Source organism: Limnohabitans planktonicus II-D5, assembly GCF_001270065.2.
Taxonomy (GTDB): Bacteria; Pseudomonadota; Gammaproteobacteria; order Burkholderiales; family Burkholderiaceae_C; genus Limnohabitans_A; species Limnohabitans_A planktonicus.
Map to the genome: position 1 here is coordinate 1 of NZ_LFYT02000005.1, position 57,222 is coordinate 57,222.

55 protein-coding genes and 2 pseudogenes (1 of these 57 only partly in view) are annotated in these 57,222 nt (G+C 59.1%); 37 read left to right on the forward strand and 20 right to left on the reverse strand.

What is annotated here, in order from left to right:
- Positions 1-185: 185 nt before the first annotated feature.
- Positions 186-818: a pyridoxamine 5'-phosphate oxidase gene (gene pdxH, locus H663_RS25680; protein WP_053169870.1), complete on the forward strand. Its 633-nt coding sequence runs from the start codon at positions 186-188 to the stop codon at positions 816-818.
- A 27-nt stretch (positions 819-845) separates the two neighbouring features.
- Here the strand turns inward: pdxH and H663_RS25685 are convergent, their stop codons facing one another.
- Positions 846-2,102, reverse strand: a complete 1,257-nt coding sequence (locus H663_RS25685) for a LacI family DNA-binding transcriptional regulator (protein WP_240620386.1) — start codon at positions 2,100-2,102, stop codon at positions 846-848.
- Between the two features lie 30 nt (positions 2,103-2,132).
- On the opposite strand from H663_RS25685, the gene H663_RS25690 reads away from it, so the two are divergent.
- The 17 genes from H663_RS25690 to H663_RS25770 all read left to right on the forward strand — a co-directional run bounded on the left by H663_RS25690 (position 2,133) and on the right by H663_RS25770 (position 19,342).
- Complete coding sequence (locus tag H663_RS25690) at positions 2,133-2,873, forward strand: ABC transporter permease (protein ID WP_240620389.1); 741 nt, start codon at positions 2,133-2,135, stop codon at positions 2,871-2,873.
- Positions 2,870-3,649: an ABC transporter permease gene (locus H663_RS25695; protein WP_053169876.1), complete on the forward strand. Its 780-nt coding sequence runs from the start codon at positions 2,870-2,872 to the stop codon at positions 3,647-3,649. Before H663_RS25690 ends, H663_RS25695 begins: the two co-directional genes overlap by 4 nt.
- A gap of 26 nt (positions 3,650-3,675) precedes the next feature.
- The gene (locus H663_RS25700; RefSeq protein ID WP_053169878.1) at positions 3,676-4,473 is read left to right on the forward strand and encodes an ABC transporter ATP-binding protein; all 798 of its coding nucleotides are present in this window, start codon (positions 3,676-3,678) and stop codon (positions 4,471-4,473) included.
- Positions 4,474-4,502: 29 nt separating this feature from the next.
- Positions 4,503-5,558, forward strand: a complete 1,056-nt coding sequence (locus tag H663_RS25705) for an ABC transporter substrate-binding protein (protein WP_053169880.1) — start codon at positions 4,503-4,505, stop codon at positions 5,556-5,558.
- A 137-nt stretch (positions 5,559-5,695) separates the two neighbouring features.
- Positions 5,696-7,009, forward strand: coding sequence for a sulfopropanediol 3-dehydrogenase (hpsN, locus tag H663_RS25710; protein ID WP_053169882.1), 1,314 nt, complete (start codon positions 5,696-5,698; stop codon positions 7,007-7,009).
- 99 nt (positions 7,010-7,108) lie between these two features.
- The gene (locus tag H663_RS25715; RefSeq protein ID WP_165803863.1) at positions 7,109-8,047 is read left to right on the forward strand and encodes a Bug family tripartite tricarboxylate transporter substrate binding protein; all 939 of its coding nucleotides are present in this window, start codon (positions 7,109-7,111) and stop codon (positions 8,045-8,047) included.
- Positions 8,048-8,073: 26 nt separating this feature from the next.
- Positions 8,074-9,693: a choline-sulfatase gene (gene betC / locus H663_RS25720; protein ID WP_083451049.1), complete on the forward strand. Its 1,620-nt coding sequence runs from the start codon at positions 8,074-8,076 to the stop codon at positions 9,691-9,693.
- Complete coding sequence (locus tag H663_RS25725) at positions 9,690-10,454, forward strand: SDR family NAD(P)-dependent oxidoreductase (RefSeq protein WP_053169886.1); 765 nt, start codon at positions 9,690-9,692, stop codon at positions 10,452-10,454. Before betC ends, H663_RS25725 begins: the two co-directional genes overlap by 4 nt.
- 120 nt (positions 10,455-10,574) lie before the next feature.
- A complete protein-coding gene (gene serC, locus H663_RS25730) occupies positions 10,575-11,723 on the forward strand; it encodes a 3-phosphoserine/phosphohydroxythreonine transaminase (protein ID WP_240620419.1) in 1,149 nt (382 codons plus the stop codon).
- A gap of 152 nt (positions 11,724-11,875) precedes the next feature.
- On the forward strand, positions 11,876-12,877 hold the full coding sequence (locus H663_RS25735; protein WP_053169890.1) for a galactitol-1-phosphate 5-dehydrogenase: 1,002 nt from the start codon (positions 11,876-11,878) through the stop codon (positions 12,875-12,877).
- Between the two features lie 291 nt (positions 12,878-13,168).
- Entirely contained in the window at positions 13,169-13,450 is a 282-nt protein-coding gene (locus H663_RS25740) for a UxaA family hydrolase (protein WP_053169892.1), read from the forward strand.
- A gap of 42 nt (positions 13,451-13,492) precedes the next feature.
- Positions 13,493-14,668, forward strand: coding sequence for a UxaA family hydrolase (locus H663_RS25745; protein WP_053169893.1), 1,176 nt, complete (start codon positions 13,493-13,495; stop codon positions 14,666-14,668).
- Positions 14,669-14,726: 58 nt separating this feature from the next.
- A complete protein-coding gene (locus H663_RS25750) occupies positions 14,727-15,707 on the forward strand; it encodes a Bug family tripartite tricarboxylate transporter substrate binding protein (RefSeq protein WP_053169895.1) in 981 nt (326 codons plus the stop codon).
- Positions 15,708-15,718: 11 nt separating this feature from the next.
- Positions 15,719-16,648: a hydroxyacid dehydrogenase gene (locus H663_RS25755; RefSeq protein ID WP_053169897.1), complete on the forward strand. Its 930-nt coding sequence runs from the start codon at positions 15,719-15,721 to the stop codon at positions 16,646-16,648.
- A gap of 6 nt (positions 16,649-16,654) precedes the next feature.
- Complete coding sequence (locus tag H663_RS25760) at positions 16,655-17,650, forward strand: Ldh family oxidoreductase (protein ID WP_053169899.1); 996 nt, start codon at positions 16,655-16,657, stop codon at positions 17,648-17,650.
- 190 nt (positions 17,651-17,840) lie between these two features.
- Positions 17,841-18,551: a GntR family transcriptional regulator gene (locus H663_RS25765; RefSeq protein ID WP_053169901.1), complete on the forward strand. Its 711-nt coding sequence runs from the start codon at positions 17,841-17,843 to the stop codon at positions 18,549-18,551.
- A complete protein-coding gene (locus H663_RS25770; RefSeq protein ID WP_053169903.1) occupies positions 18,548-19,342 on the forward strand; it encodes an inositol monophosphatase family protein in 795 nt (264 codons plus the stop codon). The genes H663_RS25765 and H663_RS25770 overlap by 4 nt, the downstream gene beginning before the upstream one ends.
- A gap of 327 nt (positions 19,343-19,669) precedes the next feature.
- On the opposite strand, the gene H663_RS25775 is transcribed toward H663_RS25770, so the two are convergent.
- The 5 genes from H663_RS25775 to msrA form a co-directional block, all read right to left on the reverse strand.
- On the reverse strand, positions 19,670-20,626 hold the full coding sequence (locus tag H663_RS25775; protein WP_053169905.1) for an AEC family transporter: 957 nt from the start codon (positions 20,624-20,626) through the stop codon (positions 19,670-19,672).
- Between the two features lie 354 nt (positions 20,627-20,980).
- Complete coding sequence (locus H663_RS25780) at positions 20,981-23,035, reverse strand: TonB-dependent receptor (RefSeq protein WP_053169907.1); 2,055 nt, start codon at positions 23,033-23,035, stop codon at positions 20,981-20,983.
- 78 nt (positions 23,036-23,113) lie between these two features.
- On the reverse strand, positions 23,114-23,497 hold the full coding sequence (locus H663_RS25785; protein ID WP_053169909.1) for a hypothetical protein: 384 nt from the start codon (positions 23,495-23,497) through the stop codon (positions 23,114-23,116).
- A 25-nt stretch (positions 23,498-23,522) separates the two neighbouring features.
- The gene (locus tag H663_RS25790; RefSeq protein ID WP_053169911.1) at positions 23,523-23,762 is read right to left on the reverse strand and encodes a hypothetical protein; all 240 of its coding nucleotides are present in this window, start codon (positions 23,760-23,762) and stop codon (positions 23,523-23,525) included.
- A gap of 79 nt (positions 23,763-23,841) precedes the next feature.
- The gene (msrA, locus tag H663_RS25795) at positions 23,842-24,375 is read right to left on the reverse strand and encodes a peptide-methionine (S)-S-oxide reductase MsrA (protein WP_083451111.1); all 534 of its coding nucleotides are present in this window, start codon (positions 24,373-24,375) and stop codon (positions 23,842-23,844) included.
- Positions 24,376-24,588: 213 nt separating this feature from the next.
- Between msrA and H663_RS25800 the strand changes: the two genes are divergently transcribed.
- The 6 genes and pseudogenes from H663_RS25800 to H663_RS25825 all read left to right on the forward strand — a co-directional run bounded on the left by H663_RS25800 (position 24,589) and on the right by H663_RS25825 (position 32,006).
- The gene (locus tag H663_RS25800; protein WP_240620391.1) at positions 24,589-25,224 is read left to right on the forward strand and encodes a TetR/AcrR family transcriptional regulator; all 636 of its coding nucleotides are present in this window, start codon (positions 24,589-24,591) and stop codon (positions 25,222-25,224) included.
- Positions 25,225-25,230: 6 nt separating this feature from the next.
- The gene (locus H663_RS25805; RefSeq protein ID WP_053169918.1) at positions 25,231-26,412 is read left to right on the forward strand and encodes an efflux RND transporter periplasmic adaptor subunit; all 1,182 of its coding nucleotides are present in this window, start codon (positions 25,231-25,233) and stop codon (positions 26,410-26,412) included.
- A 13-nt stretch (positions 26,413-26,425) separates the two neighbouring features.
- A pseudogene (locus H663_RS25810) lies at positions 26,426-29,581 on the forward strand (efflux RND transporter permease subunit).
- A gap of 40 nt (positions 29,582-29,621) precedes the next feature.
- Entirely contained in the window at positions 29,622-30,281 is a 660-nt protein-coding gene (locus H663_RS25815; RefSeq protein WP_053169919.1) for a protein-L-isoaspartate O-methyltransferase family protein, read from the forward strand.
- A 7-nt stretch (positions 30,282-30,288) separates the two neighbouring features.
- A complete protein-coding gene (locus H663_RS25820) occupies positions 30,289-30,618 on the forward strand; it encodes a rhodanese-like domain-containing protein (RefSeq protein WP_053169921.1) in 330 nt (109 codons plus the stop codon).
- 32 nt (positions 30,619-30,650) lie between these two features.
- On the forward strand, positions 30,651-32,006 hold the full coding sequence (locus tag H663_RS25825; RefSeq protein WP_116695811.1) for a TolC family outer membrane protein: 1,356 nt from the start codon (positions 30,651-30,653) through the stop codon (positions 32,004-32,006).
- 37 nt (positions 32,007-32,043) lie between these two features.
- Here H663_RS25825 and H663_RS25830 read toward each other — a convergent pair whose 3' ends face one another.
- From H663_RS25830 to H663_RS25865, 8 genes are all read right to left on the reverse strand, one after another.
- Positions 32,044-33,216 carry an MFS transporter gene (locus tag H663_RS25830; RefSeq protein WP_053169925.1) on the reverse strand — a complete coding sequence of 391 codons (1,173 nt, stop codon included), beginning with the start codon at positions 33,214-33,216 and terminating at the stop codon, positions 32,044-32,046.
- Complete coding sequence (locus H663_RS25835; RefSeq protein WP_053169927.1) at positions 33,213-34,631, reverse strand: DNA recombination protein RmuC; 1,419 nt, start codon at positions 34,629-34,631, stop codon at positions 33,213-33,215. Before H663_RS25835 ends, H663_RS25830 begins: the two co-directional genes overlap by 4 nt.
- A complete protein-coding gene (locus H663_RS25840; RefSeq protein ID WP_053169929.1) occupies positions 34,628-35,614 on the reverse strand; it encodes a 2-hydroxyacid dehydrogenase in 987 nt (328 codons plus the stop codon). Before H663_RS25840 ends, H663_RS25835 begins: the two co-directional genes overlap by 4 nt.
- Entirely contained in the window at positions 35,614-37,035 is a 1,422-nt protein-coding gene (locus tag H663_RS25845) for a sodium:proton antiporter (RefSeq protein ID WP_083451112.1), read from the reverse strand. The genes H663_RS25840 and H663_RS25845 overlap by 1 nt, the downstream gene beginning before the upstream one ends.
- A gap of 52 nt (positions 37,036-37,087) precedes the next feature.
- The gene (gene pncB, locus H663_RS25850; RefSeq protein ID WP_053169933.1) at positions 37,088-38,272 is read right to left on the reverse strand and encodes a nicotinate phosphoribosyltransferase; all 1,185 of its coding nucleotides are present in this window, start codon (positions 38,270-38,272) and stop codon (positions 37,088-37,090) included.
- Between the two features lie 150 nt (positions 38,273-38,422).
- Entirely contained in the window at positions 38,423-39,154 is a 732-nt protein-coding gene (locus H663_RS25855; protein WP_053169935.1) for a nitroreductase, read from the reverse strand.
- Complete coding sequence (locus H663_RS25860; protein ID WP_053169937.1) at positions 39,151-39,603, reverse strand: acyl-CoA thioesterase; 453 nt, start codon at positions 39,601-39,603, stop codon at positions 39,151-39,153. The genes H663_RS25855 and H663_RS25860 overlap by 4 nt, the downstream gene beginning before the upstream one ends.
- The gene (locus H663_RS25865; RefSeq protein ID WP_053169939.1) at positions 39,600-40,529 is read right to left on the reverse strand and encodes a histone deacetylase family protein; all 930 of its coding nucleotides are present in this window, start codon (positions 40,527-40,529) and stop codon (positions 39,600-39,602) included. The genes H663_RS25860 and H663_RS25865 overlap by 4 nt, the downstream gene beginning before the upstream one ends.
- Before the next feature lie 218 nt (positions 40,530-40,747).
- Here H663_RS25865 and H663_RS25870 point away from each other — a divergent pair, with 218 nt between their 5' ends.
- Complete coding sequence (locus H663_RS25870) at positions 40,748-41,281, forward strand: phasin family protein (protein ID WP_053169942.1); 534 nt, start codon at positions 40,748-40,750, stop codon at positions 41,279-41,281.
- A 173-nt stretch (positions 41,282-41,454) separates the two neighbouring features.
- Here the strand turns inward: H663_RS25870 and H663_RS25875 are convergent, their stop codons facing one another.
- The gene (locus H663_RS25875; RefSeq protein ID WP_420844037.1) at positions 41,455-42,336 is read right to left on the reverse strand and encodes a patatin-like phospholipase family protein; all 882 of its coding nucleotides are present in this window, start codon (positions 42,334-42,336) and stop codon (positions 41,455-41,457) included.
- Positions 42,337-42,492: 156 nt separating this feature from the next.
- Between H663_RS25875 and H663_RS25880 the strand changes: the two genes are divergently transcribed.
- From H663_RS25880 to hemP, 8 genes are all read left to right on the forward strand, one after another.
- Positions 42,493-43,536, forward strand: a complete 1,044-nt coding sequence (locus H663_RS25880; protein WP_053169943.1) for a Fe(3+) ABC transporter substrate-binding protein — start codon at positions 42,493-42,495, stop codon at positions 43,534-43,536.
- 152 nt (positions 43,537-43,688) lie between these two features.
- Positions 43,689-45,980 carry a TonB-dependent receptor gene (locus H663_RS25885; protein WP_083451114.1) on the forward strand — a complete coding sequence of 764 codons (2,292 nt, stop codon included), beginning with the start codon at positions 43,689-43,691 and terminating at the stop codon, positions 45,978-45,980.
- Between the two features lie 13 nt (positions 45,981-45,993).
- Positions 45,994-46,683 (forward strand): Fe2+-dependent dioxygenase, encoded by a 690-nt coding sequence (locus H663_RS25890; protein ID WP_053169945.1) that lies wholly within the window; start codon positions 45,994-45,996, stop codon positions 46,681-46,683.
- 39 nt (positions 46,684-46,722) lie between these two features.
- Positions 46,723-47,823 (forward strand): alpha-hydroxy acid oxidase, encoded by a 1,101-nt coding sequence (locus H663_RS25895; RefSeq protein ID WP_053169947.1) that lies wholly within the window; start codon positions 46,723-46,725, stop codon positions 47,821-47,823.
- A gap of 30 nt (positions 47,824-47,853) precedes the next feature.
- Complete coding sequence (locus H663_RS25900; protein WP_053169949.1) at positions 47,854-48,576, forward strand: energy transducer TonB; 723 nt, start codon at positions 47,854-47,856, stop codon at positions 48,574-48,576.
- Positions 48,577-48,639: 63 nt separating this feature from the next.
- A complete protein-coding gene (locus tag H663_RS25905) occupies positions 48,640-49,368 on the forward strand; it encodes a MotA/TolQ/ExbB proton channel family protein (protein ID WP_053169951.1) in 729 nt (242 codons plus the stop codon).
- Between the two features lie 29 nt (positions 49,369-49,397).
- Positions 49,398-49,811: an ExbD/TolR family protein gene (locus H663_RS25910; protein WP_053169952.1), complete on the forward strand. Its 414-nt coding sequence runs from the start codon at positions 49,398-49,400 to the stop codon at positions 49,809-49,811.
- Positions 49,808-50,041 (forward strand): hemin uptake protein HemP, encoded by a 234-nt coding sequence (hemP, locus tag H663_RS25915; RefSeq protein ID WP_053169954.1) that lies wholly within the window; start codon positions 49,808-49,810, stop codon positions 50,039-50,041. Before H663_RS25910 ends, hemP begins: the two co-directional genes overlap by 4 nt.
- A 72-nt stretch (positions 50,042-50,113) precedes the next feature.
- On the opposite strand, the gene H663_RS25920 is transcribed toward hemP, so the two are convergent.
- The 5 genes from H663_RS25920 to cfa form a co-directional block, all read right to left on the reverse strand.
- On the reverse strand, positions 50,114-50,413 hold the full coding sequence (locus H663_RS25920) for a hypothetical protein (protein ID WP_053169956.1): 300 nt from the start codon (positions 50,411-50,413) through the stop codon (positions 50,114-50,116).
- A gap of 35 nt (positions 50,414-50,448) precedes the next feature.
- The gene (ahpF, locus tag H663_RS25925; protein WP_053169957.1) at positions 50,449-52,053 is read right to left on the reverse strand and encodes an alkyl hydroperoxide reductase subunit F; all 1,605 of its coding nucleotides are present in this window, start codon (positions 52,051-52,053) and stop codon (positions 50,449-50,451) included.
- 165 nt (positions 52,054-52,218) lie between these two features.
- Positions 52,219-52,785 (reverse strand): alkyl hydroperoxide reductase subunit C, encoded by a 567-nt coding sequence (gene ahpC, locus H663_RS25930; protein WP_240620393.1) that lies wholly within the window; start codon positions 52,783-52,785, stop codon positions 52,219-52,221.
- 127 nt (positions 52,786-52,912) lie between these two features.
- Complete coding sequence (locus tag H663_RS25935; protein WP_053169959.1) at positions 52,913-53,359, reverse strand: DUF423 domain-containing protein; 447 nt, start codon at positions 53,357-53,359, stop codon at positions 52,913-52,915.
- A gap of 96 nt (positions 53,360-53,455) precedes the next feature.
- Positions 53,456-54,625: a cyclopropane fatty acyl phospholipid synthase gene (gene cfa / locus H663_RS25940; RefSeq protein WP_053169960.1), complete on the reverse strand. Its 1,170-nt coding sequence runs from the start codon at positions 54,623-54,625 to the stop codon at positions 53,456-53,458.
- 205 nt (positions 54,626-54,830) lie between these two features.
- Between cfa and H663_RS25945 the strand changes: the two genes are divergently transcribed.
- The 4 genes and pseudogenes from H663_RS25945 to H663_RS25955 all read left to right on the forward strand — a co-directional run.
- On the forward strand, positions 54,831-55,589 hold the full coding sequence (locus tag H663_RS25945) for a 3-hydroxyacyl-CoA dehydrogenase (RefSeq protein WP_053169961.1): 759 nt from the start codon (positions 54,831-54,833) through the stop codon (positions 55,587-55,589).
- Between the two features lie 157 nt (positions 55,590-55,746).
- A pseudogene (locus H663_RS42160) lies at positions 55,747-55,965 on the forward strand (type II toxin-antitoxin system Phd/YefM family antitoxin); the annotation flags it as partial.
- A 40-nt stretch (positions 55,966-56,005) separates the two neighbouring features.
- Entirely contained in the window at positions 56,006-56,146 is a 141-nt protein-coding gene (locus H663_RS41535) for a hypothetical protein (protein ID WP_165803865.1), read from the forward strand.
- A 270-nt stretch (positions 56,147-56,416) separates the two neighbouring features.
- On the forward strand, positions 56,417-57,222 hold the 5' portion of the coding sequence (locus H663_RS25955) for a Bug family tripartite tricarboxylate transporter substrate binding protein (protein WP_053169963.1). 178 nt of this gene lie beyond the right edge of the window; 806 of the gene's 984 nt are visible here — the first part of the coding sequence; it begins with the start codon at positions 56,417-56,419; its stop codon lies beyond the right edge, outside the window.

A 57,222-nucleotide genomic window follows, 5' to 3' on the forward strand; every position in this document is an offset into this window, starting at 1 on the left:
GCTGAAGTTTGAAATGCGCTGAACATGTCATCTCGTAGGTCGGCACTCGAAGAGTCCGACGTTATTGGTTTCGGCACAGGCCCCTGTCGGGGTCTTCGACCGCCGACCTACAACAGCTTTGCGCATTGAAAACTTCACAGGGCCGAATCAATAGTTTAAAAGGCCAAATCCCTATACTTGCGACCATGAACATCGCCGACCTGCGCAAGAGCTACGAAAAAGCCGAGCTCAACGAAAACGCCTCCCATGCGGACCCACTCCAGCAATTTGAGCAATGGCTGCAAGAAGCCATCGCTGCCGAAGTGCCCGAGCCCAACGCCATGACCTTGGCCACCGTCGCCAGCAACCTGCGCCCCAGCACGCGGGTGGTGCTGATCAAGGGCTACGACGCGCGCGGCATCGTCTGGTACACCAACTACGCCAGCCAAAAAGGCCAGGAACTGGCAGGCAACCCCTTTGCCGCGCTGCAGTTTCACTGGGTTGAACTCGAACGCGTGGTGCGCATCGAGGGCCGGGTGGAAAAAGTCAGCGATGAAGAAAGCGACGCTTACTTCCACAGCCGCCCACTCGATTCGCGCATTGGCGCTTGGGCATCACCCCAAAGCCAGGTGATCGAGGGCCGCACAGTACTGGTGACCAACGCCGCCAAATACGCAGCGCAGTTCATGCTCAACCCGCCACGCCCGCCGCACTGGGGCGGCTACCGCCTGGTGCCCGACCAGTGGCAATTCTGGCAAGGCCGCAAAAGCCGCCTGCACGACCGGCTGCGCTACACGCAAGAGGGCGATCAGTGGTTGCGCGAGCGGCTGGCACCTTAGGCGGCCTTTAACAAATGCACAAGGCGTTCACCGGCCTGACCGGGACATGACGCGCGTTTTTCGCGGTGCCGCTGTGCTGCCGCGAATCACCAACTCAAATGGCAACAGCGATTGCGCGGCAACAACTTCACCTGAAATTGCAGACAACATGGATTTGGCCGCCATCCGACCCAGGTCTTGCGTCGGCAAACTCACGGTCGTCAGTCCGGGGTTGATCGCTTGAGCAATCTCAAGGTTATCGATGCCACATATCGACAAATCAACGGGAACATTCAGACCCATGCGCTGAGCTTCCAGCAATGCGCCCACGGCCAGCAGGTCATTGCCGCAAAAAATGGCAGTAGGTTTCTGCCGTGCACTCATCAGCTTCAGCAAACCCAAACGCCCCCCCTCCAGGTTGAAAGCCTGCTCTGTGACCCACTCGTTCGGCAACGAGAGCCCTGCCTGAGTGAGTGACTTGCGCACACCCTCTATGCGGCTGCGTGCCCGATCGTTGTGGGTGGTAAATCCTGAGATCACACCTATGCGGCGATGCCCGAGTTCCAGCAAATGCGCTGCAGCCATTCGAGCCGCACCCTCGTTATCAAAACCCAGCGAGGGTAGACGCGGATCACATGACCAAGTCAGCAAGGTTGGCTTGCGCCAGTCGCTCAAAGCCTTCCAAAGGCGAGGCGCATGGTCGGTTCCAACCAAAACCAAAGAATCCACGCCGCGTTGCTGCAGTGCACGCACCAATTCAAACTCGGTGACAGGGTCGTATTCATGGCTGGCCACCAACAACTGATAGCCCGCCTGTGCCAGCGTTGTCTGCATCGCCTGCGTACTGCGGGCAAAAATGGCGTGATCCAGTGTTGGAATGACACATCCCACTGTGTGCGTGCGGCCAGATGCCAGCGCCCGGGCAGCAGCATCAGGTTGGTAATCCAGTTGCCTGACCGCCGCCATCACTTGTTCTTGAGTGCGGGTACTGACCACATCGGGTCTGCTGAGCACGCGTGAAACGGTCGCGGTAGAAACGCCCGCCAAACGTGCGACTTCCTCAATGGTGATGCGGTGTTTCATGGAAATAGCATGCCATAAGAAACCATCAAGGCCGCCAAAAATGTAAGCGCTTTCCAAATAAAAGTTCAGTGTTTTCCCTTGCTTATGAGCAAATTCGGGTTTTCGTGATTGACAACGGGTGGTAACAAAATCAAAGTCCTTGCAAGCGCTTACATTTTGGAAGTTATTTCCGCATGACCGCTGAAAGGACGCATGGTGGGATTGACCCAACGAAAAAATCACCGTCGCAGCGTTGTCGGGATCGCCACGATCGTGCTGCTTCTGATCATTTGGTACTTGGCCACCACGGTCACCGGATGGATCAACCCATCACGATTTCCGCGCCCGGATGAAGTGCTGAGTGCGTTCACCTTCATTCAGACAGAAGGCTATGGCAACGGCAAGTTGCACCAGCACGTGCTTCACAGTTTGAAACTCGTGGCCATGGGGTTTGCCGTCGCAGTTGGCGTCGGTGTCCCGCTGGGCTTGCTGATGGGCTATTCACGCCGCGCTGAAGCGCTGATCAATCCCGCATTTTTGCTGCTGCGCCCCATCCCCCCTTTGGCGTGGATTCCTTTGGCCATTGTTTGGCTGGGCCTGGAAGATGGCTCCAAGATTCTGGTTATTTTTGTCGCTGCTTTTGTGCCATCTGTCATCAACAGCTATACGGGTGTTCGCAACATCGAAACACCCGTGATGGAGGCCGCCAGCATGCTGGGCATCAAAGGCTGGCGCATGGTGACCGAGGTGCTGCTCCCCGGTGCCATGCCCATGATTTTCACTGGCCTGAGACTTTCACTGCAGGCCAGTTGGACAACGCTGGTCGCGGCTGAACTGATCGGTGCGCTGTATGGCCTTGGGAGCATTCTGAACCAGGCCGCTCAAGACATTTTCCCGGCCATGATTTTGGTGGCCATGGCCTTTGTGGGCATCTGCGGTGCCTCCACAACATGGCTGCTGGGTGTTCTGGAGAACCACGCTATGCCTTGGCGCAAAGGAAGGGTGGCCACATGAAAAAAGCGCTGAGTCGACAGCATTTTTGGAGCTTGACCGTCACGGGCACGGTGGCATTCTTTGCCTTCTGGTATTTGGCCAGGGCCTTGCACTTTTCACCGCCTCAATTTTTGCCGATGCCGCATGAGGTTTTGTTCAAGCTGATCGAACTGATGGACAAACCATTTGCCGGTGCCACGCTGCCAGAGCACATGGCCGCCAGTTTGAAGCGATTTGGCATGGGCTTTGGATTGGCTGCACTGGTGGGTATTCCTTTGGGTTTGTCCATGGGCTGGTTTCGGATGCTGGACGATGTCATCACCCCCATTTTTGATGGCGTGCGATTCATCGCGCCCGTGGCTTGGGTGCCATTTGCAGCGCTCTGGTTTGGCACCGGCATCGGTGGCCCCACATTGATCATCTTTGCTGGCGCATTCCCGCCCTGCTTGATCAATGCTTATCGCGGCGCACGCAATGTTGAAGTTCGATTCCTGGAAGCGGCGAGCATGCTCGGGGCAGGCAGTTTCAAAACCATCACAGAAGTACTTTTCCCGGCTGCCGTGCCGTCCATCATTGCAGGCCTGCGCATTGGCGCAGGACTGGGATGGCTGTCTCTCGTGGGGGCTGAGCTGATCGTGGCCAGCAGCGGAATGGGCAATTTGATTGTGCGCGCACAAAGTGCTTTGGCCACGGACACCGTGATGGTGGGAATGATTGCCATCGGTGCCATTGGCGTCGTGATCGACATCCTGATTCGTCGCTTGGAAAAGCTCCTGCTCAAACACAGGAATGCTTGAGAAGTCTTTTTACAGAAACAACTTACATGGCCACTATCCAGTTCACCGATGTCAGCCGCGTTTTTGAGCGCGACGGCAAGGACTTTCTCATCCTAGACAAGATCAACCTCACGGTGCAAGACGAAGAATTCGTGGCCATCGTCGGCCCATCGGGTTGCGGCAAGACAACTTGCATGCGCATGGCCGCAGGCCTCGAATTTCCAAGCACTGGCAGCGTGAAGGTCAACGATGTTCAGGTAGCAGGACCAGGCCCTGACCGTGCGGTTGTTTTTCAGCAGTTTGCCCTTTTCCCCTGGAAAACGGTTCATGACAACATCGACTTTGGTTTGCGCAGCAAAGGCCTTGCCAAAGAGGAAAGAGAAAGTCTGATCACCCATTACATCGCGTTGATGAACCTGAAAGGTTACGAAAGCGCCTACCCGCATCAACTGTCTGGCGGCATGCAACAACGCGTTGCCATTGCCAGGGCTTATGCGCTGAACCCTCAAGTGCTGCTGATGGATGAGCCTTTTGGTGCGCTCGATGCACAGACCCGCGTGGTCATGCAAGAGGAGCTGGTCAAGTTGGCTCGCAAAAATCCGCGCACCGTGCTCTTCATCACCCACGCGGTCGAAGAAGCGGTGTACCTGGCCGATCGCGTGGTGGTCATGACCAGCCGCCCAGGAAAAATCAAGGAAATTCTGGATGTGAAGTCCGTTCGCGAAGCCGAGCAATGGGACCGCAACAGCAAGATCGAAGACGTGATGGACCTGGAAAGCTTTGTCCATTTGCGTACCCGAATCTGGAAGTCTTTGCGTGAAGAGCACGCGGGCACGGATCATTGAAGCAACCACCAACTGAAGGAGACCTCGACATGAAAAAACTCGCAGCAGCCGCCATGGGTATCAGCCTTGTTCTGGGCTTGTCCAGCGCAGCGCACGCTCAAGCGCTGACCCCCATCAAGATCAGCTACCAACCCTCCCTTTACTGGGCCTTGCCTTTTCACATTGCCACTGAAAAAGGCTGGTGGAAAGATGTGGGTTTGGCGCCCGAGTTTTCGACATTCCCGGCTGGTGTTCCTCAAATCGCAGCTTCAGCCGCAGGATCTTGGGATGTAGGCGGCACAGGCTCGGTGCCAGCCGTGTTGGGACATGTTCGTTTCGGCATCAAAACCATCGGCGTCACGAACGACGAATCGGCAGCCAATGGCCTGGTGGGCAGCAGCAAAGCCGCCGCTGATTTCGCCAAAGACCCCGCAGGCGCTTTGCGTGGCAAGACCATCACCTTGACTCAAAACTCAACGGCTGACTTCGCTGTGCAGGCTTGCTTGAAAAAGTACGGCCTCAAAAAATCCGATGTGGTGATGAAAAACATGGGTCAAGCTGAAATCATTTCGGCACTGTCCTCCAACAATTCTGACTTGGCGGGCATGTGGGCTCCCAACACCTACACGGTGGAAGAAAAAGCTGGCGCGAAGATGCTGTGCAGCGGCAAGGACAGTGGCGCCATCGTGCCCGGCGCTTTGATCGCACGGGGTGACTATGCCAAGCAAAACCCACAAAACGTCGCCAAATTCCTGGCGGTCTACTTGCGCGCCTGGAGCTGGATGAGCGTGAACCGGCCCGAAGCCATCCGCATGATGAAAGACTTTTATGCCAAGGGTGGTGTCAGCATCAGCGATGCGGCCATGAACAAAGAGTTTGACACCCGCCCCACCTTCACCCTGGCGCAACAACTCAAAAACATGGAGCGCACAGGCGGCGCTGCTAACTCGAAGATGGATGGCTGGTTCACCGAACTGTCTGGCTTCATGCGTGAAACAGGTGCAGTTCAACAAGTTCCAGCCGTGGCTGACTTCGTGACCGACGAATACTTGAAATTGGTTCAGGCAGACGCCAAGCTGCGCGACATGGCCAACTCAACCAAGTAATTCATCGCCACTGGGACACCATGCATCCAACATGGGTCCCAGTTTGTCTCGATCTTCAATAACCATGCACTTCAGATGACGTGCATGGGAAGTCGTTTGCCTAGATTTGAGCAAAACACCGGAAACAGGAGAACAACGTGGCCATCACGTATTTGAAAAAAGCGGACAAGACACCCGAAACCGAAACGGCCACGGCCCAGAAAGTTGTCAATACCATGCTGGCCGAGATTCAGCTCAACGGTGAAGCTGCGGTGCGCAAGTACGCCAAAGATCTGGACCAATGGACGGGAGATGTGATCGTCACCCCAGCGCAAATTGAAGCGAATGCGCGTGAAGTGCCCGAGCAGGTCAAGGCCGACATCGACTTCGCCATCAAACAGGTTTTTGACTTTGCACAAGCACAGCGGCGCTCTCTGTCTGAGTTTCAGGTCGAACTGCACCCGGGTGTGACCGCAGGCCAACGTGTGCTGCCGGTCAACGTTGCCGGCTGCTATGCACCGGCAGGACGTTATGCGCACATTGCCAGTGCCTACATGGGCGTCGCAACGGCGAAAGCTGCAGGCGTCAAGACCATCATCGCCTGTTCAGGCCCCTTCCGGGGCGGCCCGATGCACCCGTATTTGCTCTATGCCTTCAACAAGGCAGGCGCCGACATCATCATGACCCTGGGTGGCGTGCAAGCGATTGCCACCATGGCCAATGGCCTGTTCACTGGCAAGCCCGCCGATGTGATCGTGGGCCCAGGCAACAAGTTTGTCGCAGAAGCCAAACGCACCTTGTTTGGCAAAGTCGGCATCGACGTTTTCGCAGGTCCCTCCGAGATCGGCATCATTGCCGATGAAACCGCAGATCCAGCCATCGTCGCCAGCGACTTGGTGGGACAAGCGGAACATGGCCATGAGTCACCCGCATGGCTTTTCACAACCAGCCGAAGCTTGGCTGAAGAAGTCATGCGGCAGGTGCCCCAGCTGATTGATTTGCTGCCGCCTACGGCGCGTGATGCGGCCGGATCGGCATGGCGCGACTATGGCGAAGTCATGTTGTGTGACACACGCGACGAGGTGGTGGAAATCTCCGACCGGTATGCCAGTGAACACCTGGAAGTGCACGCCAAAGACTTGGATTGGTGGCTCAAAACACTGACCTGTTATGGCTCCTTGTTTTTGGGCGAAGAAACCACTGTGGCCTACGGTGACAAGGCCAGTGGCCCGAACCATGTTTTGCCCACAAAGGGCGCGGCACGTTATTCAGGCGGTTTGTCGGTTCACAAATTCTTGAAAACCTTCACTTGGCAAAAAATGACACGCGACGCTGCGCGCGATATTGGACTGGCTACAGCCCGAATATCAAGGCTCGAAGGCATGGAAGCCCACGCCCGAACGGCCGATGACCGCTTGGCCAAGTATTTCCCAGGTCAAGCGTTTGAGCTGGGTGAGCAGGTGAAGGTCTGATCGTCTTGCCGCGCCCAACAAAATCCAATAGCACCAATCCAACCTCAAGCAGGAGACATGAATATGTTGACACGCACACTTCGCTGCAGCCTTCTCGCCATGTCAATGATGCTGTTGGAGTCTGCCGCCATGGCGCAGACTTTCCCAGCCAAGCCGGTCACAATCGTGGTGCCGTTTCCCGCGGGGGGAGCCCTCGATATGGTCGCCCGCACATTGTCCGAGCAAATGCGCAAAGACCTGGGGCAAGCGGTGATCGTCGAGAACCGGGCCGGTGCAGGAGGTACGGTGGGAAGTGCCACCGTTGCCCGCGCGACGCCTGACGGTTACACGATTTTGTTGGGGTCGGTGGCGACCCATGCCTTGGCAGCTGGCCTGTATCCTAAGTTGCCTTACGACCCGATCAACGATTTTGTGCCCATCACTCAGCTCACCAGCAGCCCCTTGGTGCTGACGGTGCCGCCTCAAGTCAAAGCCAAGAATGTTGCGGAACTGGTGTCGGCAGCCAAGGCGGCTCCGGGCACTCTTAACTACGGCTCCACCGGCAACGGGACGGCATTGCACATCGCGGGCGAAGTATTTCGGGCCGTTGCAAAAATCGATGTCGTGCATGTGCCCTATAAGGGCGGGGCTCAGGCCAGCACCGCTTTGCTGACCGGTGAGATCAACTTCATCCTCGCCAACCCCCAACTGGTGGTGGCGATCATCAAGTCAGATAAAGCGCGAGCGCTGGCGGTCACGGGTAAAACGCGGTTGGCTGCATTGCCTGATGTGCCCACTTTCAATGAAGCGGGCGTTCCGGGTGTCAACATCACCACTTGGTTTGGTCTATGGGCACCAAAGAACACCCCTTCAGAAGTGGTTGAGCGGTTGAATACCTCGGCCCGCAGGGCCTTGGCCACGCCCGAAGTCACCCAGCAGCTTGCGACACAAGGTGACGTGGCGGTAGGTAGCACATCGAAAGACTTTTCCGAATTTGTGCGGGCCGAGCATCGGTATTGGGTGCCATTTGTGCAAGCAGCGGGCATCAAAATCGACTGATCGCTTGTTCGCCATAGAACTCCAAAATGAAAAAACCTAACATCCTTGTCATTCAGGCTGATCAACTGACTGCAAAGGTACTGCCCATGTACGGTGGTCCAGCGCTGGTCACGCCCCATATGAACCGCCTCGCCGAGCAAGGCGTGACTTTTCTGAACGCCTATTCGAACAACCCAGTGTGCGCCCCTTCGCGCGCAGCCATGCTCACAGGTCGTCTGTCCTCCAAGGTCGGGTGTTACGACAACGCAGCCGACTTTCCATCGTCCACTTTGACACTGGCACACTACCTGCGGCATCAAGGGTATCGGACTTGTCTGTCGGGGAAAATGCACTTTGTGGGTTCCGAGCAGCTCCACGGTTTCGAAGAGCGGGTGACCACTGACATCTATCCCTCGGACTTTGGGTGGACTGCAGATTGGTCCCAAGTCAAACAGCCTTATTCACCCTCTCGCATGAGTTTGCGCTCTGTGGTTGAGGCCGGTTTGTGCGAACGCAATTTGCAAATCGATTACGACGAAGAAGTGGCTTACCGAGCTGAACAGTGGCTTTATGACCGCGCTCGCAGCCCAGATGAGCGGCCCTTCCTGTTGTGGGCCTCGTTCACACACCCACATAACCCCTTCATCACCACCCGCCCATTCTGGGATCTATACGACCACGACAAGATCGCCATGCCTTCCGTTGGGTATATTCCCATGGCGCAGCGCGATCCGTGGTCCAAACGCTACGCCTACACGATCAGGGCTGATGAACACGACATCACAGAGGAGCAGGTGCGAGTGGCCCGGCATGCGTACTTCGCCATGACGTCCTATTTTGATGCGCAGGTCGGACGCTTGCTTGGCGTGCTAGAGCGCACAGGTGCACAAGAAAACACTTTCGTCTTCATTGTCTCCGACCACGGGGAAATGCTGGGCGAGCGAGGTTCGTGGTTCAAATTCCAACCTTTTGAAGGGTCAGTGCGTGTCCCCATGATCGCTGCAGGCCCCGGACTCAAAAAAGGGCTTGTGGAAGAGCGCGGCGTGTCCCTGATGGACCTGTTGCCTACTTTCAATGATCTGGTGTCCAATGGTCAACCAGTTGCAGCCTTGGACCCATTGGATGGCATCAGTCTGGCAGGCATGCTGCATGGCGAGGATCGCACCCGCGGTGACCATGTGTTGATGGAGTTTCTGGGTGAAGGCGTTTTAGCACCGGCCTGCATCGTTCGGCAAGACGGCCACAAATACGTACATTGCCGCAACGACCCACCCATGCTGTTCAACTTGCAGAACGACCCGGATGAACTGGTCAATTTGGCTGGGAATCCGATGCATGCCGCTGTCGAGGCTCGCATGCAAGCACAGGTCCATCAACATTGGAACTACGACGAACTGGAAAAAACCATCATCCAGTCACAGCAGCGCAGACTGTTTGCCCAAGCGTCTTTGTTGCAGGGAAACTGGACGTCTTGGGACTTCGAACCCCCAGCGAACGCTGCGCGGAAATACGTGCGCGGTGCGGTTGACCCCAATACCACTGCCACCAAGGCGCGGATGCGATTGCCCTTCGTCGCCGCCTACCCGCCAGATCATCCACGTGACCCGATCGCCGACCTTCAACTCGAACCCTCAGATCCAGGTCGGTCGGGGAAGCCACAACCATGAAACTCCTGAATCTTTTTGATTTGAACGGCAAGACAGCTCTGGTCACCGGCGGCAGCTCGGGCCTGGGCGAAGCCATGGCGCAGGCCCTCGGACTGGCGGGTGCGCGGGTGGTCTTGATGGCGCGACGCCCTGATGCACTGAACGATTCGGCCCAGAGGCTGGAAGCGCTGGGTATTTCGACAGCCACCGTGGTCTGCGACCTGAGCACACCCGAGGCTGCCCAGCAAGGCGCGCGTGATGCGTTGGCGCTTGGGCCGGTGGACATTTTGGTCAACGCTGCGGGGGTCAACTTGCGCGAGCCCTTTGGGGAAATCACGCCCGCCAGTTGGCTGACCCAGATCCACTTGCACCTGAGCGCTCCTTTCTTTCTCACACAGGCACTGGCCCCTGCCATGAAGGAACACGGATGGGGGCGCATCATCAACATCGCCAGCCTGCAAAGCCACCGGGCATTTGCCAACAGCGCGCCCTATGGCGCGGGCAAAGGCGGCATCGTTCAGCTGACACGGGCCATAGCGCTCGAATGGGGACCCCATGGCATCACCTGCAACGCCATCGGTCCTGGGTTTTTTCCGACGGCGTTGACCGCGCCTGTCTTTGGCAACCCGGAGTTGGTTGCGCGGCATGCTGCACAAACCTGTTTGGGTCGAAATGGCGAGCTCACAGACATCCATGGCTTGACTGTTTTCTTGGCCAGCGATGCATCCAGCTACATCACGGGCCAAACCATCATGATTGACGGCGGCTATACCGCCAAGTAGCCCCCTCAAACACATGGAAGAATCATGTCGCCACACAGGCGTGTCAATGCCCTCTCTGGAACACATCCAATGACCCGCTTTGAGCCAACCCCATTCAAGCCTGCCGACACGCATCCGGCCATGCTCGGTTCCTTGCGTCCGCCCAGCGGTGTGACGCCGCTGAACTTTAGCCCCGGGCCTACATCCCTTGCGGCAGAAGTACAGACAAGCATCAAGGCCTTGTTCGACGCAGAACGCATGTGCTCGATGTACCTCTCGCATCGCTCGCCTGAGTTTTTTGACATCTTGGTCAGTGCAGTGCAACGCTGCCGCATGGCGATGAACATTCCAAAAGAGTATGAAATTCTTTTCATGCATGGTGGTGGGCACGGGCAGTTTGCGGCAGTTCCGCTGAACCTTTGCACCCATGGCGATGAAAAAGCGACCTACCTGGTCAATGGCACCTGGTCCAAACGCGCCTTGACCGACGCCTCCAAATACTGCCGCCCTGTCGTGGTCTCCTCAGAGAACCAAGATGGCACGTTTACCCACAACCCATCCTTGGAGAATTTAGATCCCGAATCCAAGTACGTGTACCTTTGCTCGAATGAAACGGTGAACGGGATTGAGTGGCATCAGTTGCCCAAGCTGGGCATCAAAGCACCCCTGGTGATTGACGCATCGTCAGACTTTTCCACCAAGCCCATTGACTGGGTGGGCTGCAATGTGGGCGTTTTGTATGCCTGCGCATCCAAAAACATCGGCCACCCAGGCCTGACTCTGTGTGTCATTCGACGGGACTTGCTGGGCACGCCCAGTCCACTTTGTCCAGGTGTCCTGTGCTACACCACCAACACCCGTGAAGGCAATTTATGGAACACCATCGCCACCTTCAACGTCGAGGTGGTCAACATTTATATGCAGTGGATGATCGCGCAGGGTGGCGTGCATGAAATGGAACGCCGAGCCATTGCAAAGTCGTCCATGTTGTACGACTTGATCGACAAGTCGGAGGGCTTTTACACCACCCCTATCGCAGACCCTACCATCCGCAGCCGCATGAACATCCCCTTCGATGTCGCTGGTGGCGACGAGGCAACCACGCGGAACTTCTTGATCCAAGGTTGGGAGCGCGGAATCGTCGGCTTAAGAACACTGACCCCATTTGGGGTTGGCAAATACTTGAGGGCCAGTTTGTACAACGGCGTCAGCATGGATCAAGTGGAGGTCTTGGTCGCCTTCATGGCCAATTTTATGAAGACCTGTCGCACCCAACATTCGGCAGTCTGATGTCAACCACCCTTGAGCTTAAATATTGCGCGCACAGCGATGCGCCCATTGTCATGGCACCGCCCTGTATCAGCACCCGAGGCCACATCGCACAAATGATCGACTGCCTGCACCCAACTATTCATGCCACGCCCTAACTCGGAACCCATCCCATGAAAGCACTCGTCTACACCAACCCACTCGAAGTCCAAATCCAGGACTGCCCTGAACCCGACTTGGCCCCGGGTGAAGTCGTTTTGCGCATTGATGCGGTGGGCATTTGCGGCTCTGACATGCACGCCTACCACGGGCACGACCCGCGCCGCAAACCTGGACTGGTTTTGGGACATGAATTTTGCGGCACCATCGTGAAAACCGATGCGCCCGGCTTTGCCATCGGACAGCGCGTGACGGGCAATCCGCTCATCACCTGTGGCGTTTGTGACTACTGCGTACAAGGGCGCAACAACCTGTGCAGCCGACGCACCATGGTGGGCATGACGCGTCCGGGTGCATTTGCCGAATTCATGTCCATTCCGGCAGCTTCACTGATTGAGATGCCCCAGGACATGCCCGCCATTCAGGCGGCTCTGACCGAACCTGCCGCCACAGCGCTGCATGCCATCAACATGAGCCTCAAGGCCATGGCTCGGCCTTTGCCAGAAAATCGCACGCTGATCATTGGCGGCGGTGCGATTGGCATGTTGGCCGCCTTGTTGCTCAAAACTTATGGCGCACGCGGCACGGTACTGGCCGAAGTCAATCCACTTCGCCGCCAATCGGCCGAAAACCACGCGGGGGTCACCACCTACGATCCACGCACCACTGCACCCGAAGAAAATGGTTTTGACTATGTCATTGATGCAGTGGGCAGCAAGCTCACTCGGGTCGCCGCCCTCCATGCCGTCAAGCCAGGCGGCGTGATCATGCACATCGGTCTGCAAGACTGGGCCAGCGAGATCGACATGCGCAAGCTCACCTTGGCCGAGATCACTTTGATGGGCACTTACACCTACACCACAGCAGATTTGCGCGCTACCGTGAAGTTGTTGCATGCAGGTGGATTTGGCGATTTGTCATGGGTAGCGAGTGTGCCGATGGCCGATGGTGCACAGGCTTTTGCAGACCTCGACAGTGGCCAGATCGCCTCCAGCAAACTGGTTTTGTTGCCCTGACAAGCTTCAAAACACCGGCGCTGCACAGCTGATCGCTTCAGGACTGATGGGCCTGCTGACGGCAAGGGTGCCAAGCTCTTAACAGGCCCAAGGCCCAAGCCTCTTTATCCAAAGACGGGGCTCACCTGTTCGCCTGGAACTTTTCCAATCGCGAAGCCTCATGGGGTAAACACCAACCCATCAATTCATATAGATGATTTACATTAATTTTCAAGAACAAAAGTCAAGCCTGTATTCAGGTGTTCAGGCACACCGCGTTCCAACCCACCCAAACCACCCAAGGAGAATTTTGTGATCCATTGCGTACTGCACGAAGAAAAAGACAGCGTTGCTGTTGTCGTCGTTGAAGGCATCGAAGCCGGTCAAAGCATGAATGCCCTCATCCTGGACGACAACCGCACCATCACGATCAAGGCCAATGCGGCCATCCCCATCGGACACAAAGTGGCCGTCAAGGCCATGGCCACGGGTGACACGGTCATGAAATACGGCACAGACATTGGCAAGGTGGTTGCAGCCATCGCGATTGGCGACCACGCCCATGTCCACAACATCAAAACCAAGCGCTGGTAATTCAGCACTGATTGCCCTCTTATCTTCTTCAAGGTTTATCTCATGACCCTCATTGACAAAAACACCACTTTCTGGGGCTACCGCCGTGAAAACGGCCGTGTCGGCGTTCGCAACCACGTCATCATCTTGCCGCTGGACGACCTGTCCAACGCAGCAGCAGAAGCGGTGGCCCACGCCGTCAAAGGGACCATGGCCATTCCGCACCCTTATGGCCGTTTGCAGTTCGGCGCTGATCTGGAACTGCACTTTCGCACGTTGATTGGCGCAGGCTCTAACCCCAACGTCGCTGCGGTGGTGGTGATTGGCATCGAAGACAGCTGGACCAAAACCGTGGTCGACGGCATTGCAGCCACGGGCAAGCCTGTGGTGGGTTTTGGCATCGAAGGCCACGGCGACCATGACACCATCATGCGCGCCTCCAAAGCCGCCAAAAAGATGGTGCAACACGCCACCAGTTTGCACCGCGTGGAGTGCCCGATCTCTGACCTCTGGATTTCGACCAAATGCGGCGAGTCCGACACCACCTCTGGGTGCGGCGCCAACCCCACCGTGGGCAATGCCTTTGACAAACTGTATGGCTTGGGCACCACACTGGTGTTTGGCGAAACCTCCGAGTTGACGGGCGGTGAACATCTGGTGGCCGCGCGCTGCCGTACAGAACAGGTGCGCACTGACTTCATGAAAATGTTCAACAACTACCAGGACATGATCAAGCGCCACGCCACCACCGACCTGTCGGACTCCCAACCGACCAAAGGCAACATTGCCGGTGGTCTGACGACGATCGAAGAAAAAGCGCTTGGCAATATCCAAAAAATCGGCAAGCAATGCATGGTGGATGGCGTGCTGGACAAAGCTGAAACACCCACAGGCCCAGGATTGTGGTTCATGGACTCCTCTTCGGCCGCTGCAGAAATGGTGACCCTGTGCGCCGCCTCTGGTTTTGCGGTGCACTTCTTCCCCACAGGCCAGGGCAATGTGATCGGCAATGCCATCGTGCCCGTGATCAAGATTTGCGCCAACCCTCGCACCGTGCGCTTGATGAGCGAGCACATTGATGTGGACTGCTCGGGCCTGCTGCAGCAAGAGCAAACCATGGATGCTGCGGGTGATTTGTTGCTCGACATGATGATGCAAACCATCAACGGTCGATTCACCTCAGCAGAAGCCTTGGGCCATCGGGAATTTGTGATGACCCGTTTGTTCGAAAGTGCCTGACCCTTTGGGCTGAGGATTTTTCCTCGGCCCATGGCTCTTTCATCCCCAGGAGAACCACATGAACACCAGACGATTGACTCTTCACGCTTTGGCATCGGCTGCGGCCGTGTCTGCTGCACCCACACTCGCTCTCGCTCAAAGCTTGGCAGACTACCCCTCCAAGCCGATTCGCTACATCGTGCCCTTTCCTCCCGGCGGCCTGACCGACGTGATGGCACGCATGATCGCACTGAGTGTCGGCACCTCACTCAAACAATCCGTTCTGGTGGACAACCGCGCCGGTGCCAGCGCCAACTTGGGAGCGGATATGGCGGCAAAGGCCACGCCCGACGGTTACACCTGGTTGGCGGTGACGCTGGCCCACGCAGTGAACCAATCACTGTTCAGCAACCTGCCTTACAGCCTGGAAAAGAACTTGGCACCCGTGGCCCACTTGGCGACAAGCCCACTGGTGCTGGTGGTCAATGAAAGCAATCCCGCCAAGACGCTGGCTGATTTTCTGACTCAAGCTCGTGCCAAACGACTCAACGCGGGCTCCAGCGGCAACGGCACACCACCCCACTTGGGCCTTGAGCTGCTGGCACACAGCGCCAAAATAGAGGTGACGCACATCCCCTATAAAGGTGGTGCCCCATCGCTCAACGACCTGCTGGGCTCGCAGTTGGATTTCATCGTTTCCAACATGCCTGAATGTGCGCCCTTCGTCAAATCTGGAAAGCTGCGTGCATTGGCTGTGACATCTGGCAAACGCCACCCCTTGCTGCCTGACGTGCCGACATTTGCCGAATCCGGCTTGGCCGGCGTAGAGCTTGAAAACTGGACAGGCTTGATGATGCCGATCGATACGCCCAAGGCCATCGTTGAAAAAGTTTCTGCCGAGGCCATTCGAGCGGTGAAGACAAAAGAAGTCAATGAGCGTGTAGCGGCGATTGGCTTCACCCCAACGGGACTCGGCCGTGCGGAATTTGGCGAGATCATCAAAAAAGATGTTGCTCGTTGGCGTGAAATCGTGAAGATCCGCAACATCCAGGCTGGCTAAGTCGCACCCCCATGAAAAAAATAGTGATCACCGAATTCATGGACGAGTCGGCTGTTGCCTCCTTGCGCACCACGTTCAACGTTGTCTACGATCCCAAGCTGGTTGATGACACCCACCGCCTGATGGCCAGTGTGGCCGATGCCGACGCCGTCATTGTGCGCAACCGTACCCAGGTACGGGGCGACTTGTTGGCTGCTTGCGCGCAGGCGACGGTCATTGGCCGACTGGGTGTGGGCCTGGACAACATCGACGTTGCCGCATGCCAGGCGCGGGGCATGCAAGTGATCCCTGCCACCGGCGCAAATGCGCTGGCTGTCGCCGAATACGTTATCGGTACAGCCATGCTTTTGCTGCGCGGCGTTTATCTGTCCAGCGAGCAAGTTGCCAATGGCTCATGGCCTCGGACGGCTCTGTCCAACGGGCGTGAAATTTATGGCACTTGCCTGGGTCTGATTGGCTTTGGCGGCATAGGTCAATTGACCGCCAAATTAGCCCAAGGCCTTGGCATGCGCGTTGTCGCACACGATCCGATGATGCCGCCCGACAGTTCGGTGTGGACGCAAACGGGTGTTCATCCAAACACACTGGATCAACTCATCGCTCAAGCTGACGTGATCAGCCTTCACGTTCCGCTGACGCCAGCTACAAGCAATTTGCTTTCTGCAGAGCGCATTGCACAGATGAGACCTGGTGCCATTGTCATCAACACCTCTCGCGGCGGTATTGTGGACGAAGCGGCGGTGGCCACGGCCTTGCGCCAAAGCCATCTTGGAGGCGCTGCATTCGACGTGTTTGAGCCAGAACCTCTTGGGCCTGGCACACCCTGGCAAGGCTGCCCGAACGTCATCCTCACGCCGCATGTCGCAGGTGTTACCGCCGAATCCAATGTGCGCGTTTCAACCATGATCGCGTCCGCTGTGGCGAACGCCCTGAAAGACTGATCTCCCATGCTTCACGCTTACGAAGAACTCAATGCGCTGGTGCAAGCGGCGCTGACCCATGCGGGTGCATCCCCAGACCAAGCTCAAGCCACGGCTCAAGCACTGGTGACCGCCGAAGCCAGCGGCCTGCCCTCGCATGGCCTGTCGCGTGTCAGCATGTATGTCAGCCACCTTATAGCGGGGCGAGTGGTGGGGGATGCCGTGCCGGTGGTTAAAAACCAGCGCGCCGGTGCCGTGCTGATTGATGCGGGAAATGGCTTTGCCTTTCCTGCCTGCCGCATGGCCATTGAGCAAGCCATTGACAGGGCTCGCCAGCACGGCATCGCCATTGCAGCAGTCACCAACAGCCACCATTTCGGCATGGCTTCCTACCACTTGGATCCTGTTGCAGCGGCGGGCATGGTCGGCATTGCTTGCGGCAATTCTCCTGCAGCCATGCCGGCCGCTGGGGGCAAGCGCGCCATTTTTGGCACCAATCCCATTGCAGCGATTTTTCCCCGAACGGGCCATCCAGCGGTCAGCGTCGACCTGTCCTTGTCGGAGGTTGCTCGCGGCAAGTTGATGGTGGCCGCCGACAAAGGTGAATCGATCCCGTTAGGCTGGGCCCTTGACCCGGATGGGAACCCCACCACCGACCCCAAAAAAGGTTTGGAAGGCTCCATGCTCGCCATCGGCGGCACCAAAGGGGCCATGTTGGCGCTGGTGGTTGAGTTGCTGGTCACCACCTTGACCGGGGCCCACTTTGGCGCTGAAGCAGATACGTTTTTCAAGCCGCAAGGCAATCAGCCCCAACTGGGTCAAGTCTTCATCGTCATCGACCCCAAGGCACTGGGCGGTGATGCGGTTTACACCGAGCGCATAGAGGCACTGGTGACCGCCATGATGGCTGATGAAGGTGTGCGTCTGCCGGGTCAACGGCGTATTCAGTTGGTGGAGGCCGCCAAGCAAACAGGCATCAATGTGTCTCAGTCGGTGATGGACACGATCCGTGCTTTATGCTGATGGGATATTTGGTCAGGCCTTGGGTTCGATGGGCGCACAACTTAAATCATCACATGCGCCTGGTTTATTGATGTGCAACGTCATCGCCTGGTCCGTGACTTTTTTCTGAGCACTGCGGCGAGCTGCAACTTCTGACTCTTGCCAGCCTTTTTGTGGCTTGGGTGTTTGTTATTTTGGAAGACTTTTTCGAATGCTTTACCGCCAAGTCAAACGGCAGCTGATCAACGACATCCAGTCCGGTTTTGCGGCACCTGGTGCGGCACTGCCCAATGAAAAAGATTTGGCCCAGCGCTTTCAGGTTTCTGTAGGCACGATCCGGCGCGCTGTGGACGAGTTGGTGGCAGAACACGTGCTCTTGCGCCAACAAGGCAGAGGCACTTTTGTCGGCAAGCTCGATCGCGAGCGCTTCATGTTCCAGTTTTTCAAAATCGTGCCCCGCGACAGGCCGAGTGAATTCCCCGAAGTCCGGCTGCACAAGTTTGCCAAGTCCAGAGCCACGCAAATGGAAGCGCAAGCATTGGGACTGCATGGCAACCAATGGGTATTCCGAATCGAAAATGTCCTTCACTTGCAAGGCCAGCCTGTGATCCATGACCGAATAACCATCGCAGCAGCGATGTTCCCGGGCTTGAATCAAGCTTCCTTCACGGCTCGGACCACGACGATTTACGGTCACTATCAGGCTGCGTTCGGGGTGACCATTGTGGAGGCAGATGAAAGAGTTCGTGCCGAGTTGGTCTTGCCCGACAGTGCGCAATTGCTGAATCTGGCCATGCCCTCGCCCGTGTTGCGCATTGACCGAGTGGCACACACTTTTGATCGAAAACCAGCCGAATTTAGAACCTCCATTGTGGACACCCGAAATTTTGATTACGTCTCGCGCATGCGAGAGATGACATGACCGAGCTCGCCACACAGGCCAGGGATTTTGCGAAGACCTTGGCGCTCGAAGCTGCCCAGATGATCCAGCAAGCGGCTGGCCAGTCACATGCCATCGAGTTCAAGTCGGCTGGCGACTGGTGCAGCGCATTGGATCGCAGCATCGAAGCACACCTGAAGGCACGCATTGCAAACCAGTATCCAGAACATGGATTTTTGGGTGAAGAAAGCGCCAACACTCGGGTTACCAATGGATTACTCTGGGTGATCGATCCGATCGATGGCAGCATGAATTTTTTGCGAGGCTATCCACAGTACAGCGTCTCCATTGCACTCCTGTCCGATGGCGAGCCAATTGCCGCGTGCATTGTGGACCCCTGCCGTCAAGAGGTCTTCTGTGCAGCCCTCCATCAAGGTGCCACTTTGAATGGCAAACCCATGCAAGTGGCCAAGACGGAACAATTGCAACAGGCGATTGCTGCGACCGTTTTTCCCAAGCCCAAAGCAGCATCCATGCCAGATTATTTGGTCCAGTTTGACCGAGCTGTGTCCACTCTCGCCGGTGTACGCCGCTCGGGCAGCATGGCGCTGGAACTGGCTTACCTCGCGGCTGGCAGGATCGATGTTTTTTGGTCGCATGACATGGGCAGCTGGGATGCCGCAGCCGGTGTGCTCTTGATCCGGGAGGCAGGTGGACAAGCCTTTACGCTGGACGGATTGGTCTGGCACGAGTCCCGACGCATAGCCGCTGCTGCGCCACAGCTGGCCAGCATGTGGCTTCAATTGCTATTGACCCGGCACGCTGAAGTTTGAAATGTGAGAGACATGCCCTCTCGCAGGTCGGCACTCGCCAAGTCCGACGTTTGCTTGCTCGGGCAATGCGTCATGAAACAAGCATGGGTGTCTGTTCAACCAGCCTCGGGGTCTTTGGTCTTCGACCGCCGACCTGCAACATCTTTGCGCATTGACAACTTCACAGGGCCGAATCAATAAGCAAAGGCACGTAAATCATCATGCAGAGAGAAATGACAAAGATCTCTTTGTCTAATTTCTTTGCATGCGCTGTCATTTGAACCTTGAAAAAATGCTGGACAGCCTCGTTTAACGCCAAGAAAAGGGACAGAGGACTCCACCAAAAAGTCAGATCGCCATCCTCGGCAGCCAAGCCAAGGCCAGGCTGATGCCAACGGTGGCCATCCCTGTTGACACAGCGACAGCGGCGGTCACCGTGTCTTCTTCTTTTTGATAGCGCTGCGAAAACAAAAAACCATTGGCCCCCATGGGCAAAGCTGCCACGACCACCATCACCGACAAGGGCAAACCGCGCAAGCCGAAAGACCATGCCACAACGAGCATCAACAGAGGGTGCAAGACTGTTTTGACCAGCGACAAACGAAAAGCTTTGCCAAGGTTAAGACCCATGTGGGTTTGCGACAAAGTGATGCCCACCAGCAACAAAGCAATGGGTATAAACGCGTTGCCCAGCAACTGCAAGGGTTTGTCAACCACTGGGTGCAGCCCCCAGCCAGTTTGGGCATACAACAAGCCCACCAAAATGGGCAATGGCACAGGATGCAGCAAGGCACTGCGAATCGCCTGAAAGGCTGTTCGCCATAAATGTCTGGAATCACCAGAAGCCATTTGTTGTTCTCGGGCCATTTGCAATTCCAAAATCAAAGTGGCCAAGGTCAACAAAACCAAAGCGTGCACAGAGACCAAAGTCAGCAACAAAACCTGACCTGCCTGGCCAAAAGCCAGACCGACCAAAGGCACACCAATCATCAACGTGTTGCTGAAAATGCCCGCCAAGGCCAATACAGTCGCCCTTGCATTTCGTCCATAGACAAAAATCAAGACGAAAAACAGAAGCACTGTCACAGCCAAATACTGCACCACAGGTTCAAAATCGAGCTGATCCAGATGAACCTGGCTCATGGTTCGAAAGAGCATCGCTTGCGTCAACACCATGAACACGAGGTTCGACAAATCGCGCACCGACTCGCCTTGCACCAGCTTGGCCCTGCCCGCGACAAAGCCCATCAAGATGAGCAGCGCCACGGGCAAGAGAGAGGACAGAACGGGATGATCAAGGTTCATGACTGGATTATCCCGCTCGTGCGCGCATGGCTTGGCGGTGATCTGGCATCACGTCGGGCTCTTCGAGTGCCGACCTACGAGGAAAGCTTTGGGTTGTCCTGCAGGTCGGTGGTCGAAGACTCCGACAGGGTTTGGCTGCAACTGCTGGCCTTGGCAGGCGTTGACGGCCCTCGAGAACCACGTCGGACTCTTCGAGTGCCGACCTACGAAGGGGCACAGGGTTGTCCTGTAGGTCGGTGGTCGAAGACTCCGACAGGGTTTGGCTGCAACTGCTGGCCTTGGCAGGCGTTGACGGCCCTCGAGAACCACGTCGGACTCTTCGAGTGCCGACCTGCGAAGAGGCACAGGGTTTGCTTAGAAGCTGGCCTGAACCCCCAGCTTGAAGCTGCGCCCCGGCAATGGCGATTTGCCGAATGCCGTACTCGTGAGGATGGAACTGGCGCTGTAGGCCAGTTGGTCGGTCAAGTTGTCCAAACGTGCAAACCATTGAAGCACTGTGGTGTCCAGCTTCTGGCGGTAAGACACACTGGCGTTGACCAGGGTGTAGGCAACAGTGGACCTGCTGCCATCGGGCACGCGCTTTTGTGCGGCATGCCAATCGGCCCCCAGCTTGGCGCTCCAGGGGCCATGGCTATGCACCAGCGTGGCACCCACACGCATGGGCGAGATCCGAGGCAAAGGCTCCCCCGTGCTGCTGTTGGTGGCCCGCACCGTGTCGGCTCGCCAGTCCAGATCAAGTGTTGAGGCTTTTTGCCATAGACGCTGACGGCCGTTGACTTCCAGCCCCTGGAATTTGGCCCTCACGCCTTGGTAAAGCTGTAATGGCAAAACACCCTCATCACCAGCACCTTCAGGTCCGACGGGCTTGCCCTCTTCGTCCCGGTAATCGCCCGTGTTCATCAAGCCAATGTAATTGGCAAACTGGCTGGCAAATGCTGTCACGACCATGCGGTTCGGGCCCGACTTCCACGCCAAACCACCATCAAGGCTCTTGGACTTTTCCAAGCCCAAGTCTTTGTTGCCGATTTCCCAGGCGTGGGTGGCCAGGTGCGGGCCGTTGGCAAACAGCTCGTAATCTTTCGGTGCACGCTGGGTGACGGCGGCATTGCCTGTGAACGACCAAGTGGGCGACAGCTTGAACACCGCCCCAGCGGCCACACTGAAGGGCGTGAATTTTTTAGCGCCGATGCCCTCGTCAAACCGGTCCAGCTCGGGGTTGCCCAAGGATTCCACCCGCACTGACTCCCAACGCGCCCCAGCCGTGACTTGGCCCCAGGCGGTGGGCAGCTCTTCATGCACAAAAAGGGCTTGGCTGCGTGTGCGGCTGAAGGGGGCAAAGGCCTCATCCCCCACGGCAGAAAAGCGGCTCGATTCGGTCTGCACCCCCACCACGCCTTGCCACCCCGCCAGCGGGCGGTGCCGGGCCTCGATGCGCAGGTCCTGGCCTTTGTTGGCAAACACGGTGCCCGCTTGGGTGCCTTCAAACTCGGTGTGCTGGTAATCGGTGTGGCTCAGGCGGGCTTTGACGCTCTCAAACCACCCCGGCAGTTGGCGCACTTGCCCCTCCAGCGCATAGCGGGTGGTCTTCATGCCAATCGTGACCTGGTCTTCGGCCACGGTGCCGTAATCGCTTTGGTAGCTGTTGACAGATGCGCCCAGAAACCCGTGATCCCAAAAGGTGCTGGCACCGAGAGCGCCACCCCGGGCGGTGCTGGCCGAGTTGCAAATGCGCCGGGCGTTGGCGGGAGAACCGGGTTTCGTGCAATCGAGCGATACCGGCACACGCACATCGCCGGTGCGGCGGTCAAAACCGTCCAGGTGCAGGGCGAAGCGTTCGTTACCCGCCTCGACCAAACCCGCCACGCTGCGCTCGTCATTGCCCGTGCCCGCCTGTAGCTGGGCTCTGCCCAGCACGCCTGAGATCGGTGCGCGCGGGATGCGGTTGTCGATCACGTTGACCACCCCGCCCACGGCGCTGCCGCCATAGAGCAAAGCGGCCGGGCCGCGCAACACCTCGATGCGGTCGGTGGACAAGACATCGAGGGGCACCGCATGGTCGTAACTGAGCGCAGAGGCGTCCAGGCTGGAGGCGCTGTTGTTCAGCACCCGGATGCGGTCGCCATCGAGCCCGCGAATGATGGGGCGGCTGGCGCTGGGGCCAAAGTAGGTGCTGGACACGCCGGGCAAACCGCTCAGGGTTTCGCCCAACGTGCTTTGCCCGCGCTCGAGCAGATCGGCGCGGCCCAAGGTGCTCACAGGCACAGTGGTGCTGTCGCGGCCCAGGGGGTTGCCGGTGATGACGATTTCGCTGGGCACACCCGGTGCGGCGTTTTGCGCCCAAGCATTTGAAAAAGACAAAGTGGCCAAGCAGGCGCAAGCCAAGGCCGAAAGCTGAAAAGAATGGGTCATATCTGTGTGATTTGAAAAACAGGAACAGGCAAGCGCCTTCCGCCACAGACGGAAAGCCAGCCAAGCAAGATCAGGGATTCAAATCAACACAGGCGGCGCACGGGCTTGCGCCGGGGACCAGAGGTCCTGGTCGGAAGAAAAGGCAAGCTCAAAGACAGGGGCCTGCGCGGGCACCCTCGGGGACGTCCAAGCCGCTGTCGATGCGCTCAGGCGCTCGGCATGGGTCAGGTGGTCGAGCACCAGGCATAGTTCAGACCCAGCAGCATGCCCCCCAAGCTCGGACTCGCTGGCAGACTGCCCGTCTTCAGCTGCATGCGCTTCGTGCAGCCCTATGGGGGCAGAAATCCCCTGAGGCGTGCTGTGTGCAATGCGGTGCCAATGCGCCCAAAGTGGCGTCCACAGCAAGGCCCAAACCAGCAGAAAACTCAGCCAGTTGGGCAGGCGTGAACGCGTGAAACTCATCTCGGGGCCGCTTTGAATTGACCGCTCAATGGACGTGCTTCATGCCGCAGTACTTGCCCAGCGCCAAACCTTTGCAGGCCGTTTGCAGGGCTTTGGCGCATTGTTCGGGCTTCTTGCCAGATTCAAGGCACTTGGCGGCCTCTTCGTGTGCCTCGGCCATGGCGCGATGGCGGGCAATGTCGGCTTGGACTTCTTTGGCGTTGTGCTGTGCCAGGGCAGCCCAGGACAAGCTCAGGGCGACGAGCAAAAAGGCTGTTTTTTTCATGTTTTTTGGGCTAAGTGTGATTTACTTTCTGGCGCGAGCGTTCAACTCGGTCAACAGCCGACAACGGCAGCGCATATTGTCACTCAAGCACCAGGCGTGAAAACGTGTTTTTGAATTTAAGCACCTTGGGCGCGGCCACTGCCATGCAGTAGCCCTGGTAGGGGTTGCGCTCAAAAAAGTCCTGATGGTAGTCCTCGGCAGCACTGTAGTTATCAAGGGCCAGCACCTCGGTCACGATGGGCTGGCCAAATGCTCTGGCTGCGGCCAGCTCAGCCAGCATGGTGTGTGCCACTTCGGCCTGGTCAGGCGTCGTGAAGTAAATGCCGCTGCGATACTGCGTGCCGGTGTCGTTGCCCTGGCGGTTCAGCGTGGTCGGGTCGTGGATCACGAAAAAGACCTCCAGCAACTCTCGGGTGCTGACTTGCGCCGGGTCATAGACCAACTTGACCACCTCATTGTGGCCCGTGCGGCCGGTACACACCTGCTCATAAGTGGGTGCTACGGTCTGACCGTTGCAGTATCCCGACTCCACGTCGATCACGCCGCGCACTTTCACATAAACGGCCTCGGTGCACCAAAAGCACCCCCCGCCCAACACCAGTGTTTCAGTCATTTTTGTGTCCATTTCATCAATACTGTGGGTCCGGCCCCTTGGAAAAAATACCGCTGCTGTGTGACAACACCCTGACCTCAGGACAAGGCCACAAGCCTACCCGAGACTGTAGCGAGTTCACCGCAGCTCTACAGGGCCCCGATTCTTCCCTGCGTTGACCAACAAGGGCTTTTCGCCTACATTACTAACCAGTCAGTCATTAAAATCGCATCCGTGTCAGACACCCTTCCCCACAAACGCGAACGCCGCAAACAAGACCGCCCAGGAGAACTCCTGGAAGCGGCGCTGGATTTGTTCGTGGAAAAAGGCTTCGCCGCCACCCGCGTCGAAGAAGTGGCGTTGCGCGCTGGCGTCTCCAAGGGCACTTTGTTTTTGTACTTTCCGAACAAGGAAGACTTGTTCAAGGCTGTGGTGCGTGAAAACGTGGTGCACCCGGTGAACCAAGGGGCTGCCGAATTGGCCCAATTTCAGGGCAAAACCGGCGAGTTGCTGGAATGGATGATGCTGCAATGGTGGCGGCGCTACGGCGCGACCAAAGCCTCGGGCATCTCCAAACTGATCATGAGCGAAGCCAGCAATTTTCCTGATCTGGCCACGTTTTTCCGCGAAGAAGTCATCAAGCCAGCCGACGCCATGGTGCGGTCAGTGCTGCAGCGCGGCATTGACCAGGGCGAATTTCGCCCGGTCAATGTGGATCTGGCCTTGCATTCTGTCATGGCACCTTTGCTTTTTTTGGTCATGTGGAAACACTCCATGGGGCCGTGCTGCCCCACCAGCGAACAAATTGACCCAGAAGCCTTCATTTCCCAACACGCCCAATTGCTGGTGCGTGGCTTGTCTAACTCCTGATCTTCCATGAAAAAATCAACCCTCTGGATCCTCACTGGCGTGGCCACCGCCATCGTTTTGGTCGGTGGTGCTCGTCTCTTGAGCCAACGCAAAGCCGCCAACACCCCCACTGCAGCAGTCACCACGGCAGCAGCCCCCAGCACACTGGAGCTGGCCGCCACCGACGTGTTCACCGCCCAAACGCAAAACCTGAGCTTGGGCATTGCGGTTTCAGGCCCTCTCAAAGCCACCCAAAGCGCCGTGGTCAAGGCCCGCGTGGCCGGTGAATTGCAGGAACTCAGCGTGCGCGAAGGCGACCGCGTTCTAGCCGGGCAAGTCATCGCCCGCATTGACCCCAGCGAGTACCAAGCGCGTGTACGCCAGGCCCAGCAGCAAGCCGATGCGGCCAAAGCCCAGGTGGACATTGCCCAGCGCCAGTTTGACAACAACCAGGCGCTGGTGAACCAGGGCTTCATCTCTCAAACCGCCCTGCTCACCTCGCAGGCCAGCCTGAACGGGGCCAAGGCCACACACGCGGCCGCGCTGGCAGCGCTGGACCTGGCCAACAAGTCGCTAGCCGATGCCACGCTGCGCTCGCCCTTGACGGGCGTGGTGGCGCAGCGCCTGGCCCAGCCTGGCGAGCGCGTGGCCATTGAGGCCCGGCTGGTCGAGGTGATCAACCTGTCGCAATTGGAGCTGGAAGCGGCCCTGACGGCCGAAGACGCCAGCCGCGTGCGCGTGGGCATGACCGCGCAGCTGCAGGTCGAGGGCGTGGCTGAGCCTGTGGTCGCCAAAGTTTTGCGCATCAACCCCAGCGCCCAGATGGGCAGCCGCAGCATCGTGGTGTACCTGGGCATCAACGGGCGCGAGGGCTTGCGCCAAGGCCTGTTTGCCCAAGGCAGTTTGGGCACGCAAAGCCTGCAAGTGCTGGCTGTTCCGGTGAGCAGCGTGCGCACCGACAAACCCCAGCCTTATGTGCAGGTGGTGCAAGACGGCCAAGTGAGCCACATCACGGTGCAGCCCGGCGTGCGCAGCGAGGGTGACCGCCAAAGCCTGGTGGCTGTGACCGGCGTGTCAGAAGGTGCGCAAGTGCTCTCGGGCAGCTTGGGGGCGGTGCGCGAAGGGGTTCAAGTCAAATTCACCGCACCAGCCAAGTCAGCGCTGACCCCAGCACCCGCACCGGCCTTGCCGGCCAGCGCAGCCAAATAAAAGGGTTTTCAGCATGTGGTTCACCCGTGTCAGTTTGCAAAACCCGGTGTTTGCCACCATGGTCATGTTGGCCTTGGTGGTGCTGGGCATTTTTTCTTTCCAGCGTCTCAAAGTTGACCAGTTCCCCAACATCGACTTTCCGGTGGTGGTCATCAGCACCGAATACCCTGGCGCATCGCCCGAGATTGTGGAAAGCGAAGTCTCCAAAAAGATCGAAGAAGGCGTCAACTCGATCGCGGGCATCAGCGCCCTGACCTCGCGCAGCTACGAAAACCAGTCGGTTGTCGTGATCGAATTCCAGCTGCAGATCGACGGCCGTAAAGCCGCCGAAGATGTGCGTGAAAAAGTCGCCTCGCTGCGCCCCCTGCTGCGCACCGAAGTCAAAGAACCCCGGGTGCTGCGCTTTGACCCCTCCAGCCGCGCCGTGTAGTCTCTGGCCGTCATCCCAGAAGGTGATCGGCTCAACGCGGTGGAGCTGACCAACTGGTCCGAACAGGTGCTGAAAAAGCGGCTGGAAAACGTGCGCGGTGTAGGCTCGGTCACCTTGGTGGGCGGCAGCAAACGCGAGATCAACCTGTATTTGCAACCGGCCAATATGGAGGCGCTGGGCGTCACGGCCGAGCAGGTGGTGAGCGCCGTGCGCAACGAAAACCAGGATTTGCCCGTGGGCGCGATACGCTCGCTGCAGCAAGAACGCATGGTGCAAATCAGCTCGCGCATGGAGCGGCCCGAAGACTTTGGCCGCATCATCGTGGCCCGCAAAAACGGCACCCCCATTCGCTTGTCGCAAGTGGCCACGGTGCAAGACGGTGCGCAAGAGCTGGACAACCTGGCGCTGTACAACGGTCAACGCACGCTCTTGATGTCGGTGCAAAAGTCGCAAGACGAAAACACCATCCAGGTGGTCGATGGCCTGGTCAAGGCCGTGGCCGAGCTGCAAGCCCAACTGCCACCGGGCCTGCGGCTTGAACCCATCACCGACAACTCCCGCCCCATTCGGGTGTCGGTCAACAACGTGCGCCAGACCCTGATCGAGGGGGCCATCCTCACGGTGTTGATCGTGTTTTTGTTCCTCAACTCCTGGCGCTCCACCGTCATCACGGGCCTGACGCTGCCGATCTCTTTGATCGGCACCTTCATGTTCATGCAGATGTTCGGCTTCACCATCAACATGATCACGCTGATGGCGCTGAGCCTTTGCGTGGGCCTGCTGATCGACGACGCCATCGTGGTGCGCGAGAACATCGTGCGCCATGTGCAAATGGGCAAAAACGCCTACAAGGCCTCTTTGGAGGGCACGCAAGAGATTGGCCTGGCCGTGCTGGCCACCACCTTGTCCATCGTGGCGGTGTTTTTGCCGATCGGTTTCATGGAAGGCATCATCGGCAAGTTCTTCCACGAGTTTGGCATCACCATCGTGGCGGCGGTGATGATCTCGATGTTTGTGAGCTTCACGCTCGACCCGATGCTGTCCAGCATCTGGCACGACCCGGCCATTGAAGCGCACGGCAAAAACCAAGCACCCGCCAACTGGTACGACAAAAGCATTGGCCGCGTGACCGGCTGGTTTGACCGGGGCACCGAGCGCCTGGCCGATGGTTACCAAAGCATCTTGCGCTGGGCGCTGGTGCACAAAAAATCCACCGTCTTGCTGGCGTTGGGCATTTTTGTGGCCAGCGTGTTCATGGTCCGCTTTCTGGGCACCGAGTTTGTGCCCAAGGCCGACTTTTCTGAAACCTCGCTCAAGTTCGAAACCCCGGTGGGCACCTCGCTCGAAGCCACCGAAGCGAAAACCCGCCAGGTCGAAGCCATCCTGCGCGACTTCCCGGAAGTGCGCTACACCGTCAGCACCATCAACACCGCCAACGCGCAGGGCAAGAACAACGTCAACCTGTACATCCGTTTGGTGGACCGCAAAAACCGCAACCGCAACGCCGACCAGATGTCGGCCGCCTTGCGCGAACGCCTGAAACAGGTGCCCGGCATCGCGGTCACACACGCCGGTCTGCTCGACGCCATTGGCGGCAACAAGCAAGTGGAGTTCTCGCTGCAAGGCCCGGACCAAAAAGAGCTGGAGCGCCTGGCGCTGCTGGCCCTGGCCAAGGTACGGGACATTCCCGGCCTTGTCGATCTGGACTCCAGCGTCAAGCCCAACAAACCCGTCATCGGCGTGGAAGTGCTGCGCGACGCGGCCTCGGACCTGGGCCTGGGTACGGCGCAATTGGCAGGCCCCCTGCGCACCCTGGTGGCCGGGCAAACCGTGGGGAACTGGCGTGCACCGGACGACCAGACCTACGATGTGAACGTGCGCCTCTCGCCCGAGGCCCGCAACAGCCCGCAAGACCTGGAGCGCTTGCCCTTCATGGTGGCACCGGCCGCCGATGGCAGCCCACGCATCGTGCGCCTGGGCCAAGTGGCCAAGGTGAGCGAAACCACCGGCTCCAACCAGATCAACCGCCGCGACATGATGCGCGAAGTGGCCATCAACGCCAACGTGTTCGGACGCTCGGCCGGCGAGGTCTCGGCCGACATCCGCAAAGCCATGGACAGCCTGAGCCTGCCGCCCGGCTACCGTTACAGTTTTGGCGGCTCGACCAAAAACATGGCCGAGTCCTTCGGTTACGCCTTGTCGGCCCTGGCCATGGCGGTGATCTTCATTTACATGATTTTGGCCAGCCAGTTCAAAAGCTTCTTGCAGCCCCTGGCCCTGATGACCGCCCTGCCACTGACCCTGATCGGTGTGGTGCTGGCCCTGATGGCGTTTCGCTCCACTTTGTCGATGTTCTCCATCATCGGCGTGATCATGCTCATGGGCCTGGTCACCAAAAACGCCATCTTGCTGGTGGACTTTGCCATCCGCGCCCGCGAGGACGGACTGGAACGCGCCGAAGCCCTGCTGCTGGCGGCCAAGGTGCGGCTGCGCCCCATCTTGATGACCACCTTGGCCATGATTTTTGGCATGGTGCCGCTGGCCTTCGCGTTGAGTGAAGGCGCTGAGCAACGCGCCCCCATGGGGCAGGCGGTCATTGGCGGAGTCATCACGTCCTCGCTGTTGACGCTGGTGGTGGTGCCGGTGGTGTACTGCTACATGGACGATCTGGCGCAGTGGTTGCGCCGCAAAGCAGGTATAGGCCCTGTGCGTCAGGCCCACGACGCGACTGACCAGTAAAATCTGACGGATATTGATCAACGCCCCCCCAGGAGAAAAAATGAATCTGAACCAGGCCCGCTTCAACATGATCGAACAGCAAATTCGACCTTGGGAGGTGCTCGACCCCCAAGTGCTGGACCTGCTGTCTGTGGTGCGCCGGGAAGACTTTGTGCCACTGGCCCACAAAGCCCTGGCCTTTGTGGACATGGACATCCCGCTTGGCACTGCGGCCAACCAGGTCATGCTGGCCCCACGCGTTCAAGCCCGTCTGCTGCAAGATCTGGCCGTCAAAAAAACCGACAAAGTGCTCGAGATCGGAACCGGCTCCGGCTTCATGGCGGCGCTGCTGGGCCACCAAGCCACCAGCGTGCTCAGCCTGGAAATGGACGCCCAGCTGGCCGCCCAAGCCCAAGCCAATTTGCAAAAAGCGGGCATGACCAATGTGACGGTGCGCAACACCGACGGCAGCCAGGGTGCCGCCGCTGAGGGGCCGTTTGACGTGATTTTGCTCAGTGGCTCTGTGGCCGAAGTGCCAGCCACTTTGCTGCAACAACTCACCATCGGCGGCCGCCTGGCCGCCATTGTCGGCAACGAGCCCATGATGCGCGCCACGCTGATCACCCGCTCCACCGACAACAGCTTCACCACCACCGAACCCTGGGACTGCAACGCGCCACGCCTGTCTGGCTTTGCAGAACCCTCCAGCTTCCAATTCTGAGACCACCATGGAACAGATCTACCCCGCCCAAGTTGCCCAATGGGCCAGCCAACAAGCCCAGCGCCCCGTCTTGCTCGATGTGCGCGAAGGCTGGGAAGTGCAAACCGCCAGCACCAGGCCTGAGGCACTCGATCTGGTCCACATGCCCATGCAAACCATCCCGGCTCGGCTGGACGAACTGGACAAATCCCGCGCCATCGCCTGCCTTTGCCACCATGGCAGCCGAAGCATGCAAGTGGCAGCGTTTTTACAGCAGCATGGCTTCCAGGTGGTGAACGTGGCAGGCGGCATCCATGCCTGGTCTGCGCAAGTTGATCCGTCCATTCCGGTTTACTGAAATTTGCCTTTTCGGCTTCAAGAAAGATGTCCATGCAGCAATCCCGCCCGTCCACCACCCTGTTTCGCCGAGTTCCCCTGCACCTGCTCGTTTTGCTCACGCTGAGCAGCACCAGTCAGGCCCAAAGTCTGGTGGACATGTACGAAATGGCCAAAGGCTATGACGCCAGCTACCAATCTGCAAAATTTCAGTACGAGGCCAATGTGGCGAAAGCGGATCAGGGAAAGGCGGCGTTGTTGCCAACTGTGGGTCTGGGAGCTGGCGTGACGCGAGCAGACAGGTCCATGAGTCCTGAAACCTCTACCTCAAACTACAACTACACCACTCAAACTGCGGGCATCAACGCAACACAACCGCTATACCGCCCGGCCAACTTGGCAACTTACCAACAAAGCCAAAAAGCCATGGATGCGGCCCAGGCGACCTTGTTGCAGGCAGAACAAGACCTGATCGTGCGCACAAGTCAGGCCTATTTCGATGTTCTGTCCTCACAAGACAGTTTGACTTTCGTGAAAGCGCAAAAAGCCGCAGTGGCGGAACAACTGGCCAGCGCCAAACGCAATTTTGAAGTGGGAACAGCCACCATCACAGACACCCGTGAAGCCCAAGCCCGATTTGATCTGGTCACAGCGCAGGAAATTGCCGCAGACAACGATCTGCGCGTGAAAACAGTCGCACTGGAATTGTTGGTCGGCAAAACAGGCATCAAGCCCACCGTGCTGAATGCTGCTGCCACCCTGCCCTCTGCTCCAGGGACTGGTGCCCAAGAATGGATCACCCAAAGCGAACAGCTTCACCCCGGCATTCGGCAAGCCCGCGTCAATCTGGAAATTGCCAAACTCGAAACTGAAAAAGCTGAAGCTGGGCACAAGCCCACTGTGGATTTCACACTGGGTTACAACGTTCAGAAAAACATCAATGGAACGTCTGTTTCAGTACTTCCAGTCAATAACCAGATCACGATTGCCAGTGTTGGCATTACCGCCAACATGCCCCTGTTCGCAGGTTTTGCCACCCAGAACCGCATCCGTGAAACCCTGGCCCTGGAAGACAAGGCCCGCAACGACCTCGAAGGCGCACAGCGTCAGGTGGCACAAGCTACGCGCACCGCCTATCTGGGCCTGCAATCGGGTCTTGGCCAGGTCAAGGCGCTGGAAGCCGCGGAAGCCTCCAGCCAGGCCGCGCTGGACGCCAACAAGCTGGGCTATCAAGTGGGCGTGCGCATCAACATCGACGTGCTCAACAGCCAAAGCCAGCTGTTCCAGACCAAGCGTGATCTGGCCAAAGCGCGCTACGACGTGCTGGTCGGCCAGCTCAAGCTGCGCCAGGCCAGCGGCACGCTCAAGGCCGAAGACCTGCAAAGCATCAACGCCCTGCTGCAAAAATAAGCCCCCAAGGGGGTGGGCCTGCCCCTCGCACTCAGGTTCAATGGCTGTGTGTGGCCCTGAGTTTCCAGGCCATTCGGGCACCCAGGCCCACCGATGTGCCCACCACCCAAAACACAGGGGCCACGCCCGCAATGGCACCGGCCGCGCCAAAGAGCATGGGCATCAGCACACTCGACGCGTTGATGCTCATCAGCCGCAAACCCAGCGCCTCGCCCTGGCGGTGCGCCGGGGTGATTTGGTGCAAGGTGCTCATGATCATGGGCTGCACCGTACCCAACACCAAACCCAGCAGCACCGAGCACGCCCCCATGGCCCCTGCGGTGGGCATGAGGGGGTACACCGCAAACAGCAAGGCTGTGCAGACCATCGCGCCCGTGATGATTTGATGCTCTTTGACATGCCGCGCAATGAACGGCAAACACACCCGAATGAAGGCCGCCGCCAAGGCAAACGCGCCCAGGATGCCCCCCACCACCGAAGCGCTGTAACCGCGCTCGTGCCCCAGCACAGGCACCACAAAGGTGTGCACATCCCAGCATGAGGACAGCAACCAGTTGACCGCCAGCAAACGCCGCAACATGGGCTCGGCCAGCAAATCCAGCGCACGTCGGGGTTTGTCGTTGGCGAGTTCGGGTGAGAGGGGCAGCTCAGGCACTGGGCGCACCCAAAACCATGTGAACAGCGGAAACACGGCCATCAGCAAGAAGGCCCATCTGAAGCCCGAAACGTGCCCCGCCTCGGGTCCGGCAAAGTCAATCAACAAGCCAGCCAGCACAGGGCCGACAAAATTGGACACGGCTGGCCCCAGAGACAACCAACTGAACGCCACCTTGAGTGCGATCTGGTCTTTGGCCATGCGGCCCACATGGCGCTGCATGGCGATCACAGCCATGCCGGTGGCACCGCCTGCGGCCAAAGCGCTCAGGCACATGACCGGGAATATTGGCCACAGCGCCGACAACAGCACACCCGATGCTGCCAGGACAATGCTGATGCGCAGGATTTTTTGCAAGCCCCGTCGGTCGCTGTAACGGCCTGCAGGCAGCGCCAAAAACATGGCGGACAGCGCGAACAAGGCCAACAGTGCCCCCACTGCCACGGGACTGAATCCCTGCTTGAGGGCCAACAAGGGAATGGCCATGCGTGTCCCCGCCATGCACGCATGCAAAAACATCTGGCCAGCAATCAGGCGGGCCAGATCGGGGCTCACTTGTCATCCTCTTGCGGAACATCCGGCCCGCTGGGCAAGAGTGTTTGGGCTTGCAACTCGGGCAGCGCATCCACCTGGCGCAGGGCGCGATGCATCACGTTGCTGCGGGTTTGCGCTTGGTCGAGCGTGTTGAGCACCGTCTGGGTCTGGTTGCGCACCTTGGTCAGCACATCGCCAAACTTGCCAAACTCGGTTTTGACGGCACCCAGCACCTGCCAGACTTCGCTGGAGCGTTTTTCAAGCGCCAAAGTCCTGAAGCCCATTTGCAAGGCGTTGAGCATGGCCATCAGGTTGGTGGGGCCGGCCAGCGTGACGCGGTGGTCGCGTTGCAGGGCTTCCATCAGCCCTGGGCGACGCAGCACCTCGGCATACAAGCCTTCGGTCGGCAAAAACATGACCGCAAAGTCGGTGGTGTGCGGGGGCTCCAGGTATTTGTCCGCAATCGACCGGGCTTCAAGCTTGATGCGCGTTTCCAGCGCCTTGGCGCACAGCTCAGCCTGCACCGGGTCAGCGCGACCTTGGGCTTCGAGCAGGCGCTCGTAATCTTCATTGGGAAACTTCGCGTCAATCGGCAACCACACGGGCTGACCGCTGTCCGAGCGGCCCGGCAGACGAATCGCAAAGTCCGCCCTGTTTTTGTCGCCAGGCCGCGTGGCCACCTGCACCGCGTATTGCTCGGGCGTGAGCACTTGTTCGAGCAGCGAGGCCAGTTGCGCCTCGCCGAACATGCCTCGGGTCTTGACATTGGTCAGCAGGTGCTTGAGGTCGCCCACGCCTTGCGCCAGGGTGTGCATTTCGCCCAGGCCCTTGTGCACCTGCTCCAGACGATCGGCCACTTGTTTGAAGCTCTCGCCCAGGCGGGCTTGCAAGGTGGCTTGCAGTTTTTCGTCTACGGTCTGGCGCATCTCGTCCAGCTTGGCGGCATTGCTTTGCTGCAGCTGCGACAGCTGGGTTTCCATGGTGCCGCGCATTTCGGTCAGACGTCGGGCATTCGCCTCAGACAGCGCATTGACCTGCTGGGCCAGGCTGTCGGTCAGGCTTTTTTGCAGCAAGGCCAGTTGCTGGGCCAGCGCGTCGATTTGCTGGTTTTGCGTGCGGGAAGCTTCAGCGCTTTGCTGCAGCAGCGATTGCTGGAACAGTGTGAGGGTCTGCATGGCCTCTTGTCGGCCTTGCACACCGGATTGACTGATTTCGGTGCGCAGTTCGCGCTCAAGGCGTTCGGTTTGGCTTTGTATGACCGCAAACTGTTGCTGATACCAGGTGTTTTGTTCGCCCCTTTGCGCTGCAATTTGCTCGGTCAGCAGCGCAGCGATTTGCTGCGCTTGCGCATCGGGCGAAGCGCTGCGGCGCAGCAGCAGCCAGATCAACAACAACAGGTTCAGCCCACCCAGGGCCAGCATGAACCATTCGTTCATGCGGCGGTGCCGGGCAAGCTGTTCAAAGGTGTCAGCGCCTGGCCACGGCTCAGGTAAGCCACCAGGTTGTCAGCTGCCAGCTGGGCCATGGCCTTGCGGGTCTGGATGGTCGCGCTGGCGATGTGTGGGGTGAGCACCACATTGGGCACTTTGAGCAAGTCAGGGTGCACCGAAGGCTCGCCCTCGAACACATCAATGCCCGCCGCAGCAATTTGGCGCGCTGCCAAGGCTTTGGCCAAGGCCGCATCGTCCACAATGCCGCCGCGTGCAATGTTGACCAAGGTGGCTGTGGGCTTCATCTGGGCCAGCTCGGCGGCGCCAATGGTGTGGTGCGACTCGGCACTGTAGGGCACCACCAGCATCACATGGTCCGCCGTGTTGAGCAACTCCTCCTTGCTCACATAGCGGGCTTTGCAGGCGGCCTCCAACTCGGGATTCAGGCGCGAGCGGTTGTGGTAAATCACTTGCATGCCAAAGCCATGCGCCGCCCGGCGGGCAATGCCCTGACCGATGCGGCCCATGCCAATGATGCCGATGGTGGCGCCATGCACCTCGGCCCCGGCGAACATGTCGTAGCTCCACTTGGTCCAGTGACCTGCGCGCAAGAAATGCTCGCTTTCGGTGATGCGGCGGGCGGTGGCCATGAGCAAAGCAAAGCCAAAATCGGCCGTGGTTTCGGTCAGTACGTCGGGCGTGTTGCTGGCCTGCACACCCGCAGCAGTCATGGCGGGCACATCAAAGTTGTTGAAGCCCACGGCCATGTTGGCCACGATGCGCAGCTGCGGGTTGGCCTGCAGCAGCGCCGCATCGATGCGCTCGCTACCGGTGGTGAGTGCCCCCACTTTGCCTTGCATGCGGCGCGTGAGTTCGGCTGCAGACCAAACTTCATCGGCCTGGTTGCTTTCGACTTCAAACACCTGCGCCAAAGACTGCAGGACCTCGGGGAAGATGGCTCGGGCCACCAAAACAGCGGGTTTGGACATCACTGGAACCAGATGAAACTCATGACCACGAACAAAGGAATCAGGACTGCGCCCGACCACAACATGTACCCAAAGAAGCTGGGCATCTTCACGCCACGGTCTTCGGCAATCGCTTTGACCATCAGGTTGGGCGCATTGCCGATGTAGGTGTTGGCCCCCATGAACACGGCACCAGCCGAAATGGCGGCCAAGGTCGGGGCCAGTGTGGTCATCAGCACCTGCGGGTCACCGCCTGCGGTGTTGAAAAACACCAAATAAGTGGGCGCGTTGTCAAGGAATGAACTCAATGCGCCCGTGATCCAGAAATACATCATCACGTCGGGGCTGCCATCGGGTCGGGTCACCGCTTGAACCACAGCGCCGAATGGGCCGTTGACACCCGCCTTGAGCATGGCGATGACCGGGATGATGGTCAGGAAAATGCCAGCAAACAACTTGGCCACTTCGGCCATGGGGCCCCAGCCAAATTGGTTGTCTTCATGCACTTTGGCAGGGGTGATCTTGAGTGACACAAAGGTCACGACCAACAGGCCCAGATCGCGCAAAACGCCGGGCAAACCGACTTCTGTGCCGTAGATGTTGAAAGAAACAGGCGACTTCCAGAATCCGCTCATCAACACCAAGCCTACGACGGCTGCCAGCAGCCAGAAATTGATGGCCCCATCAAAACCAATCGCTTTGGAGTCGGGTGTCGGGTCATGCGGCAACAGCTCTTCGCGTCGGTGGTAATACCAGGAATCGAGTGCAAAGAAAATGACGAGCAAGCTGCCCACCAAGAACAATGTCTCGGGGAAGATGGTTTTGATGGTCCAGAAGAAGTCCACGCCCTTCAAAAAGCCCAAAAACAAGGGCGGATCACCCAAAGGCGTCAAAGAGCCGCCAGCGTTGGAGACGATGAAGATGAAAAACACCACCACATGCGCCACATGCTTGCGGTTGTCGTTGGCGCGGATGAGCGGGCGAATCAGCAGCATGGACGCCCCCGTGGTGCCCATGAAGCTGGCCAGCACTGCACCAATGGCCAGGATGGCGGTGTTCAGGCCAGGGCTTCCGTGCAAGTTGCCACGGATGAAAATGCCGCCCGACACGGTGAACAAGGCGGTGAGCAAAATGATGAAGGGGATGTATTCAGCAAAAAGGGCGTGCACCGTGTTCGTACCTGCCGCTGCGGGACCAAACACCAAGGCAAAAGGCACGAGGAATGCCAAGCCCCAAGCTGCTGCCACTTTGCCATAGTGGTGATGCCAAAAATGCGGCAAAAGCAAAGGCATCAAGGCAATCGACAACAAGATGCCCGCAAACGGCACACCCCACATCGCCGACAGCTGAGCGCCATCAAAATCGGCGGCAAAAGCCCCGCCGGACAACAACAACAGCGGCAAAGCCAGCCACGCGGTCCACCGCTTACCCCATAGCGTCATGATGCGCATCTCCTGTTAAATGGTGTTGTATGTTAACGGCCCCGTCTCCTGTTCAGGCGTTGGGGGCAATTTCAAAAACTTGGCGCAAATATGCCAAATACTTTTCATCGTCACACATGCCCTTGCCAGGCGAGTCCGACAGCTTGGCCACGGGCTGACCGTTGCAACGCGTCATTTTGATGACGATTTGCAGCGGCTCGTAACCCAGGTCATTCGTCAAGTTGGTCCCCACACCAAAGGCCAGCAGGCAGCGTTCACGGAATTGTTGGTACAGCTCAATCGTGCGCGGAATGGTCAAACTGTCGCTGAAGATGAGGGTCTTGGTCCTCGGGTCTACCCGGTTTTGCTGGTAATGCGCAATCATGCGCTCGCCCCAGCTGAAAGGGTCGCCGCTGTCATGCCGTGCGCCGTCAAACAACTTGCAAAAGTACAAATCGAAATCGCGCAAGAAGGCGTTCAAACCATAGACATCGCTGAGCGCAATGCCCAGGTCGCCCCGGTATTCCTTGGCCCACGACTCAAAGGCAAAAATCTGGCTGTCACGCAAGCGCGGCCCCAGTGCTTGGGCGGCCTGCAAATACTCGTGTGCCATGGTGCCCAGCGGCGTCAGGCCCAACAAATAGGCGTAATACACGTTGCTGGTTCCTGCGAACTGACCACCAGGTCCTGTGCCCAATCGGGCGGACAAAACCCGCAGCACCTCTTCATGCCAAGCCCGTGAAAAGCGTCGACGCGTGCCGTAGTCGGCAATTTTGAGTGTTTCAAGGCCCGGGGCTTGCAATTGGGCGATTTTGGTGTCGAGTCGGCGACGGCCCTCCATCAGATCAGGCACCTTTTGGGTGTTGCGGAAATAGACCTCGTTGACGATGGCCAACACCGGGATCTCGAACAAAATGGTGTGCAGCCAGGGGCCCTGGATGGTGATGTCGATCTCTTGCGAGGGCAGCGCCGTGACCTGGATGTATTTTTCGTTGAGTTTGAACAGCCCCAAAAAGTCCACAAAGTCGCTCTTGATGAAGCGCAGTGAGCGCAAGTACTGCAGCTCGCCTTCGGTGAAACTCAGGCTGCACAGCGAGCGGATTTCCTGGCGAATTTCATGGACAAACTGCGCCAGTGGTATGCCCGGGTTGCGGCACTTGAATTTGTATTCGACCTGCGCCCCCGGAAACTGGTGCAGCACGACCTGCATCATGGTGAATTTGTAGAGGTCAGTGTCGAGCAAGCTGGTGATGATCATGGCGTGTGAGGGTCACCCCTGTTGAGGGGGCAACGCGTTAGGCGATGGCAGATGGTAAAGCAAGCGCCTTCAGGGCTCGGCGTCCCAGTGCACAGGCAAGGCGCAAGCTGATGCCCATCAGATTGGCCTTGTTGTTCGGATCGTACGGCTTCAGTCCACCCAATGAGTGAAGTCTTGCGCGGCTACGCGGGTGGTCTGGAAGGTGTTGACCAGCGCCGATTCGTCGGCATAGCCCAGCGACATGCCGCAGACCACCATTTCGTTGTCACCCGCACCCACCAGCGGCAAGATGATGTTGGAAAAACCGTTCCACGCCGCTTGCGGACACGTGTGCAGGCCACGCGAGCGGGCGGCCACCATGATGCTCTGCAAAAACATGCCGTAGTCGAGCAAACTGCCCCGGCCCATGACTTTGTCGATGGTAAATATCAGCCCCACGGGCGCGTCAAAAAAGCGGAAGTTCTTTTGGTGCTGCGCGTGCATCATGGCTTTGTCGCCCTTGCCGATGCCCAGCACGCCATACAGGCCAAAACCGCACTCGCGGCGGCGGTCGATGTAGGGGCTGACCCATTTTTCGGGGTAATAGTCGTAGGCCTCGGCGTAGTCAGCGGCCAATGCGGGGTTGGCGCTGATGGCGTCGTGCGCAGCGCAGGTTTTGGCCACCAGCTCGTCGCGTTTGGCTCCCTGCAGAACATAGACCTTCCAGGGCTGGGTGTTGGTGCCGCTGGGGGCGCGGGCGGCAATGCTCAGCAACTCTTGCAACACGCTGCGCTCGACCGCTTGGGACAGATAGGCGCGGGCCGAAAAGCGACTCAGAATTGCGGCGTCCACGCTGTCCGGGTCGTTCACGCGGGTGCTGACCTGGGGTCCAATGTTCATCATGTCAATGTCTCCAGAAATGTTTTGAGTGCGGCAGGCAGGGGCACCGGGCGGCGGGTTTCGCGGTCCACGTACACATGCACAAAATGGCCTCGCGCGGCGGTCAGTTCTTCGCCTTGCGCAAACAGACCCACCTCGTAACGCACGCTGGATGTACCCAGCTTGGCCACGCGGATGCCCGCGTCAATGGTTTGCGGAAAAGCCAGCGGCGCGAAGTAAAAACACTGGGTTTCCACCACCAAGCCGATGGTGCTGCCCGCGTGGATGTCGAGAACGCCCTGCTCGATCAGGGTGGCGTTCACGGCGGTGTCAAACCAGCTGTAATAGACCACGTTGTTCACATGGCCGTAAACGTCGTTGTCCATCCAGCGCGTGCTGATGGCGCGAAACGCCTTGTAGCTGCTGCGGGCGTCGGCTTGGGGTTTGGCTGTGGGCGAAACAGGGGTGTTCATCGCACGAGATTGTGCCAGCGTTGCCAGTAGCTCAAAGCCACGTCCCAGGTCTGCATTTGCACCTGCACGGTGGTCTCGATGTCATGCCCATAACCACCGCCCATGCACAGCACCACCGGCAAGCGCCGTTGCCAGGCCCAATCCATCACCATGCGGTCCCTCGCTTGCATGCCGTCCGCGCTCAATTTCAGGCGCCCCAGGCGGTCGCCCTCGTGCGGATCAGCCCCGGCCAGGTAGATGATCAGTTGCGGGTCAAACCGGTCCTGCAAGGCTTGCAGGGCCTGGTGCAGCGCTTCCAGATAAGGGCCATCGGTGCAGCCGTCGGGCAGGCCCACATCCAGATCACTCGCGGCCTTGCGAAATGGGAAATTCTTTTCCCCGTGCATGGACAAAGTGAATACCGTAGGGTCGTTGGCAAAGATGTGCGCCGTGCCATTGCCCTGGTGCACATCCAGGTCGATCACCGCCACCTGCAGTGCTTGCCGCTGCTGACGCCACGCTTCGGCCTGCATCAGCCGGGCCGTGACCGCGATGTCGTTGAAGACGCAAAACCCGCCCCCTTTGTCGGCATAGGCGTGATGGGTGCCACCGGCCAGATTGCCCGCCACGCCCTGGGCCAATGCGTCTCTGGCCGCCGCGATGGTCGCCCCGACCGAACGGCGCGCCCGCTCGGCCATGGCCGCACTCCAGGGAAAACCGATCTCTCGCTGCACCGCTGCGTCCAGGCTGCCCGTGGCCACGCCTTGTATGTAGCCGGGCGTGTGCACCAGCGCCAGCTCGCCGTCGCTGGTGGCGGGGGCTTCGCACATGCGCACGCCTGGCAACTCCTGCGAGAGCCGGTCGCGCAGGCGGCTGTATTTGTGCATTGGAAAACGGTGCCCTTCAGGCAAAGGCAAAACAAAGTGATCGGCGTAATAAGCGTGCATGAATAGGGCCGCATGAACAGGCGTTCATGTCAGTGAGGAAGCGAACTGTGAATTCTAGAAAATGCTCTCTAAAATGGATTCAAAAGGGTTCAATACCCTTGCACGAACCGCCAGAACCCCTAAAATCAAAACCATGCTGCACTGCAACAAAGCTGTATGGCCCCGGCCAGTTTCGGCGCAGTCTCTTGAACCTTTTTAACCTTGATCTGGAGATTCTCATGATGACCGCTGAACAAATCGTTGCTTCCCACAAAGCCAATGTCGAAACCTTGTTTGGCCTGACCGCCAAAGCCTTCGAAGGCGTGGAAAAACTGGTCGAGCTGAACCTGACTGCCGCCAAAGCCGCCCTGGACGAATCGTCCAGCAACACCCAAGCCGCTCTGAGCGTGAAAGACGCCCAAGAGTTGGTGGCCATGCAAGCGAGCCTGTTCCAGCCATTGGCCGAAAAAACAGCCGCTTACAGCCGTCACCTGTACGACATCGCAACCGGCACCGGGGGTGAGTTCACCAAGGCTTTCGAAGCTCAGGCTGCTGCCGCGCAACAGCAATTCGCTTCTTTGGTGGACAGCGCCGCCTCCAATGCCCCGGCTGGCTCCGAGCAAGCTGTGGCCATGATGAAGGGTGCCGTGACAGCGGCAACAAGCGCTTTCGAATCCGTTCAAAAAGCGGTCAAGCAAGCCACTGACCTGGCCGAGTCCAACCTGGCTGCCGTGGCACAAACTGCTGCGCCCAAGACTGCCAAGAAAAAGTAATTTCCTCAAGCGGCAGGTTTTGCAAAGACCTGATGCTGTTTTTGCAAGTTGTCTCCTCGGATCTCTTTGAATTTCGTCAGGGAAACAGGGATCCCTTCCAGGGCTGATCGCAAGATCAGCCCTTTTTTTGTGCTTTTGCAGGGCCCGCCACATGCGACAGCCCCTGCATCAGTTCAACGCCCCGCTTCAAAGGCGGCCAAGCGCTCTTTCAGGCGTGGCAATTGGGCCAGCATGGCGGCACGCCCGGCGTCAATGGAGCGTCGACGGGCGCCAAAGTCGGCACTTTTGACGCCCGACAAGGCGGGCCGAACCACAAAATCGGCGTCCTTCAAGGCCAGCGTGTTGATGCTCTTGCCCATGATGGCAAAGGTCTGCATCAGAATCTGGAAGGTGTCGCCTGATGGATTGCCCTCGGGATCGCTGGAAATGTCCACCGCGATCACGAAATTAGCCCCCATGTCACGGGCCTGGCGCACGGGCACCGGGGCCACCAAGCCACCATCAACATATTCATTGCCGCCGATCCGAACAGGCTGAAACACCGCAGGCACCGCACTCGATGCCCGCACAGCAGCCCCCGTGTTGCCCCGTCTGAACGTGATGGCCTCACCCGTGCGCAAATCGGTGGCCACAATGCCCAAGGGAATCTTCATCTGCTCTAGGTTTTTGCCACCAACCTGGGTGTTCACATATTTGGCCAGCGCCTCACCGCGCAAGGCACCCCGGTTCAGGATGGGAAGCATCCAGTCGGTGATTTCCGCTTCTTGCATGGACTCGGCCAGCCGGGTCAGTTCACTGCCACTTTTGCCGCTGGCATACAGGGCTGCCACCAGACTGCCGGCCGACGTTCCCGTGACATGGCTCGGTTGCAGACCCGCTTCTTCGAGCACCTGAATTACCCCCACATGGGCAAAGCCTCTGGCCGCGCCACCGCCCAAAGCCAGGCCCAGCTGCACCGTGCGGCGCTCTGGCGCTGGGCTGGCCCCCGAGGCATCCGACCGGGTTGGCCCGACACTGGTACAGCCTGATAACCAAAGCCCACATGCCAAAACCAACAGACCTATGGCCCGCCCCCACACAGGGCGCACACAAGCCACCTCACCTGTCAAGTTGTCATTGTTTTTCACGTTCACACATCCTCCTTATTGATAATGATTCTCATTTGATATAAAATTCAAGCCATGCACAGCAACTTCTTGAAGCTTGATCCAATGAACTTTCTCCAATCTGCACTGATCATGACCTGCTTGAGCGCATCGGCAGCTGCCATGGCACAAGACAAGACCCTCAACATCTACTCGGCCCGCCACTACCCCACCGATGAAGTCATGTACAGCGACTTCACCAAAGCCACCGGCATCAAGATCAACCGGGTCGATGCCGACGATGCCGGTATTCTCGCCCGACTCAAAGCCGAGGGCGCAGCCTCACCGGCCGACGTGATTTTGCTGGTGGACGCCGCCCGCCTGTGGCGTGCTGAAGTAGATGGCCTGTTTTTGCCCATCAAGTCGGCCAAACTCGAAGCAGCCATTCCCGCCAACTTGCGCGCCAAACCAGCAGACAACGGTGGCACGGCTTGGTTTGGCCTGTCCACTCGGGCGCGTGTGATCGTGTATGACAAGCTCAAGTTCAGCAAAACCGATGTCGACAGCTACGAGAAGCTGGCCGATGCCAAGTTCAAGGGCAGTTTGTGCATCCGCAGCGGCTCGCACCCCTACAACCTGAGCCTGTTTGGTGCCATGACCGAGCACCTGGGTCCGCAAAAAACCGAAGTCTGGCTCAAGGGCTTGGTGGACAACATGGCCCGCAGCCCCAAAGGCGGTGACACCGACCAGATCAAAGGCGTGGCCTCGGGCGAATGCGGCGTGGCCGTCACCAACACCTATTACCTGGCCCGCATGATGCGGTCAAGCAACCCGGCCGACAAAGCGGTGACCGAAAAAATCGGCGTGGTCTTCCCCAACCAAAACTCTTGGGGCACGCATGTGAACGTGGCCGGTGGCGCTGTGGCAAGGTATGCCAAAAACACCGACAACGCGGTCAAGTTCCTCGAATACCTGGCCAGCCCCTCAGCGCAAAACCACTTTGCCAACGGCAACAACGAGTGGCCAGCGGCCAAGGGCGTGAGCTTTGACAACCCGGCCCTCAAAGCCATGACGGGCGGCAGCTTCAAAAGCGAGCTGATCCCAATCAGCGCCGTCGGCATGAACCAGGTCAAGGTGCAGCAAATGCTGGACCGCGTGGGCTTCAAGTAAGGCCTCACCCGGTGGTCGCCACTGGCGACCACCCTTGTCTCCATCAGCCAGCCATTCACACCGGGCGCACGCCCGGGTGGTGATAGCCAGCCATTGAACCCATCGGCAAACCTGATTTGCCTTTTCCCCATCCATCAATGACGCGCATCACCATGACTCAAAGACACACACACGCCCAAAATTCGCGCCCTCCAGGCACACTGCTGCCACTGGCTGCCATCATGCTGGCGGGCTCCCTCTCAGCCGCGCCTGCCGCCATGGCCCAAAACAAGCCTGGAGAGAGCACCCTCAAAACGGTGACCGTCAAGGACAAGGCCGAAACCGACATGGCCGAGGGCAAGAACGGCGTGCGCGCCTCGGAAACACGCATCGGCAAAGGCCAGCAAGCACTGCGCGACATTCCGCAATCGGTGACCGTGGTGACCGAAAAACTGATGGATGACCGCAACTTGGACACCTTCAAAGAAGCGTTGAAAAACACCGCAGGCATCAGCTTTATGGCAGCCGAAGGGGGTGAAGAAGACATCCGTTTGCGCGGCTTTTCCTTGCAGTCCATGGGTGATGTGTTTGTCGACGGCGTGCGCGACCCGGCTTTTTACGAACGCGACACCTTCAACCTGGACCGCCTGGAAGTGCTGCGCGGCTCGGCCTCCATGCTGTTTGGCCGCGGCTCCACAGGCGGCGCAGTCAACCAGGTCAGCAAAACACCCCGCCTCATGGATGAAAGCCAGGTGGACTTGACCCTGGGCTCGCACAAGCATGTGCGGCTGGTGGGCGACTTCAACAAACAAACCGGAGAAAGTGCCGCGCTGCGCTTGAACGTGATGAAAACCCAAGCCGACAACAACGGCTCGGGCAGTTCTTTGGACAAAGAAGGCATCGCCGGGGCTTACCGCTGGGGCATTGGCGAGAAGAACGAGTTCCAACTTGGCTTGTACCACCTGAACAACAACAATGGCATGAACTATGGCATGCCCTGGATTCGCCCCAGCACCTCCGCCTCCCCGCTGGAGTCCACCGTCTTGCCGCTGGACCCCAAAGCCTATTACGGCGCAGCCAGCGACTACAACGCGGGCCGCGCGACACACTTGACGGCCAGCCACACACACCGATTCTCGGCCGACAGCGAACTGAAAACGCAAATCCGCAAGGGGCAATACGAGCGCGATCAGCGCGCAGGTGCCGTGCGGTTTGCCAACGCCGCCAGCCAACCGGGCAGGCAAGCCGTCAGTTTGGCCACCTTCGGCCCCAACACGGTCATGACCCGGGGCAATCACCTGAAGATTCAGGACATGGACACGCTGCATCTGCAAAGTGATTTCAGCAAGAAGTTCCAGGCACTGGGCCTGAAGCACGAATTGATGGCCGGGGTCGACCTGGCCACCGAAGACAAAACCGTTTACGCCGCCCGCACAGCAGGTGCGCAAGGTGGCGTGACCATCACCAAGCCCACCACCACCATTGGCACACCGCATGACGGCGCCAGGGTCAACGAAAGCACCCGCGTGCTGCGTGTGAACAACCAGTACAGCAGCACCGGCTGGGGTGCGTACCTGCAAGACCTGGTGCAAGTGGCACCCCAATGGAAAGTATTGGGGGGCTTGCGCTACGACAGCCTCAAAGGCGACTTCGCCCAGTTCGGCCCTCCCCCCAACGCCACGGACAATGGCACCCCAACCCGCTACCGCATGAAGGTGGGCGAGTGGAGCCAACGCGCAGGCGTGCTGTTCCAGCCCAATGACTTGCAGTCCTTCCACTTGTCTTATGGCACCTCGTTCAACACCTCTGGGGACTCCTATTCCCTTGGGCCGACGAATGTGGACACACCACCCGAGCAATCCGTGAATTGGGAGCTGGGCGCCAAGCTCGACTCGGCTGACAAACGCTTCACCACGCGCCTGGCTTTGTTCCGCGCCACCAAAAAGAATGAACGCAACACCGACCCCTTGCTGCCTGTGGTCACACTGACCGGCAGCCGCTATGCCTCGGGTCTGGAGCTGGATGTGGCGGGGCGCTTGACGCAAAAATGGGAAGTGTTTGGCTCCTTCACCTGGATGCCGGATGCCAAAGTCAGCAAAGCCGCGCCTTGCCCTGCTACAGGTTCGTGCCTCCAAAACTCCGCCGGCGAGCGCTTGGGCGACCGTCCCGCCCTGACCCCTGTGCACAGCGGCAGCGCCTGGACGACTTACCAAATCAACGGGCAATGGCGTGCAGGCGCTGGTCTGACTTTCCGGGGTCGCCAGACCCCGACCCGTGCCGCATTTGAAGTGCCCTCGTTTGTGGTGGGCGATGTGATGGCCGAATACGCCTACAGCGATGCCCTGAGCTTCAAAGCCAATGTGAGCAACGTCACCAACAAGCTGTATGCCGATCAGTTGTACCCCGGCCACTACATCCCGGGTGCAGGCCGTTTGACGCAAATCACCGCGTCTTACAAATTCTGAGGACGCCAACCACATGGTCCGATTCCTGCCCGAATTGCTCAGCCCGGACACCGTGCGCCAGGCCCGCGAGCTGTTGCTGGCCCTGCCCGAATCCGACTGGGCTGACGGGCAGGACAGTGCAGGCCCGCAAGCCCGCACGGTCAAAGACAACCTGCAACTGCCACACCAACACCCGGTGGCCGCGCAAATTCGCCACTGGGTGCTCGGTGGACTGGACCAGTCGAGCACCTTCTTTTCAGCAGCCTTGCCTTTGAAGGTGTTCACACCCCGCATCAACCGCTACACGCCTGAATTTCCGCATTACGGCTGGCACATTGACAACGCGATTCGACTGCGTGCCGACGGCCAGCGCGTGCGCTGCGACCTGTCGTGCACCGTCTTTTTGAACGACCCCGATGACTACGAAGGCGGCGAGCTGAGTGCGCAAGACCAAAGCGTGGTGCACCGCGTCAAGCTGCCTGCAGGGCATGCCGTGCTGTACCCCGGCAACACCTTGCACGAGGTCACGCCCGTCACACGCGGGCAGCGCCTGGCTTGCTTTTTCTGGGTCGAGAGCATGGTGCGCTCGGATGAGCAGCGCCGCATCCTGTTCGATCTGGACATGAACCTGCTCAAGCTGCGTGAACAACACGGCGAAACGCCCGAGACCACGGCTTTGACCGGGGTGTATCACCAGCTGCTGCGCCAGTGGGCCAACACCTGATCTGCCCTTTGAACCCGCAACCCGCAAACCGCACACACCATGACCCAGCCCATCGTCAACCTGCAAGACCACGAACAGGCCGCACAAGCGGCTCTGAGCGAGGCGGCTTGGGCCTATTTCAGCGGCGGTGCAGCAGACGAAATCACACTGCGCCACAACGTGGCCGCTTGGCAAAGTCTGCGTTTGTCGCCGCGCGTTTTGCAAGACCTGCGCGGTGGCCACACGCGTTGCCGTTTGCTGGGCCGCGACTGGCCCATGCCGCTGCTGGTGGCGCCCATGGCTTACCAGCGCTGGGCCCATGCCGATGGGGAATCGGGCATGGCTTTGGCCGCCGCCGCGCAAGGCTGCGGCATGGTGTTGTCCCACCAGACCAGCACGCCCATGCACGACGTGGCGGCGCTGGTGGCTTCAGACGCCGAACGTGGCCCCTTGTGGTTTCAGCTCTATTGGCTGGCCGATCGGGGGGCCATGCACGAGCTGTTGGCACAGGTTGAAGCCGCTGGTTTTGAAGCCCTGGTGCTCACGGTGGACGCCCCGGTACACGGCGTGCGAGACCGCGAACGCCGCCACGGCATGCCTTTGCCCGAGGGCGTGAAGGCGGTGCATTGGAAGGCCCCCGACAACAGCCCTGCAAAAACCCACGCCCAAGGCCTGTGCGCTGGCTTGGCCGATGCCGCCCCCACCTGGGCCGATGTGCAGTGGTTGATTGGCCAGACCCGCCTGCCCGTGCTGCTCAAGGGCATCACCCACCCGCAAGACGCTGTGCAAGCGCTGAATCTGGGCGCAGCAGGTGTGATCGTGAGCAACCACGGCGGCCGCGTGCTCGACACCCTGCCGGCCACGGCCGAGTTACTGCCGCGCATCGTGCAAGCCGTTCGCCAGCACCACCCACAAGCGCCGGTGCTGGTCGATGGTGGCATCCGGCGTGGCACCGATGTGTTCAAAGCACTGGCCCTGGGGGCTGATGCCGCGCTGATTGGCCGCCCTGCCCTGTATGGCCTGGCCCATGCGGGCGCACGCGGTGCAGCGCATGTGCTGCGCCTGCTGCGCGACGAGTTCGAAACCACCATGGCTTTGACGGGTTGCGCGCACCTTCAAGACATTGACATCGATCGTTTGTGGCCTCTGCAGACCGTTTGATGCCCCTTGATTTCCTTTGAGCCCCACTTTATGCAAGCAGCCCATCTTGAAGAACCGATGCATCGGCCCCACCGCACTCATCCAAGCCGCGCCTGGCGCGTGACCGGTGCGGTGATGCTGGGCCACGTTGGCGTGGCTTGCTTGCTCGGCAGCGGATTATTGACCCGCGTGGTCCCCGCAGGCGCACCCGACAACGTGATCATGGCCAGCGTGGTCATAGATGCCCCCGCCCCGGCCGCACCCAAGCCTGAACCGGCGAAACCCCAAACCCAAGCCAAAACCAAACCTGACCCCGAGCGGCAGCCCCAGGCCAAGCCCATCAGCCCTCCCGTGCAACCCGCGCCTGTGCTGTCACGCACAGCCCCCAGCGATGCCGCGCCCATCGTGCCAAGCGCTGCGCCTGCCCCGGCCACACCTGCCGCACTGCAGGCAGGCAACCAGCGCCCGGCCAACAACCCCACAGCGGCGGCCGTGGTGCTGCCGTCCACCAGCGCCGACTACCTGAACAACCCGGCCCCACCCTACCCGCGCCAAAGCAAACGCCTGGGCGAGCAAGGCACCGTCATCATTCGCGTCTTGATCACGCCCGAGGGCCGCGCCGAAAAGGCCGAAATCCGAACATCCAGCGGTTACTTGCGCCTGGACGAGACCGCCCTTTCCACCGTGCAGCGCTGGCGCTTTGTGCCCGGCCAACGCAACGGCGCGCCCGAGGCCATGTGGTTCAACGTGCCCATCCGCTTTGTGCTGGACTGATTCGCCCCCACCGGCCCGACTGCCCACCATTTTTTGCCCGATCCCATTCACAGGAGTTTTTTCATGCCCGAATCATTTGGCCTCACCCACATCTGGACCCAAGGGGACGCCGTCACCCGCCTGATCCTCATCGCACTGATCGGCATGTCGGTCACCAGCTGGGTCGTCATCGTGCTCAAGGCGCTGGACGTGTGGAAACACAAACAAAGTGCCTTGAGCAGCGAACAGTTCTGGCACTCCACCAGTCTGGCCGAAGGCTTGGCCGTGCTCAGCCACCGCCCGGACAACATGTTCCACACGCTGGCCCAAGTGGGGCAAGAGGCCACAGAACACCACCAGGCGGCACAAAAACAGTTGCATGACCGTCTGGACGTGAGCGACTGGGTCACGCGCAGCCTGCGCAACTGCATTGACGACCACACCAGCCGCCTGCAAAACGGCCTGGCCATCCTGGCGTCGATTGGCTCCACCGCCCCGTTCGTGGGTTTGTTTGGCACCGTCTGGGGCATCTACCACGCGCTGGTGGCCATCGGCGCCACCGGCAACGCCAGCATCGACGCGGTAGCTGGCCCGATTGGCGAAACCCTGATCATGACGGCGCTGGGCCTGGCCGTGGCCATTCCGGCGGTGCTGGGCTACAACGCCCTGGTGCGTGGCAACAAATTCATCATCGCCCGCATGAACCGTTTTGCGCATGATCTGCACGCCTATTACGTGACCGGTGCCCGCGTGAGCCCGTCGGCGCAGGCCAATCACCCATCCCACCTTGCTGCAGCGCATGTTGGCCACTGAGCAGCTGACCTGCCGACCAGGAAACCCGCATGTCCTTTGAAATCAACGACAACAACGATGACGTGATGAACGAAATCAACATGACGCCCCTGGTGGACGTCATGCTGGTGCTGCTGATCATCTTCATCATCACCATCCCGGTGGTGCAACACGCCGTGAAGGTGGAACTGCCCCGCACCAGCAGCAGCCAAGACAAAACACCGCCCGAGAGCTTGCAACTGGCCGTGGACAGCCAGGGCCAGTTCTTTTTAGGCCAACAGCCTGTAGCGGCTGACGCCCTGGAGGATGCACTGCGCGAACACGCAGCCAAAGACCCACAACCCCAGCTCTACATCCGGGGCGACAAAAAAGTGGCTTATGAACATGTGGCCCAGGCCATGAGCGCTGCGCAGCGTGCGGGGCTGGCAAAAATAGGTTTTGTGACCGAGGGCCAAAAACCATGAGCATCAAATCGCCTGTGACTGGGCCAACAGACACCACAAGCGCAACCATTGCGCCAGAAATGCCTGAGTCGCTGGCGGCTTCGCCCCGCAACGCAAGCCGGCCATCCCGTACGCGCACGCTGGACAGCCATGACCTCTTGGGCGAGCAGGCCCTGGTGCTGATTCGCCACTTGGGCGAAATCTATCGCCTGCAAACCACACGGCAAGGCAAATTGATCCTGACCAAATAAAAACCCGGCAAGCATGCCGGGCGTGAAGTTCTCAAGACCCAGCGGGAAAGCCCCGCTGGCAGCCGCAGCCGTTCACAAAAACTTGACCCGCCCCTGCAAGGCCTGCAGCGTCATTTGCGGGGCAGACTCCCCAGCCCCCACCACCACGCCGACCCCCGCCACCGGTGCCAAGCTGTCGAGCTGGAAACGGCCCACGCCCGGGGTCTGGCGGATGAAGCATTTTTCGTCAAAAAACAAACGGTCCCCATTCGCATTGATTTCGTCGCTGTCGATGGTTTCAAAACCGATCAGCTGACGGATCGCCTCCAGCCCGCCGTCCCAAAGGACGGGGGTGATGGTTTTGGCGGTGGGGTCGATCACAAAACACGTCATCACAGGACTCCTGGCAGGGGTGAAAAACCGCCAGCTTAAACGGCTTCGGCGTGTGCGGGTGTTGGGGCTTCACTCACCGGCAAGGCAGGCATGCGGATCAGGTGGTCAAAAGCGCTCAAGGCGGCTTTGGCACCCTCGCCTGCGGCAATGACGATCTGCTTGTAAGGCACGGTGGTGCAGTCACCCGCTGCAAACACGCCGGGCACATTGGTGTGGCCCTTGGCGTCCACCACGATCTCGCCAAATTTGCTCAGCTCCAGAGTCCCTTTGAGGAATTCGGTGTTGGGCACCAGGCCGATTTGCACGAACACGCCTTCCAGCTCGACCCAGTGGTCATCGCCCGTGGTGCGGTCCTTGTAGCGGATGCCATTGACCTTGCCGTCTGCGCCCGTGATTTCGGTCGTCTGCGCGTGGGTGTGGATCGTGACGTTGGTCAGGCTCTTGAGCTTGCTCACCAAGACCGCGTCGGCCTTGAGCTGGTCGGCAAATTCAAACACCGTGACGTGCTTGACGATGCCCGCCAAGTCAATGGCCGCTTCGATGCCCGAATTGCCGCCACCGATCACGGCGGTGCGCTTGCCCTTGAACAAGGGGCCGTCGCAGTGCGGGCAGTAGGCCACGCCCTTGTTTTTGTACTCGGCTTCGCCGGGCACGTTGACATTGCGCCAACGGGCACCCGTGGACAGGATGACCGAGCGGGCTTTCAAGCTGGCACCGTTGGCCATCTGCACTTCGATCAGGCCGCCGGGCTGGCTGGCGGGGATGATTTTGTCGGCACGCTGCAAGTTCATGATGTCCACCTCGTAGTGGCGAACTTGCGCTTCCAAGGCTGCCGCAAACTTGGGGCCATCGGTCTCGAGCACCGAGATGTAGTTTTCAATCGCCATGGTGTCATTGGTCTGGCCGCCAAAACGCTCAGCCGCCACACCCACGCGGATGCCTTTGCGAGCGGCGTACACGGCAGCGGCCGCCCCGGCCGGGCCACCGCCCACCACCAACACGTCAAACGGGTCTTTGGCGCTGAGCTTGGCGGCATCGCGTTCACCGGCGTTGGTGTCGAGCTTGGCCACGATTTCTTCCACCGACATGCGGCCCGAGCCAAACACCTGACCGTTCAAGAACACCATGGGCACGGCCATGATCTGACGCGCCTCGACTTCGGCCTGGAAGGCACCGCCTTCGATGACCACGGTTTTCACATTCGGGTTCACGATGGCCATGAGCGACAGCGCCTGCACCACATCGGGGCAGTTGTGGCAGCTGAGCGACATGTAGACCTCGAAATTGAAGTCGCCTTCCAGCGCTTTGATGCTGTCGATCACGTCTTGCTCGACCTTGGGCGGGTGTCCACCGGTCCAGAGCAAGGCCAACACCAAAGAAGTGAACTCGTGGCCCAGCGGCAAACCGGCAAAGCGCACACCGGTACTTTGGCCTTCACGCGCCACCACAAAAGAAGGCTTGCGAGCGTCATTGCCGGAAGTGTCCAGCGTGACCTTGTCCGACAGACCCACGATGGTTTCCAGCAGTTGCTTCATCTCCACGCCCGTCTCGCTGTCGTCGAGCGAGGCCATCAGGCAAATCGGATGGCGCAGCAGGGCCAGGTATTGCTGCAATTGGGCTTTGAGGGTGTCGTCGAGCATGGTGTTCTCCGGTTTCAGGCTGCATTCGTCCCCGGCCCACGCTTGTGGCGGGGCCTCGGACAGAGGGGGGGTTTGGGGGAAATCGTTGAGGACAGCACAGGCCCAGCTTGTGGCCCGGTTGTGCTGTGCTCAACGCCCTGCGATACAGGGCGCAGAGGTCAAGAATTAGATCTTGCCGACCAGGTCGATGGAAGGAGCCAAAGTCTTGGCGCCTTCTTTCCACTTGGCGGGGCACACTTGGCCGGGGTTGGCGGCGGTGTACTGAGCGGCTTTGAGCTTGCGCAGGGTCTCGGACACGTCGCGGGCGATCTCGTTGGAGTGCACTTCGGCGGTCTTGATCATGCCTTCGGGGTTGATGATGAAGGTGCCGCGCAGTGCCAGGCCTTCTTCTTCAATGTGCACGCCAAATGCGCGTGTCAGCTGGTGTGTCGGGTCGCCAACCAACGGGAACTTGGCCTTGCCCACGGCAAGCGAAGTCTCGTGCCACACTTTGTGCGAGAAGTGGGTGTCGGTGGTCACGATGTAGACCTCGGCACCAGCTTTCTGGAACTCGGCGTAGTTGTCAGCCGCGTCTTCGATTTCGGTGGGGCAGTTGAAGGTGAAGGCTGCGGGCATGAAAATCAGCACGGACCACTCGCCCTTGAGGGTTTCGTTGGACACCTGCACGAACTTGCCATTGTGGAAAGCCTGGGTTTTGAAAGGCTGAACTTGGGTATTGATCAAAGAGGACACGGTCATTTCCTTTGGGTGGTTTAAAAAAACTATCGAATGAGAAAACTCATTGGTCGCAATCATAAAACAACCTAGGGTTTCTACTCATGAGTAGTTTCTATCGACCCCATAGGAAAAAGCTTTCAACTCAAGCCCTCCGATTTATTCCTATACTCCCCTGAGCCAAACCCATGGCCAAAACCAACCAAGCCAATATCCATGCCGCGCCGCCCCAAGGCACCAGGGCGCGCAGGGCATCCCAAGCCCACACATGGCGGGCATAGAGGTTGAAGCTGAACAAGACCAAACCGACCAGCATGAGCCAGCCTGCCGCCTGCAGCCAACGCGACGCCCCGCAGACCCGAAGCGCCAACCCTGTGAACAACAAAGCCAGCGAATGAAATTGCTGCTGGCTCAAAGCGGTTTGCACCGCCGGGGGCACGCCCGCGGCAAACACTGGCAAATGCGCGAAGGCGGCGCTGAACACCACGCTGGCGCAAGCGCTGATCGCCCCCAGGACCAGAAACCACCGGGCCGACAGAGGCCAGACTTCTGGCGAGGAAATTGAGGTGGAAGCAGAAGACGGGATGGACATGAGGTGCAGCGCACAAAGCGAAGAATGGAAACAGCGCATTGGAGCACGGCTTTGTGCAGCTGATTGAATTGGCGTCTGGCACTGCGCCGCCGCCCCTCACATCAGCGGCCTGCGGTAGCCCCCTGCCTGACCGCAGGGCGACAGCACCACCTGCCAAAGCTGGTTGTCACGGGCGCGGAATGTGCCTGCGCAGCACAGTAGGTAATAGCGCCACATGCGGTAAAAGCGCTCGCCATACCGGTCTTTCAGCGCGGGCCAGGCCGCCTCAAAGCGTTCATGCCAGGCCATCAGGGTTTTGTCATAGTCTTCGCCAAAGTTGTGCCAGTCTTCCATGACGAAATCTTCTTCGCTGTAAAACGCGATTTCTGAGGCCGAGGGCAAGGCCCCGTTGGGGAAAATGTATTTTTCAATCCAGGGATCGATCCCCGCACCCGCCTGATTTTTGCCAATGGTGTGCAACAAAAACAGGCCATCATCCCGCAAGCAACGCCGGGCCATGTCAAAGAAAGTGCGGTAGTTTTTCTGCCCCACATGTTCGAACATGCCCACCGAGGCAATGCGGTCAAAGCGCTGCTCGCCTCGTTCATTGAACTGCCTGTAATCGGTCAGCTCAAAGCGCACCGGCAAATCGCCTGCTTTTTCAGCGCCCAGGCGGGCCTGTTCTTTCGAGACGGTCAGGCCCACGCAACGGACTTGGTAATGGCGTGCAGCAAACAGCATCAGACTGCCCCATCCACAACCGATATCCAGCAAGGACATGCCCGGTTGCAACTGCAATTTTTGGCAAATCAAGTCGAGTTTCGCTTCTTGTGCCTGTTGCAGCGTCTGCGCTTGCGGCCAATAGCCGCAGCTGTAGGCCATGGCCGGGTCCAGCATGGCCTCATACAAATTATTGCCCAGGTCGTAATGCGCCCGGCCCACCTGCCAAGCTCGTTGCTGAGACTGCAGATTCGTCAAGCGGGCTTTCAAAGATGCCCACAACCAACCGGCGCGCCCCACCTGCTCGTCCAGCCGCGCCCGCAATATGCGGGTAATGAGTTCATCGACTTGCTCGCAATCCCACCAACCGTCCATGTAACTCTCCCCCAAACCCAGGCTGCCTCGGGTCAGGATGCGGTCAAACGTTCCCGGGTGGTGAACCTGGATGTCCCAAGGCTTTGAGCCACCCACCGTGATGCCCGCCGTGGTCAATAATTTGGCCGCCCTGCGCCAGTTGTCATCCGTGCGAATCAAGCGCTGCGTCCCTAAAACCATGTCTGAAGCCATGCATTTCTCCTGAACTGAAGGCACTGGCCAGACATTGGCAAGTGACAAATCATGTTAGGCACGGCCCCAAGGGCTGCCCATCCACTTTTTGATGTAACAGCTCTACCCCATAACCATGAGCCTGAAACACGCCACTCGCGGGGAAGGGGGCATCCCTGTGCATAATTGACGTTGACGTAACGTCAACCACATTCAGGAGAAAAACATGGACATTCAAGGCAAGGTTTTCATCGTCACCGGCGGCGCATCAGGCCTGGGCGAAGGCACAGCGCGCATGCTGGCGGCCAACGGCGGCAAAGTCGTGATTGCCGACATGCAGGCCGAAAAAGGTGAAGCGATTGCCAAAGAACTGGGCGGCGCTTTCGTCAAGTGCGACGTGAGCAACGAAGCAGACGGCCAGGCCGTGGTGGCCCAAGCCGTGTCCATGGGACGACTGTCTGGCCTGATCAACTGCGCGGGCATCGCCCCGGCCGAAAAAACCGTGGGCAAAAACGGTGCGCACAGCCTGGCCGTCTACACCAAGACCATCATGGTCAACCTGGTGGGCACCTTCAACATGATTCGCCTGGCGTCTGAGGCCATGTGCAAAAACGAGCCCGAAGCCACAGGCGAGCGCGGCGTGCTGATCAGCACCGCCAGCGTGGCCGCCTATGACGGCCAGATTGGCCAGGCCGCATACGCCGCCTCCAAAGGCGGCGTGGTCGGCATGACGCTGCCCATTGCCCGAGACCTGGCCCGCAACGGCATCCGCAACATGACGATTGCCCCCGGCATCTTCGGCACCCCCATGCTGTTTGGCATGCCGCAAGAAGTGCAAGACGCCCTGGCTGCAGGCGTGCCCTTCCCCAGCCGCTTGGGCACTCCGCAGGACTACGCCAAATTGGCCCAACACATCATCGAAAACGACATGCTCAATGGCGAAGTGATCCGTCTGGATGGCGCGATCCGATTGGCACCGAAGTGAGCTGAAGGGTCGCCAAGCCGACCGCAGCATGGGCGGTCGTCTTGACATCCAAGGACAGCTTGACCATCGGGCAAGGATTGGGTCTGATCAAACCATCAAAGTTTTCAACCATGAGCCTGTCCACGCAATCAAGCCCATCTCTTGACTCAAGAGCCATGCCGCAGAGATTGTGAAAGACTACGCCACCAACCCGGAGCCGCTCATCATCACCCCAAACGGGGAAGCCAAGATGGTGGTCATGGACATTGCCGAGTATGAAAGGCAACAAGAAACTTTTGCGCTGCTCAAGTGGGTGCCCCTGGGCCAGAAAGAATTGGCGCAGAGGCGTGTGAGCGACATGGATGCCTTTTTTGCAGAGATGGATCAACAGCCATGAAACGGCGCATCCAAAGCTGGAGGAACTTCGGGCATTGGGCTTGCCCCATTTCAGACAGCGCCTGCTGCGCCAAACCCGTGTGATTGATGAGTTTGACGACCAGACCGTGGTGGTTCACCTGTTCATCCACACACGGCGTCATTTCAGAACCCATTTGCAGCCGCGTGTTTTGCGGGCCTGACACGCCACAGCAAACCAGCGATCCTCTCCAGAAATCCAAGATGACCTCCACCCTTGCAGTTTTCGTCTCACGCTGGTGTTCACCAGCGTGTGTCTTTTGAACGCCTGTGCATCCAGTTCGGTGGTTGAGCCCGGCGTGGTGCGTGGGGACAGAGGGCGTCTGAAGAAGCTTCGGTCGCACACGCGACCCCTTGAGGGAACTCCCGATACGAGCCGCCTTGTCCAGGGGCCATACTGAGCACTGGATCAGATACCCGATCAGGAGAGCCTTGTGAAAACGAATGACACCACACGCCGCCAGTTTGTACAAAGCGGCATCGCCAGTGCCGCCACCCTGGCGCTGCCCTCAATCGCCCAGGCGCAAGCCTTTCCGACGCGCCCACTCAAGCTGATTTGCCCCTGGCCTGCCGGCGGGTCCAGCGACATCGTGATGCGTGCGCTAGCCGATGCTGCCACCAAGGTGCTGGGCCAGCAGGTGGTGGTTGAAAACAAGCCCGGTGCCAGCGGCATGCTCGGCCCCAACGAACTCGTCAAAGCGGCACCCGACGGCTACACCCTTTCGCAAATCACGATTGGCGTGGCCCGCTTGCCGCACATGCAAAAAATGCTGTTCGACCCGCTCAAAGACTTCAGCTACATCGCCTGCCTGACGGGCTACACCTTTGGCATCGTGGTCAAGGCCGACTCGCCGATCAAATCCATCAAGGACCTGGTCAGTTTTGCCAAGGCCAATCCCGGTAAATTCAATTACGGCTCCACGGGCAACGGCACCACGCCGCACCTGGCGGTGGAAGAGTTCGCCCTCAAGGCGGGCGTGCAGCTCACGCATGTGCCTTTTAAAGGCAGCTCGGACGGCTTGCAAGCGCTGTTAGGGGGCCACATTGACGCGCACAGTGATGCCACGGGCTGGGCACCCCACGTTGAAGCAGGCACCCTGCGCCTGCTGGCCACCTATGGCAGCAAACGCACCAAACGCTGGCCCAAAGTGCCCACGCTCAACGAACTGGGCTACGACACGGTGTCCGACTCCCCTTTCGGCATCGCCGGCCCTCGGGGCATGGACCCGAAGGTGGTGCG

Excerpts from the sequence above, each read along its gene's own strand:
- pdxH (WP_053169870.1), top strand. The coding sequence starts at position 186 with ATGAACATCGCCGACCTGCGCAAGAGCTACGAAAAAGCCGAGCTCAAC.
- H663_RS25695 (WP_053169876.1), top strand. The coding sequence starts at position 2,870 with ATGAAAAAAGCGCTGAGTCGACAGCATTTTTGGAGCTTGACCGTCACG.
- H663_RS25700 (WP_053169878.1), top strand. The coding sequence starts at position 3,676 with ATGGCCACTATCCAGTTCACCGATGTCAGCCGCGTTTTTGAGCGCGAC.
- H663_RS25705 (WP_053169880.1), top strand. The coding sequence starts at position 4,503 with ATGAAAAAACTCGCAGCAGCCGCCATGGGTATCAGCCTTGTTCTGGGC.
- H663_RS25715 (WP_165803863.1), top strand. The coding sequence starts at position 7,109 with ATGTCAATGATGCTGTTGGAGTCTGCCGCCATGGCGCAGACTTTCCCA.
- betC (WP_083451049.1), top strand. The coding sequence starts at position 8,074 with ATGAAAAAACCTAACATCCTTGTCATTCAGGCTGATCAACTGACTGCA.
- H663_RS25725 (WP_053169886.1), top strand. The coding sequence starts at position 9,690 with ATGAAACTCCTGAATCTTTTTGATTTGAACGGCAAGACAGCTCTGGTC.
- serC (WP_240620419.1), top strand. The coding sequence starts at position 10,575 with ATGCTCGGTTCCTTGCGTCCGCCCAGCGGTGTGACGCCGCTGAACTTT.
- H663_RS25735 (WP_053169890.1), top strand. The coding sequence starts at position 11,876 with ATGAAAGCACTCGTCTACACCAACCCACTCGAAGTCCAAATCCAGGAC.
- H663_RS25745 (WP_053169893.1), top strand. The coding sequence starts at position 13,493 with ATGACCCTCATTGACAAAAACACCACTTTCTGGGGCTACCGCCGTGAA.
- H663_RS25750 (WP_053169895.1), top strand. The coding sequence starts at position 14,727 with ATGAACACCAGACGATTGACTCTTCACGCTTTGGCATCGGCTGCGGCC.
- H663_RS25755 (WP_053169897.1), top strand. The coding sequence starts at position 15,719 with ATGAAAAAAATAGTGATCACCGAATTCATGGACGAGTCGGCTGTTGCC.
- H663_RS25760 (WP_053169899.1), top strand. The coding sequence starts at position 16,655 with ATGCTTCACGCTTACGAAGAACTCAATGCGCTGGTGCAAGCGGCGCTG.
- H663_RS25765 (WP_053169901.1), top strand. The coding sequence starts at position 17,841 with ATGCTTTACCGCCAAGTCAAACGGCAGCTGATCAACGACATCCAGTCC.
- H663_RS25770 (WP_053169903.1), top strand. The coding sequence starts at position 18,548 with ATGACCGAGCTCGCCACACAGGCCAGGGATTTTGCGAAGACCTTGGCG.
- H663_RS25775 (WP_053169905.1), bottom strand. The coding sequence starts at position 20,626 with ATGAACCTTGATCATCCCGTTCTGTCCTCTCTCTTGCCCGTGGCGCTG.
- H663_RS25780 (WP_053169907.1), bottom strand. The coding sequence starts at position 23,035 with ATGACCCATTCTTTTCAGCTTTCGGCCTTGGCTTGCGCCTGCTTGGCC.
- H663_RS25785 (WP_053169909.1), bottom strand. The coding sequence starts at position 23,497 with ATGAGTTTCACGCGTTCACGCCTGCCCAACTGGCTGAGTTTTCTGCTG.
- H663_RS25790 (WP_053169911.1), bottom strand. The coding sequence starts at position 23,762 with ATGAAAAAAACAGCCTTTTTGCTCGTCGCCCTGAGCTTGTCCTGGGCT.
- msrA (WP_083451111.1), bottom strand. The coding sequence starts at position 24,375 with ATGACTGAAACACTGGTGTTGGGCGGGGGGTGCTTTTGGTGCACCGAG.
- H663_RS25805 (WP_053169918.1), top strand. The coding sequence starts at position 25,231 with ATGAAAAAATCAACCCTCTGGATCCTCACTGGCGTGGCCACCGCCATC.
- H663_RS25815 (WP_053169919.1), top strand. The coding sequence starts at position 29,622 with ATGAATCTGAACCAGGCCCGCTTCAACATGATCGAACAGCAAATTCGA.
- H663_RS25820 (WP_053169921.1), top strand. The coding sequence starts at position 30,289 with ATGGAACAGATCTACCCCGCCCAAGTTGCCCAATGGGCCAGCCAACAA.
- H663_RS25825 (WP_116695811.1), top strand. The coding sequence starts at position 30,651 with ATGCAGCAATCCCGCCCGTCCACCACCCTGTTTCGCCGAGTTCCCCTG.
- H663_RS25835 (WP_053169927.1), bottom strand. The coding sequence starts at position 34,631 with ATGAACGAATGGTTCATGCTGGCCCTGGGTGGGCTGAACCTGTTGTTG.
- H663_RS25840 (WP_053169929.1), bottom strand. The coding sequence starts at position 35,614 with ATGTCCAAACCCGCTGTTTTGGTGGCCCGAGCCATCTTCCCCGAGGTC.
- H663_RS25845 (WP_083451112.1), bottom strand. The coding sequence starts at position 37,035 with ATGACGCTATGGGGTAAGCGGTGGACCGCGTGGCTGGCTTTGCCGCTG.
- pncB (WP_053169933.1), bottom strand. The coding sequence starts at position 38,272 with ATGATCATCACCAGCTTGCTCGACACTGACCTCTACAAATTCACCATG.
- H663_RS25855 (WP_053169935.1), bottom strand. The coding sequence starts at position 39,154 with ATGATGAACATTGGACCCCAGGTCAGCACCCGCGTGAACGACCCGGAC.
- H663_RS25860 (WP_053169937.1), bottom strand. The coding sequence starts at position 39,603 with ATGAACACCCCTGTTTCGCCCACAGCCAAACCCCAAGCCGACGCCCGC.
- H663_RS25865 (WP_053169939.1), bottom strand. The coding sequence starts at position 40,529 with ATGCACGCTTATTACGCCGATCACTTTGTTTTGCCTTTGCCTGAAGGG.
- H663_RS25870 (WP_053169942.1), top strand. The coding sequence starts at position 40,748 with ATGATGACCGCTGAACAAATCGTTGCTTCCCACAAAGCCAATGTCGAA.
- H663_RS25880 (WP_053169943.1), top strand. The coding sequence starts at position 42,493 with ATGAACTTTCTCCAATCTGCACTGATCATGACCTGCTTGAGCGCATCG.
- H663_RS25885 (WP_083451114.1), top strand. The coding sequence starts at position 43,689 with ATGACTCAAAGACACACACACGCCCAAAATTCGCGCCCTCCAGGCACA.
- H663_RS25890 (WP_053169945.1), top strand. The coding sequence starts at position 45,994 with ATGGTCCGATTCCTGCCCGAATTGCTCAGCCCGGACACCGTGCGCCAG.
- H663_RS25895 (WP_053169947.1), top strand. The coding sequence starts at position 46,723 with ATGACCCAGCCCATCGTCAACCTGCAAGACCACGAACAGGCCGCACAA.
- H663_RS25900 (WP_053169949.1), top strand. The coding sequence starts at position 47,854 with ATGCAAGCAGCCCATCTTGAAGAACCGATGCATCGGCCCCACCGCACT.
- H663_RS25905 (WP_053169951.1), top strand. The coding sequence starts at position 48,640 with ATGCCCGAATCATTTGGCCTCACCCACATCTGGACCCAAGGGGACGCC.
- H663_RS25910 (WP_053169952.1), top strand. The coding sequence starts at position 49,398 with ATGTCCTTTGAAATCAACGACAACAACGATGACGTGATGAACGAAATC.
- hemP (WP_053169954.1), top strand. The coding sequence starts at position 49,808 with ATGAGCATCAAATCGCCTGTGACTGGGCCAACAGACACCACAAGCGCA.
- H663_RS25920 (WP_053169956.1), bottom strand. The coding sequence starts at position 50,413 with ATGACGTGTTTTGTGATCGACCCCACCGCCAAAACCATCACCCCCGTC.
- ahpF (WP_053169957.1), bottom strand. The coding sequence starts at position 52,053 with ATGCTCGACGACACCCTCAAAGCCCAATTGCAGCAATACCTGGCCCTG.
- H663_RS25935 (WP_053169959.1), bottom strand. The coding sequence starts at position 53,359 with ATGTCCATCCCGTCTTCTGCTTCCACCTCAATTTCCTCGCCAGAAGTC.
- cfa (WP_053169960.1), bottom strand. The coding sequence starts at position 54,625 with ATGGCTTCAGACATGGTTTTAGGGACGCAGCGCTTGATTCGCACGGAT.
- H663_RS25945 (WP_053169961.1), top strand. The coding sequence starts at position 54,831 with ATGGACATTCAAGGCAAGGTTTTCATCGTCACCGGCGGCGCATCAGGC.